The sequence below is a fragment of the Nocardia sp. alder85J genome (genome assembly GCF_020176955.2).
In the GTDB taxonomy this organism is placed as follows: domain Bacteria; phylum Actinomycetota; class Actinomycetes; order Mycobacteriales; family Mycobacteriaceae; genus Nocardia.
On the sequence record NZ_JAIUCZ020000006.1, the window covers coordinates 283,293 to 340,249 of the forward strand.

Here is a 56,957-nt window from a genome sequence, read left to right on the forward strand (position 1 = left end):
AATCCTCATGCCGAGCCTGTACGAGTCCTGGGGCCGAGTAGCCATCGAGGCCTATGCCTCCGGCATCCCGGTCATCGCCCACCCCACCCCCGGCCTGGTCGAAGCCCTCGGCGAGGCAGGCATTTTCGCCTACCGCGACGACCTCAACGCCTGGACCCACGCCCTGATGTCGTTGCAGGACCCCAAGAATTGGGAAAAAGCCTCCCGCCGAGCGCGAGCCCGCTCCGACGAACTGAGCGCGAACGCCGACCTGGATCTGTGGTGCGCCGCCGTCGAGTCGCTACACGACGCGAATCGGCGGAAATCGGCGCGGAAAGAATGAGCCGGGCCGGGCCGACGGCCTCCCGACGAGCGCCTCCACTGCCCGAATCGCGCGCTCGATCCGGCAAGCTGTGATCCCCGGCCGGCACCGCGAGTATTCTGTTGCCGACAATGGGAACCGTTGAGAGGGGCGGCCGGCGAGGTAGGTCGATACTCGTCTCATGCCGTGCGATCTCGACACCACGACCACCGGGCAACCGCGCACAGTCACGAGAGAAATCCTGCAACCGGACAACGAACGCATGGTCGAGCGCCGAACGCCGCCGCCGGTTGCCCGACCGTGAGGTTCTCTTGTTGCGGAATGTGGTCGAGGAGCTCGGGACGCGACTCGTGGCCGATACCAACAGAGCGGCAGCGGCCGCCTCGCGATTCGAAACCCGCACCGCAGTACATCTCGACGGAGTCGTGAGCCGATCATCGACCGGCGACGGTGACGGTGCGCGAATCCTCGAATCGAGCGCGGATGGTGATCGTGCGACCTTCGAAGGCATCGATTCCGAGACCGGCGCCACCCGCACGTTCGGAAGCGACGATGTGGTCGACGTGCCGTTGGTCGATCCGCAGGAGCGCACCATCGGCGTGAGCTTCCCATCGCGACCGGACGACGCCGAAGCGGCGAGCCGATGGGTCAGACAAGAACACAGAACCAGTGATTACGTGTATTGGGAGGCCGTCCCGCAGACGAATCCCCTGACGGGAGAACACTACTGGGAATTCGAGCAGCCACACCCTGCGCCGTGGCATGCACAAAATGAGGATTCACATCCCACACCGTGGTACGAGGAAAATTACGATGGAACAGCCCCGGTGCCGGTGACCAGTATCGCGCACGGCGACCCTGGATCAGTGAGCCATTCCGGGTAAGCGGCGTGTCGGGCGCTCACGCTGTGCGGCGGTGTTCGAGTTGGAGCAGTACCAGTGCGGCGGCGGTGATGGCGCCGATTCGCCACGGGCACAGCGTGACTCGGCGAAGAGCTTTGAAAGTGGTTTTGAGCAGCGCGTTTCCGCGCTCGCCGAGGGCTCTGCGGGTGTTGTGAGCCTTGTTGGCGGTCTTGTGTTCCTCGGTGAGCGTCCCGCCGGCCGGGGTCTTGGTCGCGGTGGTGATCAGCGGGGCTTGTCCTTCGTAGCCGAGATCGCCCAGCACAGCAAGGTCGTGGCTGGTCCAGCCGGTGAACGCATCATGCACACCCTCGTGGGTACGCAACGCTTTGGTGTCGTGTTCGCGGCCGGGCCGCACGTCGGAAGTCCAGATCGGAAATCCGTCGGGCACCGTCACGACCTGCACGTTCCCGCCGTGGTGGCGGTGTTTGCCGGACCACCACAGATCGACGCGGCGACCGCTGGAACTGCCCTTGCGCAGGGTCGGTCCGGGTTCGCTGATCCGATCGGTTTCGATAAGCGTGCCATCGACCGAAACATGCTCGTGCCCAGCCAGATACGCCTCCCATAACGCCTGCCCGAGGTCGGGTGCCTGGTCGGCGAGCACGTCGATCCCTTCGTGAAGGTAGGCGTAGCAGGTGGATTTACCGATGCCGTGATCGACGGCGAGCTGGCTGACACGAACAGCGTCGAGGAACCAGCGGAGCACGAGAACGGCCTGGTCAAAGCAGCACAGCGCCCGCCGCCCCGCACGAGTGCCCCGGCGACGGCGTTCGGTTTCGAGCAGGCTGGTCAAGCGTTCGACAGTGGGCTCGGAGACCGGCAGGACGGCTGTGTATGTCACACTCATGGGGCGCGGAGTTCCTATGAAGTTGTCTTCTTGGTCGAAACAACCTCTACCAGGCACTCCGCGCTTTCACGTTGCACCCCAACACGTTCCGGCGTGTCACCAGGTCAAGCCGCCGCAGCCACCCTTACCCGGAATGGCTCAGTATATGTGACAATCCGGACCGGGCCGGGGTCCGCCGATGCGAAGGTCCGTGTCACCAACGAAACATACGGTCGAATCCTCACCACCAACAAGCATTTTCACCAGGCGCTCGACGAGAATCCAGACACGCCCGTGCTGCTGTGGAACTGTTTCGGATCCTATTCGGGGGTACGGAACAACGAATCCGCCGCACAGGTATTGCACGACACAGGTGTGGACAGAGATATCTATTCACCCAAACCGCTGGTCGGCACTGCCTACGGCTCCTACGAAGTCGACGGTCGAAAGCACGAATTCTCCGCGCTCGTGGTCGACACTTCTCCCGGAGCGCGGTACATGAGCGGCGACGAGCCGTTCGCACACTATCCGGCCCCCCGAACGGACAACCGGCAAGGAGGCGACACCGGTGACGGCTGACCCGTCGAACCCTCGAACGAGGCGACAAGGCAACTGGTTCGTACTGGTGGATCCGGCATGGAACACCACAGCAGTCGGGTCACCACCCGTCGAGATGATCGTGGGCGGGTGGATGCTCGACGAGGACGGCACCACGCGACCCTTTCAACCGAACCCGGGATATCGCCCCAGCACCGAAACCGCGCCTTCCGATCCCGTCGATGCCGTCCTGCGGCGCATCTCCGCCGGCGAGAACCGTCTCGGCGAGGAGCTGCTCACCACCCTTCGCGACACGGTCGTCGAAATCGGCTGCGATGAGCACAAGCGCCCCCTCATCGGCAGCGCACCCGACGGAGTGGATTGTGTCGTCGTCGCCACCGCCGAACTCCAGAAGGCAGGAATCGATGCCGACCGCTGGGTTCCGGTCCACGGCAGGTTACTTCCCGACATCATCCCACCCGGCGCCGACATCCTCATCAATCCCAACGGCCGAGCCCCTTTCCGACTCGCCACCGACACCTTGAAGCCCACCTGATCGATTCTCGAAACTACATCTCGTGGCGTCCGGCTTTGTCTTCCAACTGCGAGGTCGAGCCGAATTTCTCGACGAGCGTCGGCCAATCCGCCGCCGCGACCGAAAAGTCCGGCGGTTCATTCACGCGCTGCCGCACGTCACGCGGCGGGAAAATCGACCCGGTCGATCCGATCAGCCGAAGCCCCTGGGAAGCAGTCGTTTTGGTTGACGACTGATCTGCCAGGGGCTTCACCCACCCTTACGGCGACACCCCACACCAATCACACAGCGCCCCAACACCTCTCACGGAGGTTGAAAGGGCTCATTGTAGAAATTCATCCAATTGTCAACTACAGCAATAAGTTCGGTCTTCGTAGCAAAGGCGTGCTGGTAGTAGAACTCGTGCTTGAAACTCGAGCACAGGCTCTCCGCGCCAGCGTTGTCCCAGCATGTGCCGGTCGCGCCGGCGGCGCCTTCGCGTCCTTCCGCTTGCCCACCACGGCAGTATCGGCCATCCCGGCCGCCGTCACATCAGACATCAAGTGCCACTCCCAGATTGGAGTTGCCCCGTTGTGTTTACAGCCTCTCCTCGAACGATGTGCGGCCGGTATCGGTTGCGTCGTGGTCGGTCGGTGCCCTGGCCCTTGCGCTGAGGGTGGCCCGTGTGGGTTTCAGTGGGGGTCGGTGTGCTGGTCGAGGGTGTGTTGCAGGTCGGTGTTGAGGCGGTGTGCTTCGGCGAGTTGGTCTTCGAGGATGACGATGCGGCAGGCGGCGTCGAGGGGATTGCCGGCGTCGACGAGTTCACGCACGCGTGCGGCGAGGCGGAGCTGGTAGCGGGAGTAGCGGCGGTGCCCGCCGGCGGAGCGTTGCGGGGTGAGTAGTTCGGCGGCATCGAGGCCGCGCAGGAACGCGGGAGTGACACCGAGGATCTCCGCGGCGCGTCCCATGCTGTAGGCGGGATAGGTGTCGTCGTCGAGTTTGTCGCCGGCGCTACGCTCACCGGCGGGGTCGGTGGGGTCGGTGTTCGGTTGCTGCACAGCACCTCTCGGTGTTCAACGCCCGCAGGCCCCGGCGCGTGTGCGCCGGGGCCCGGGATTTACGGAAGAGGGGGGATCAACTGTCAATTCTGTTCACCGGCCGTGCGGGCCGGTCTCCTACACCGCACCCGGCACTTCCCGGGAATGCGGAACCGTTGCCTGACTACTCAGTGAGCACCACCTCCTCGATTGCCGGTGTTCTGCCTGTTGTTCTCTCGGCCGTGCTGTTCCCGCCCCGCCTCCAGCGGGCCGGCCGATTGCGACCGGGTTCCCGTCTCCGCCGGAGGGGGCGGTCGAACTGTGCTTCCGGGCAGTTCACCTGCCCGGCCTCTGGACTCTTCTCTTCGAACGACAGTGACTGTATCCCAGCGATCACGGAATGTCTACATCCGACATGACAGATTTTCCGGTGCCGGGGCAGGCGTCTATATGACGCCGTTGGAGTGGTTCCGGATCGCTGCGGGCCCGGTAGATGCCGGGGACATGCGGGAGGCGGGGCGGATGGTCGCGACGGTCCCGGTGGCCCCGCACGACAAGGACAGCGTCGCGGTGGATCGCTACCCCGGAGCCGATCACACCGGCGCGGGCGCGGCTACGCGCGGCGCTGGCATCGTTGTCGCCGGTACTGGCCGCGGATCCCGTCCACGTGTGCGGCGCTGACACCCTAGACCACATCAGCATGCCTTCGGCTTGTTCGATCACCGCGCGGGGGCAGGACCGTGGTCACCGCCTCGTGTCCGGCGGTGGCGAGGGTGGCGGTGAGGTCGAGTGGTAGTCGTCGGCGCCGGTCCCAGTGCCGGTGTCGGCGGTGACGGAATGCGGGTATCGCGATCGGAACGCGCCGGCGACAGCAGCCCGTGGCGTTCCAACGCCCGCAACGACGGCACGCCGATCCCGGCCGGCGCCGCAGCCACGGAGACCCCGTACGCCTCTTGGGCAGGATCGGGCAGCTGCGATCCGCGTGCCGTGCCGAAGAGATTCTCTCGATGCTCATCGGTTTCCTGCTCTGCCGTCTTGCACTCATCCTCATCAAGTGCTAAAACAAATCTATCGCGACAGAAATAGATTATCGCGACCAACTTCAACAGAACGGAGTGAGTGGAGGTGGCTACCGTGCTGATGCGGACCGATGGATTCCGCGACCTGGATCGCTTCGCCCAGCAGGTACTGGGCACCGCGGCCCGGCCCGCGGTGATGCCGATGGACGCCTGGCGCGACGGCGACGAGTTCGTCGTCGAACTGGATCTGCCGGGCATCGATCCCGGGTCACTGGACCTGGATCTGGAACGCAACGTGCTCACCGTGCGCGCCGAACGCCCCGATGTCGATTCCGGCCGGCAGATGATCGCCGCCGAACGCCCGCGCGGAGTGTTCTCACGCCAGTTGTTCCTCGGGGAGACCCTCGACACCGAGCAGGTCCGCGCCGACTACACCGACGGGGTCCTGCGAGTGCGGATCCCGGTGGCCGACAAGGCCAAACCCCGCAAGATCACCATCGACCACACCGGTCAGCAACACCAACTGACCAGCGCCTGAGCCCTGGCGTCCCGAGGCACCCGCCCCCGGCGCGTACTCCCCTCGCCGCGCGACTGCGGGGCGGGTGCCCGGGCCGATCAGCATCTCCACCCTCGACCGGAAGGAGGTGATGCCACAGCGCTTGTCGCACAACAGTTATGTCGCCGCACGACCCCGGGCCGCCGGGCAGCGTCTCGTGAGCCGTCTTCGTGTCAGCTCTCCCCTGGAGGTTCCCTCCCGGCCCGCGAGACACCCGGTGCCCGGGGCGCGTACAAGACCTGGCTCGCTGCGGGCCCGCACGACCGAGGACCGATATCGTGAACACCGACATCACCTGTACCGGCACCGCTGGCGCCGCAGCAGCGGGCGCGCCGGTGGTGCGCCGGCCCGACCCCAGCCCGCTCGAACACTGGTGGACCGAGGTCATGGACGGCGCGCTGCTCCCCACGCCCGCAACGGGCTGCCCGGACAGGACCCGGGAATGCTGATCCTGATGATCGTGACTCTGATCGTGCCCGCCGCTGCCGCGCTCACCGGGTGGGCGACCGTCGCGGCGGCCTACTGGCGCGAAACCCGCCACCACCACACCATCGACCGCCACCCGTGATCGCGGTCTCCGCGCTACTCCGGCGAGGATCCGGCCCGGCGACAACGACCGGCTACGCGCCGACAACACGGCCCGCGCGCGGACACCACCGGTGAATCCGCCGCGGACGCGGCAACCTGTACCGGGCCCAACGAGAAAGAGCTTCGCACCGACCCGGGTGCGAAGCTCTTCAACGAAGTCGCGCTGAATCAGATGGCGCGGACGTCCTGGGCTTGGGGGCCCTTCTGGCCCTGCTCCACCGAGAACTCGACACGCTGGCCCTCATCGAGGGATCGGTAACCCGCGCCGCTCACGGCCGAGTAATGCACGAAGACGTCCGGGCCGCCTCCGTCTTGAGCGATGAAGCCGAAGCCTTTTTCACCGTTGAACCACTTCACACTGCCTTGAGTCATGCTGTAAACAACTTCTTTTCTGTAGTGAGCCGGGCAAATTCTTGATGAGAAGCCCGCTCTCACCCCTCACTATGCCACGACCGGCGGCGATCCCCCGCATCGGGCAGAGATGAGGGACCCGGCTCATGGGGTCCGCGCGGCGGAGAGTCACGGTAAGACCGGCTGCCACAGACGATTTCCCGCACCGGCACCGCTCACACGGTGTAGTCGCCCGGCCGGCAACCCGCTAAGCGTGACCGGTTCCCCGATGTGGACCGTGGGCCCGCTCGGCGGTGAGGGCCTCATTGCTCTCGCGCAACGCGGCGTTGGTGTCTTCGAGGTCGAGGATGCGCGCGATCCCGGCCAGATTGACCCCCTGCCCGGCCAGGGCGGTAATGCGGGCCAGGCGGGCCAGATCGTCGCCGCTGTAGCGGCGGGTGCCACCGCCACTGCGGACCGGGTTGATCAGTCCGTGCTGCTCGTAGAGACGCAGGGTCTGCACGCCGACCCCTGACAACTCGGCGGCCACCGAGATCGCATACACCGCCTGACCGGCCGACGGCAGATGGCCCTGTTCGCGTCCTGGCATCCGCCCTGTCTCCCACTTCTCACCCATGGTCGCCTACCTGAATATTACCTCTCCGCAGCACTTACACTCGACTTGGTCGAGTACCAAATATTATCTATGTCAAACAGCATTGGTTATCTGAGATAACCTCCACCGATAATGGGGTGAGCTGGAGGTGGCGGCCGTATTGATGCGTACCGATCCCGGTGCACCTGACGACCGTCGCGGCCGGCACCCTCGTCCTGGCCGAGGCCCTGCGGTGCTCCGTTCCGACTCACCCGGACCTCGATGGCCAGGTTCACCACGGCGCCGTCGGGCCGGTACAGCCAGGGCGGGGTGAACAAAGTCGATCCAGCCGGGCGCACCGCTGGCCGGGCAGGAGTCGTTGTCGGACAACGACTTCGGAATCGGCGACAGCGTAGGAGATTCCCGGGCCGTGCGGCGGGTGATCGTCCGGATCCGAATCCGACGGCTCCCGGTCATCGTCGGGTGCCGCCGCGCCACTCGCGGCGGCACCTGATCGGATGGCAGAACAGCCGCCGCACCGGACCCGGGTCAGTACCTTCCTGCCGGTGGCCGCGGTGTCGGCTCCGGGTGGTTGAATCCCGCTTCAACCACCAACGTACCCAACGAAATCCGCTGACCAGGGGCCGGTCCTATCCCCATGTGCCCCGCCGGGCCCACGGACCCCCACGAATCACGTCGGTGGATCCGGGCTCAGGCACGCCGGTTCTCGGCGCCGACCATCCAGGCCAGCTTCTCCAGCGAGTCGATGACCTGGTGCAGGATATCCGCGGTGGACGGGTCCTCGGAGTCGACCTTGTCGTGGATCTTGCGAGCCGTGTCGATAGTGGCGTGCAGACGGGACGTGATCAGGTCCACCACCGTGGCCACGTTCTGCTCACCGGCCGGGAACGGCGGGAGGCTGGTGGTGGCGGTGACCGTGTCGGTGCGGCCGTCGGCGGCCACGTGCAGGGACCGCATCCGTTCGGCGATGGTGTCGCCGAATTCGCGAGTCACCGCCACCACCTCGTCGAGTTGTAGGTGCAGGTCACGGAAATTGTGGCCGATCACGTTCCAGTGCGCCTGTTTGCCCTGAAGTGACATCTCGATCAGATCCACCAGCATCTGCTGCAACGCCGCAGCGAGATGGCGGGAGGCTGTGAAACCCGCGCCGAGTTCCGCCTCCGAACGTCGCTTCGATTTCAGAGTGGTCTGAGACCTGCTGGAATTCGACTTGCTCGCAGCCTGCACAGCCATGCTCGTTCCTTCCGGTCGAGGTCACCTCCGCGAATGGCGCCCCTGGCGCCTTCTCGAGAGTAGGGGCACCGCACCGGGCCGGACGCACGCGCTACCGCACCGCAACTTATCCGGAACCGAATATCGCCCCAGGGCATCGGGGCCATTCCGCCGAGAGTGCCGGAACAAGCCGCCACCCGGCCGGCCGGCCAACCACAGCCGATCCCGGTGCCACCGCGGCGCTTCCGGATACGTGCAATTCGGCACTGGTTTCGATTTCGCAGCTCATTCACTTCTCCGTGGCGAAGACTTCGCTCGAGGCCACCTGTTCGAGCAGATCGTTGTCGGCGCCGATATCGCGGGCCGAATGCAGCGGGGCAGGACGGCGGCCGTCGAACGACAGCGGCAAGCCGACCACCGCGATCTCGTCCTCGCTGGGCTTTCCGAGGATGCCCAGCGCACGGGTCTGTTCGTGCGCGACGATCTCGGCCGTGTCCTGGGTCGGTGCGACGGGGATGCCGGCCTCCTGCAGAATCCGCTGCCACTGTTCGCGGGTCCGGGTGGCGATCCGCTCGCCGATCAGGCGGTCGATCTCAACGCGGTGGGTCAGTCTCCCCGCATTGGTGGCGAATCGGGAATCGTCGGCCCACTCCGGGTGGCCGAGCGCCGCACTCAGGCGTCCGAACAGCGTGTCGTTCGCGCAACTGATCACGAGATGACCGTCGGCGGCCTCGTACGCGCGGTGCGGCACGATGAACGCGACGCCGGAGCCGTGCCGGCCGCCGAGGTCGCCGTCTGCGGCGTAGTTGGCGATGCCGACGCTCATCCAGGCGATGGCCGTCTCCAGCAAGGAACTGTTCACCGTCGCGCCGACGTGTTCGGCCTGCCGCCGGAACAACGCGGCGAGCATGCCGATCACCGCCCACATCCCGGTACCGAAGTCCACGATCGACACCCCGGCGCGCACCGGCGCCTGCCCTTCCTCGCCGGTGATGTTCATGATTCCCGAGAACGCCTGCATCAGCGGGTCGTATCCGGGCAGCAGGTTCATCGGGCCGGCGTGACCGAACGCGCCGACCTCGGCATACACCAACTCCGGTTTGGTGATTCGCAGGCTGTCGGCGTCGAGTCCGTAACGGGCCGCCGCACCCGGCCGCAGATTGTGCAGGAACACATCGGCACGAGTGGCGATCAGCTCGTGCAGCCTGGTCAGCTGGTCCCGATCCTTGATATCGATACGCAGGCAACGCTTTCCGCGGTTGAGTGCGTGGAAGGCCGCGCCGCTGCCCTGCCACCTGCTCGGGCCCCAGCCCCGGGAAGAGTCGCCGGTGGGCCGCTCCACCTTCCAGACCTCGGCGCCCAGTTCCGCGAGGATCTTGCCCGCGAACGGCGCCGAGGCACTGTCGCCGAGCTCGACCACGGTGATTCCGGCCAGCGGCAGATCGCATGTCATGACGTGCTCCGATCCGGTGAGGTGTCCGCGCGGGTGAACACCGGCAGCTTCCGGTCGCCGCGCTCGAGGAAGCGCACCCGCACCGGCATCCCGATCTCGATCGTCGCCGGGTCACCGTCGATCTGGGTGAACAGGTGATAGCCCTCGGCGAGCTCGACGAATCCGACGGTGTAGGGCACGATCGCCGCCCACACCGGCGTCGGCCCGCGGCCGATCGTGCTGTAGGAGTACACGGTCCCGGCCCCGCTCGACTGCTGCCAGGTCAGGGCCGCCGCGTCGCAGTGCGGGCAGCGCGAATGCGGCGGCCACACCGATTCGTCGCAGGCGGCGCAGCGCTGATAGGTGAGCCGCTCGTCCGCGAGGGCCTGCCAGTACGGTTCGGAATCGAGCTGTGGGTAGGGCCGCGGCCAGCCGTCCGATGCGGGGGTGTCGCTCATGTCGTTGTCCTTTCCACCGGTCAGGCCGCCGACGACAGCAGCATGACGCTGCCCGCGGCCAGCATGCCGCCGGCTCCTTGTACGAGCACCGTCTCCGGCCGCCGCGCCGGTGCCGCGCCGAGCGCGGTGCCGCGCAGTTGCCGGACGGCCTCGACGAGGCTGTCCATATTGCAAGAGATGCCGGGCTGCCCGAACGACAGCCAGCCGCCGTTGGTGTCGGCCGGCAGATCACCGTCGATGCCGGTGCGGCCCTCGCGATAGATGTCGATGCCGCGGCCCTTCTTCGCGAACCCGAGATCCTCCAGCACGATCGGGCCCATGTGCGCGAAATTCACCGACAGTTGCAGCATGTCGATGTCGGCGGGGGTGAGACCGGACATGCTCCACGCCTGCCGGGCCGCTTCGGCGGTCGCGGTGTGGGTCAAGTTGGGTAGCGTTCCCAGTCCCGGGAATCGACTGTGCCGCAGGTTCATTCGATCCGTGAGATATTCGTGGGTGGTTGCCGAGCCGTATCCGTGAACGTAGACGACGTCGTCCCGGTCGCCGACATTGTCGGGTGCGGTGACGATCAGCGCGCCGCCGGTCCCACCGCCCCAGGTGGAACACATCCATCGCCGCAGCGGCGTCGCGACGTAGGGCGAGGTCAGCACCCTCTCCCTGTCGATCTCACCGAAGCGCGCCTTGGCCGCGTGGGGATGGCGCACACCCCAGCACTGATTCGCGATGGCCACGTCGGCCAGATCGGCCTCGGTGAGACCGAATTCGTGCAGATACCGGCACGCCGCCTGCGCATACAGCGACGGAATGGTCGCGCCGTAGGGCCCCTCCACCTGCGGGTCCGAATCCGCCTCCGCTCCCATCGCCACGGCATCCACGAACAGCTCGGTCGCGTCGCTCTGCAGGCACAGCACGTATTCGGCCCGGCCCGCGGCGATCATCTGGGCCGCGATCGCGATACTCGACGTGAGACCCGCACCGTGCATGGTGATCTCGCTGTCGATGGTCACCGGCATGTGCATGTGCGAGATGAAGATGTTCGACCATTGCGAGCGTTTGTCGGCCCAGGGCGAGCGGCCGGTGAAGACTGCGTCGACCTGTTCCTTGCGAATGCCCGCGTCGGCCAGGGCAGCGTAGGTCGCCTCGACGGCGAGTTGCATCGGATCCTTGCGGTTGTCCCGCGCGGCGTAGGCATCGCCCATGCCGATGATCGCGGCGACCGGAGTGGCAGGCACGGCTATCGGTCCTTCGGCCGCTCGGTGGGCACGGAAGAGCCGACGAGTGCGTCGAGATCGTCCCGCCTACGCAGCATCAGCAGGCTCCATTCGCTCTTCTGCACGACGTGACCGTCCTGGTTGAGCGCCTTCATCAGGAATGTGACGACCCCGTACGCGTCGTCCTTGTCCTTCTTGCCGATCACCTCGGCGGTGGCATAGATGGTGTCCCCGATGCGGACCGGTTTCAGATAGCGCAGATTGTCGATGCCGTAGTTCGCCTGGATCGACGGACCGAACTGGATCAGGCCGGTCAGCAGCGAATAGGTCAGCGACCCCTGCACGATCCGCTCACCGAACCGGGTCTGCGCGGCGTAGTGCGTATTCGAATGGATCTCGATCCAGTTACCGGTCAGCGCACAGTAGTTCACCACGTCGGCTTCGGTGATCGTGCGTCCGCCGGAGCGGAAGACGGTGCCGATCTCGATCTCGTCGAGCGGCATGTCGATGCGATTGTTGATGGTGACCATCTCGGGTCCTCCTGGAAGATTTTGCGGGACTGCGGATTACGCGCCGGATGACAGGCGCATCGACTTGGCGATGATGGTGCGCTGGATCTGGGAGGTGCCGCCGCCGATGGTCGACTGCACGCTCTCGCGCAGGTAGCGCTCCATGTCGGCCTCGGGCAGGTTCGCGTAGCCGCCGAGGATCTGCATGCCGTCCAGGGCGCACTGCTTGAGCGTCTCCGAGCCGTACAGCTTGGCCATCGACGTCTCACGAGCCGCGGCGGCGCCCTGCGCCTTCAGCGCCGCGGCGCGGTAGCACAGCAGCCGGGCGGCGTCGACGCGCGTCTGGTTCTCGGCCAGCATGTGCTTGAGCACCTGGAACTCGTAGATCGGCTTGCCGAACTGGATGCGCTGGTGCGCATACCTGTTCGCGGCGTTCACCGCTTCCTGGGCGTTGCCGACGTAGGCCGCGGCGACCGCACACCGTTCCAGCTCCAGATGTTCGGTGATCACCTTCCAGCCCTCACCCTCGGCACCCAGCAGCGCGTCGCCCGGCACGCGCACCTCGTCGAGGAAGATCTCGGTGGTGCCGGTCGCGTGCCGCGACAGCGTCGGCAGCTTCCGGATCACCACGCCGGGGGTGTCGTTCGGGATGAGCAGCACCGACAGGCCGCCGTGCTTGTCGTCGGGGTCGGTGCGGACCAGCATGGCGATGACGGTGTCCTCGGCCGCGGCGCCGCTGCACCACAGCTTCTGGCCGTTGATCAGCCAGTCGCCGTTGGCATCCCGGCGCGCCCGGGTCTTGGTGTTGGCGGCGTCGGAGCCGGCGTCGGGTTCGGAGATGGACACCGAGAACCTGATCTGCCCGTCGATGAACGGCTTGACGTAGCGCGCCTTCTGCTCGGCGGTGCCGTACTTGATGATGTTCATCGCGGTGAAGGTGGGGACCAGCACCGAGCAGGCGAAGTCGAAGCCGAACTTGCCCAGGCCCTCGGCCATCAGCGAGTAGTCGAAGATATCGCCGCCCGATCCGCCCGCCGCCTCGGGGATCAGAATCCCGAGCCAGCCCTGCCGCGCGATCTTCTCGTACGCTACGTAGGGATATTCGCGGTTCGAATCGCAGTGCCGCACATAGTCCACGGTGATTTCTTGATCCATGAATTTGTTGACCACGTCCAGCCAGTAGGACTGGGATTCGGTCAGGAAATTCGAATTCATTGTCTGCTCGCTCCAGAGTACCGGACGTGCGCCCGCGAAACGGATCTGATGTCGCTGTCGAGGCTAATCGGCGCCGCACATCGCATTCAATTGGCAAGTTTCGAACAGGTGATTCGCGAGAATCGAACGGATCACCTGACCGGTGTTGCGGAACGCGCCGACCCGCACCGCCTCGACCGTCGCGTCCAGATCGGCGTCGTCCAGCACGATCGCCGCCGACTTGCCGCCCGAGTCCGGCGTGCAGCGCCGCAACAGGCCACCGCACAGCTCACCGATGTGCTGCCCGGCTCGCGGGTCACCCGGGCGCGGCCCGAATCCGCGATGCGGACCTCCGTGAACGGACAGGTCCGTCCGATCTCGATCATCGAGTCCAGGATCGGGCGCGGACGCTGCGCGTGGGTCGCCCGGGACTGGGTGATCGGGCAGCCCATCTCGGTGGTGACCAGCTCCGCCATGGTGTTCGACCCCGACGGCACGAACAGGCGATCGTAGCTGCCTTCCCACATCATCGTGTCTGCTCCTGAATTGTTCGAAGAATGCGTGGCCGGACGCATCGCGCGGACCTCGGATCGAGGCTATCGGGCACCCATCGGAAGTCCGATTGAATTTTTCGCAATCGCGACCTGCCGATATTCGAACCACTTTCGGCTTTCGGCGGCATCGGCGCTGTGCATATCATGAGTTCGGTTCACCCGCGAATATGCGGAAGCATACGAGACGCAACCGGGTCGACGGTAGTCACCGGCCGGGAATTCCGGCAGGAATCTGGAGGAATCACATGAACAGAACTCCGTTCTCGGAGTCGTGGTGGAGCGAGATCGAAGGGGCCGCACCGGCGGAGGCGGAGAGAATCCAGAACGAACGCCTGGGTGAGCAGATCCGGTATCTGGCCGCGCGCAGCGAGTTCTACCGCACCAAATTCGCCGAGCACGGTGTCGATCCGGCGGCGGTGCGCACCGTCGCCGACCTGGCGGCGCTGCCGTTCACCGAGAAACAGGAACTGCGGGACAGCCTTTCGCGGACTCCGCCGCTGGGCGCGCACGTCGCCGCGGCGGCGGACGAGATCGTGCAGATCCAGGCATCGTCGGGCACCACCGGCAGCCCCAGCTACGTGGGACTGACCCGCAGCGATATCGACACCTGGTGTGAACTCGGCGCTCGTGCGCTCTACGCCAACGGATTCCGGCCGGGCGACCGGCTGCTGCACGGGTTCGGCATGAGCAAGGGTTTCGTGGGCGGGCTGCCCATCGTGCAGATCCTGCAATATATGGGCATCGTCGACATCCCCATCGGCGCCGAGGCCGGCGCCGAGCGGCTGCTGCGGGTGCAGGCCGACCAGCGCCCCGACGCCCTGATCGGCACGCCGAATTTCCTGATCCATCTGGCCGAGCGGGCACCGGAGATCGTCGGGCAGGCGGCCCGCGATCTGGGAGTGCGCGCGATCAGCGTCGGCGGTGAGCCCGGCGGCGGCCTGCCCGCGATCCGGGAACGGCTGGAGACGCTGTGGGACGCGACCTCCCGAGAGATGCTGGGCGGCACCGATATCGCCTGCACGTACTGGGGTGAATGCGAGGCCGGCGACGGTATGCACTTCCTGTCCCCCGACCTGATGGTCGCGGAACTGATCGACCCGGTCAGCGGCGCCGTCGTCGCCCCGGTCGCGGGCGCCGAAGGCGAACTGGTGTACACCGCGCTGCGCCGCCGGGCCTCCCCGCTGCTGCGCTTCCGCACCCGCGACCACGTAGTGGTCACCGGCACCGACTGCGCGTGCGGGCGTACCGGATACAAGGTGCGTTGCGTCGGTCGCACCGACGACATGCTGATCGTGCGCGGCATCAACCTGTTCCCGTCCGCGATACAGCAACTGATCGTCGAGATGCGGCCGGAGACCACCGGCGAGATGCGGATCCGCGCGAACTTCGAAGGGCATTCGACCCAGCGGCCGCTGCCACTGATCGTCGAGCACGCGGAAGGTCTGAGTAGGGAGCGCCGCGCCGGTTTGAAGGCCGCCATCGAGGATCGGGTCCGCTCGGCGCTCAACGTGAAGACCGTGGTCGAGCTGGTGCCGGACGGGACCTTGCAGCGCCCCGATCACGGAAAGGTGGCACTGGTGCAGCGGATCGGTTCCTGACCGAATTTATCCGTGGCACCGCGTTTCTGCGATGCCACGGACAGCCGGGAATCAGTGACGACCCTCGACATCGATGACACCGCGGATGTTCCGGCCCGCGTGCATGTCCTCGTACGCCTGATTGACCTGGTCGAGCCGATAGGTATCGGCGGCGCGTGTGGACGATCCCCATCCGGTCGGCACCGCGCAGCCGACGATGGCGGCCGTGCGGAACGGGATGTCGCCGGGGATCCGCACCACACACTTCTGCGGCACCGTCGTCCACTCCGAGAAGGTGGACAGACACGCGTTCTGGGCAACCCCCCGGCCATCCGCGTGCATCCGGAACGTACCGTCGGGGCGGGTACCGACGGTGCTGAGATGGCCTGCGTCGCAGAGGTTCTGGTGACCGGTGACGCACATCCGGCAATGTCCCCACGCGGCGATGAACGAGGTCACCACGTGGTCGCCCGGCCGCACACGAGTGACACCCGGACCGACGGCCGCGACAATGCCCGCGGAACTCGACCGTAGCGCGCATCACATCGGAGTCCAATCGAATAATCGGGAAGCGCCGATTCGATCCTTTCGAAATACCGATTCCCACCCGTCAGTCGGTGAGGATCACCCAGGTGGGCGGCGCCGGCGTCCTCAGCACCTCGCGCACCGTGGCGTCGCCGTCGAGCGGACGGTCCAGCAGCTGTGCGATGAACGCCCGCGTGGCCGGGCTCTTCGGACGCGCGCTCGGTGTTGCGAGATGGATGTGGCGAACCGCCCAGTGCTCGTCGAAATCCAGGACTGCGACCCGGGACAGCAACGCGTAGTCGAGCAGGCATTCCGGCACCACGGTGACCCCCAGGCCCGCCTGCACCAGGCCGATGGCGACCTCGCCACTGCGGACCCGATGCGGCGACCCGAACTCCATGCCCAGCCGCACAGCCGCCGCACGGAACGCACCCAGCAGTGAGCTGGGCGCGATCAGGCCACCGGCCGCCAGCTCCCGGAAACCCACCGCGTCCCGCGTGGCCAGCGCGTGGTTCGGCGGCACCACCGCAACCAGGCGATCCTGCCGGTAGGGGGTGACGTCGACGCCACTGAGATCGAGATGATGCGCGGCGGCGAACACGCCCAGGTCCGCGTCGCCGCGCGCGACCCGGCGGACCACGTCGGCGTTCTCGGTCTCCTCCAGCGCCAGCTCGACCTGCGGGTACTCGCCACCGAACTCACCGATCACGCGGGCCAGCAGCGGAACGATGATGGTCCGTGCGGAGACGATCGATAGTTCGCCCCGCACGGCTCCGGTGAGCAAGGCGATCTCCGAGCGCATGGCGTCGAGATCGCCGAAGATCGAACGCGCACAGCGTTCCAGCACCAGCCCGGCCGCACTCGGCACCACACCTTTGGGACCCCGCTCGAGCAGTTCGACGCCTGCGATGTCCTCGAGCATCTGGATCCGTTTGGTCGCGGTGGACGGGGCGATGTTCTCACGGATCGCAGCGAGGCCGATCTGCCGCTCCTCGATCGCGGACAGGAACAAGCGCAGCGTGAACAGATCGACTTGCCGAATCAGGTGGAGTCGGTTGAACGTTCCCATCTGGACCTCGCGAATCAACTCCGGGATCTGCATCGATCCCGTCGGTTCCGGCGCACCTCACAGCCCGAACTATGACGTGCGCCACTGGCCCCACCAGGCTACATCACATGTGTGAACACATTGTTCGCATATATGAACATCGACGACCATGGCATGTGATGGGATGTGCCGATGCCGACCAGACAGCAGGGCCCCGCGCAGGAGCACCGGACGGTGTCCCGCGTGGTGACGATTCTGGAGCTCGTGGCCCGCAGCCCGGCCGGAATGACACTGGCCGAACTCTCGACCGCCCTGGAGGCGCCACGCTCCTCGATCCACTACATCGTCAAGGGCCTCGTGGCGACCGGATATCTCGTCGACACCGGCGTCTACACCCTGGGGCCCGCCGTGGAGGCGCTACTCGGCGCGCGCTCCGCCTCGGTGGAGCGCATCGCCCGCCCGGCGATGGAGGCGCTGCACCGCGAATTCGACGAGACCGTGCTGTTGTGCCTGCGGGCCGGTGAGCAGATCGTCTACGCCGACACCATCGAATCCACCCGGCCCGTGCGGTTCTCGGCACAGCCGGGCGAACGGCGGCCGCTGTATCCGTCCAGTGCCGGACGTTGCTTCCTGGCCTACAGCAGCCCGGCGTTCCGGGAGGACTATCTGCGCCGCCGCCTCCCCGACACTGCCCTGCGCGCCCGGGTCCACGACGAACTGGTACGTATCGCTCAGGATGGCGTGTCCTACGCCGACCAGGACGTCACCCCCGATCTCGGCGGGGTGAACGCGCCGGTATTCCGGCACGGCACCCATGTCGCGGTGCTCACCGTGGCCGGGCCGATCTCGCGCATTCAGCCGCTGCTGGATCTGTTGCGCCGGGCCGTCGTCGCCCGAGCTGCCTCCCTCACCGCACAGCTGACCCCGACCTCGACGAATGATCAGCATTCGCAGACGAATTCCTGAATTCTCCGCGGGTCGGGCCGGATCAGCCCACGGGGAGAGGCCGTGCGTCGGGCCCGGCGACGGAATCGCGGCGGCTACGGGGCCCGGGGGCGAAGGCATCACACATTCGATTTCATAGATATCGAACATAATATATTATGCATCGGTATTGAGGGCGCGGACATCCGCCCACCACGGATATGTTCCCCAGGACCAGGATCGAGCCTGAATATGACTGTCATGATTGGCGCGGCCGCGAGTTGTATCGACGGCCGCTGGATCGTCGGTGACGGCGAGCCGATCGCTTCGATCAACCCCGGTACCGGCCGACAGCTGGCTCTCACGCCGTCGACGAGCCCGGCGCAGGTGGCCGCGGCGGTGTCCGCCGCGCGGCGTGCCTTCGACGGCGGCGAGTGGAGCCGGCTGAGCCCCGCCGACCGCGGTGCGCTGCTGCACCGGTTCGCGGATCTGCTCGTGGCACAGCGCGACGATATCGTCGCGCTGGCTGCCACCGAGATCGGCACTCCGGTGAGCAGCGCGGCCGACTTGCATGTGGATCTGCCGGCCAAATTCATCCGGTGGTTCGCCGACGCCGCGGTCCGCGGGCCCCGCGACGGATACGAACAGCCATTGCCCCTGGACCACGATCCGATAACCTCCAGCAGCATGCTGCTGCGGGAACCGGTGGGCGTGGTGGCCGCCATCGTCGCCTACAACGTGCCGGTCATGATGTGCGCGTACAAGCTCGGCGCGGCGCTGGCGGCCGGCTGTTCGACGGTGCTGGTCACCTCGCCACGAGCGATCCTGCTGACCTCGGCGATCGTGCGACTGTTCGAGGAGGCCGGATTCCCCTCCGGCGCAGTGAATCTGGTCTTCGGGCCGCCGGGAACCACGACATCGGTGGTCGAGGCTCCCGAGGTCGACATGGTGAGTTTCACCGGGTCCGCCGCGGTGGGCAGCAAGATCCTGGCGCTGGCGGCGCCGACGTTGAAGAAGGTCGTGCTGGAGCTGGGCGGCAAATCCCCCAATATCGTGCTGCCCGGCACCGACCTGGCCCGGGCGGTGCCCGCGTCGGTCCTTCGATTCACCCGCAACAGTGGCCAGGCATGTGGCGCCACTACCCGAACCCTGGTGCCCCGAGCGGACTTCGACGAGTACGTCCAGCGGTCGGTGGCGGTCCTGCGCGGTCTCACCGTCGGCGACCCACTGGCGCCCGATACGGTCCTGGGACCGTTGATCACCGGCGAGCATCGCGCGAAGGTCGAAGGTTTCCTGAGCCGCGCACGCGAATCCGGTGCGCGACTGCCGGTCGGCGGCGGTCGCCCGGCGGGGCTGGACGAGGGCTTCTTTCTGGAGGCGACGCTGGTGACCCACGTACCGAACGAGTCCGAGATCGCCCAGGAGGAACTCTTCGCACCGGTCGGTGTCGTGATGCCCTACGCCGACCTCGACGAGGCGGTCCGGATGGCCAACGACAGCAGATACGCGCTGAACGCGAACGTGTGGGGACCGACCGCCGAGGCCATCGCCTTCGGCCGCCGGCTGCGCTCGGGCACGGTCACCGTCAACGGCGGCGGCAGCATGCGCGCCGACGCACCGTGGGGCGGACCGGGTCACAGCGGAATCGGCCGCGAAGGCGGTGAGGAGGGACTGCGGGAGTTCTTCGAGATCAAGCACATGCAGTGGCCGTTGTAGCGACGGCCGACCGCATGCCCGAGGTCGAACCGGCGTGCTCACGGCGCCATCGCGACAACCGGGCCGTCCGACATGACCACACCGGTATCGACCGGCGGCTCCCCCGATGGCACCGGACTCCCGTCTGATCCGATCAGGTACGAATGCACCATAGTGGTCACGTGCGCGGTCGGCACATCCACCAGATACAGGTGCCGCCCGTCGGGATGCAGAGCGATCCGGCCGGGCAGCGTCGCCGCCGGAGCGAGGTACGGCGATCCGGGCAGCGGCGCGAGGGCACCGTCGGAGTGCACCTCGAATCCGGCGGCGGATTGCCCGATCGCATCGGGTACGTAGAGGTGCCGGCCGTCCGCGGTGACGACGGCTCCGTGTGGCACGCCACCGGTCGGATAGGGCGATCCCGGCGTGGGGTCAACCCGCCGTCGGCACCGATCGCGAATCCGGACAGGTCGGTGCCGAATTCGTTGCTCTCGTACCGTAATCGGCCGTCGAGCGGGTACCCGGGTGCTACCGGACCCGGTTCGACCTGCGTCGTCCCGATCGGCGTGAGCCTGCCGTCGGGCCCGATCGCGAAGTCGGACAACGTATTACCGAAATACGATGGCCGGAGCCGTGGCCGCGAGGGCGGAAATCGTTGCGGTGCCGACTGTTCCGTCACGGTCGTAGAGCAGGGCGGTACAGGTGGCCGGGCCGGCGCCGGCGACGCGGCTGTCGGCGACGATGCCGAGCTCGAGACCGACGGGTGCGCGGACCAGCGCCAGGGTGATGTCGGCATTGACGAATTCCAGGCCGCGGGTGCCGAGGTTGGCGGCCAGGCGATCAATCACACCCGGCGCATCCGCTGCAACCAGCCGCCGCGGGCCACCTGCTCATCCGCTCCCCGCACCGATCGGCGGCCGAGACATCGCCCCCGGTGCGCTCAGACAGCCGCGGTGATGGCTTCCGAGAGGGCGATGACGGCTTCGGCGGTCTTCACGTGGGCGATGTCGATGTGCTGACCTTCGAAGTCGACGGCGGCGCTGCCGGACGCCTCGGCGGCGCGGAAGGCGGCGATCATGCGGCGGGCCTCGTCGACCTGGTCCGGCGACGGGGCGAACACCTCGTTGGCGATGGCGACGTGCGAGGGGTGGATGGCGACCAGACCGCGGTAGCCGAGGCGGCGGTTGTCCTCGCAGAAGGTCCGGCAGCCGTCGAGGTCGCGGATATCCTGCCAGACACCGGCCACCGGGTGCTGGATACCGTTCGAGCGGGCCGCGAGGATCAGGCGGCTGCGCAGGTACAGCGACTCCAAACCCGCTGGGGTGAACTCGAATCCGAGCGACCGGCCGACATCGGCACTGGGTCCGGTGGCGCCCAGCAGCGACGCCACGCGCGGACTGGCCGCGGCGATCTCCTCGCAGTGCGCCATCGAGGTCGCCGTCTCGTAGGAGACGATCAGCTCGATCGCACCGGGGGGCAGCCCGTCCCGCTCCTCGAGGTGGGTCAGCACGCCGTCCAGGCGCACGATGTCGGCGGCCGTGCAGATCTTCGCCAGGAACAGCCCGCGCAGGCCGGGCCGCACGACCGCCTCCAGATCACCGGCGAGCAGCCCGGTGTCGGCCGGGTTGGCCCGTACCCACAGCTCCGGGCGCACCCCGACGTTGCGCAGCCGGTCGATGGTCGCGGCGGTGGTGAATCGCGCTTGCACCTTGTCCGCCTCCGGCACGGAGTCCTCCAGGTCCAGGATCAGGGCGTCGGCTCCCGACGCGACACCCTTGTCCGCCCAGGCGGCCTTGTGTCCGGGTACGAACAGCATCGACCGATACGGTTTCATCGAGCCTCCTCGGCTGTCGGGCGGCCCGTTCCAGGCACGCCATATTTTATAGATAATATATAAATTGCTGGCCAGGGCCAGCGGACGGCCCCGTGCCCGGCGGCCGGGCGCGGACCGCCCGGCCGCCACGAGGGCTCAGGATCGGGCGTCCGCCAGTGCCGGGGACAAGCCGTAGGACTTGGGCTCGGTGTAGGCGTCGAAGCCCTCGAGGCCCGCCTCCCGGCCGATGCCGCTGTTCTTGAATCCGCCTATCGGGGAATGGAATCCGACGACGAAGCCGTTCAACTCGACCGTTCCGGTGCGGATGCGGCGGGCCACGGCGAGCGCGTGCTCGTCGTCGGCGGCGAAGACCGAACCGTTGAGGCCGAAGCTGGAATCGTTCGCGATGGCGACGGCCTCGTCCTCGTCGGCGAAGCTCAGCACCGACAGCACCGGGCCGAAGATCTCCTCCTGGGCGATCCGCATGGCCGGTTCCACGCCGGTGAAGATCGTCGGCTCGACGAACCAGCCGTGCCCGAGGCCGGCCGGGCGGCCACCACCCACGGCGATCCGGGCGCCCTCGTTCCGGCCGATCGCGATGTAATCCTCCACCAGCGCTCGCTGCCGGGCCGCGACCAGCGGCCCGATCTCGGTGGCCGGGTCGGCCGGATCACCGATCGGCATGGATTCGACCATGTCGACCAGGCGCTCGGTCAACTCGGCCGCGCGGGAGCGGGCCACCACGATCCGGGTCTTGTTGCTGCACGCCTGGCCGTTGTTGCGCATGGACAGCTTGCGGATCTGCCCGACCACCAGATCCAGGTCGGCATCGTCGAGCACGACCGCCGCGGATTTGCCGCCGAGTTCCAGGGTGACCCGCTTCAGCTCCCGTCCGCACAGCTCGGCGACTCGGCGGCCCGCGCCGGTGGACCCGGTGAAGGAGATCTTGTCGATGCCGGGGTGGGTCACCAGATATTCGCTGACCTCCCGGCCGGCCGGCAGGACGCTCACCACCCCCTCGGGCAGACCGGCCGCGGCGACCAGTTCCGCGAACAGATAGGCGTTCAGCGGCGCCTCCGGCGCGGGCTTGAGAATCACCGTGCAGCCGGCCAGCAGCGCCGGAGCCAGTTTGAGCATGGTGATCTGCAACGGCACGTTCCACGGGATGACCGCCGCGACCACACCGACCGGCTCCTTGGTCACCAGGCCGGTGCCCAGGCTCGAGCGGCGCACCGCGCTCCACTCGTAACACGGCGCCAGCTCCAGGAACGCGTCCAGCAACAGCTTCGCGCCCAGCGACTGGGTGCCGCGCGAAAGCGTGATCGGGCTGCCCATCTCCGCGGTGATGACCTGGGCGATCTCCTCCTGCCGCTCCCCCAGCGCGGCACTGATCCGGGCCACTGCGGCACTGCGTTCGGCGACGGTCAGCTGCGGCCACGGCCCGCGGTCGAACGCCTGCCGGGCGGCCGCCACCGCGCGGTCGACATCGGCCGCCGCCGCGGCGGCGACGGTGGCCACGAGCTGTTCGGTGTAGGGCGAGACGACGTCGATGGTGTCCGGCGTCGCCGGGTCGAGCCACTGCCCGCCGATGAACAGTTTCGCGAAGTTACCCTGCCAGACCATGGTTTTTCTCCTCGTGCACGCCGTTGTCCCCGGCAGCGGTTCGGCCCGCGACGATCGTCGTAGCGCGGCCGGGCGTACCCACCGGCCGTCGGCGGCGCCGGGAGGCACGCCACCGGGTGCGTCCACTGTGGCCTCCGGCACAGTCCGGCGGTATCCGGCGCCGGTCGTATTCGGATAGGACCTTCGGCGGATCGGCACACCGGCCGATGTCTGATTTCCGCGTACCAGGGGTGAAAATCTCGCATAATATATCTAGATATTCCGAGGTGGGAGCTGTAGTGGACGATCAGATCGAACTCCGGGGGCGCGAGCTGACGCTCGGCGCCGGTCTGGCCGACGCCATCCACGATCTCACGGCCGCGGCGAGCGCCCTGCTCGACGACGAGTTCCCGGTGGCCGATCCGGCCCGCGCCACCTCGGCGGAGGCGCTGCTACGGCAGCTGTGGGACCGGACCGTCGCGGCATTGACCGGCGCGGCGCCGGAGCGCCTCGCGGCACTGATCGGACTGCTCGACCGGATCCGGTCCGCCGAGCGGGAGATCGCCGATCTGCGTGCCCGCACCGCGCGGACCTGCTCCGCGCGGTGCGGCAGGCCCTGGGCCGCCTGCACAACGCCGCCTCGGTCGACGAACTGCTGACCCGCGCCCCGGAAGAACTGGCGACCCTCGGGTTCGAGCGCACGTTGGTGTCGACCGTCGACGACTGCGTGTGGAACCTGCACACCATGTACGTGGCCGGCAATCCACGGCTGGCCGCCGAGATGATGGCGGCCCGCCGCGGCGAACCGCGCCGCCTGGACAGCACCCTGATCGAGTCCGATGTCGTGGCCCGCGCCCGGCCCGGCCTGGTGTCGGACGTGCAGTGCAATCCGCGGGTGGATCGGCGGCTGGTCCGCATCTCCCGGGCGTCGTCCTATGTGATCGCGCCACTGGTGTTGCGCGACACCGTGATCGGCCTGGTGCACGGCGACTGCTATCCGTATCGGGAGGTCGACGCCACCGATCGCGCGGTGCTGGATCTGTTCGCCGAGGGACTGGGTCATGCGACGGCCCGGCTGCGGGTACTCGACGGTCTCGCCGAGCTGCGGCGCGGGATGGAGCGGCTCGGCGGCGAGTCGACCATCGTTGCCCCGCAGCCGGTTCCATCGGTCCCCGCGGCGCATCCGCTGCTGTCGGCCCGGGAGGCCGAGGTGGCCGAACTGCTGGCCGCCGGGCAGCCGAACCGCCGCATCGCCCGCGAGCTGTCGATCTCGGAGGGCACCGTGAAGACCCACGTGACCCATATCCTGCGCAAGCTCGGCGCGGCCAATCGCGCTGAGGCCGTGGCGTATTGGCTGCGGGAGCCGAACGGCTCCCGAACCCGCTGAACGCCACGGCCGGCAACTCAGCGGGGTTCGGTCAGCACCCCGGAGGGACCGTCGGAGAAGACGACCCCGATATCGATCGGCCCACCGGTCGGGGCCATGCTGCCGTCCGCGGCGAGCGCGTAGGTGTGTACCTGCGAGGTGCCGTGCACGGTGAGCGCGTCGATCACGAAGGCACAGTTCGCCTCCGGGTCGAGGATCACCCGGCCGACCAGGGCGCCGCCGGCGGCGGCATACGGGGAGCCGGGCAGCGGGGTCAGCGCGCCGTCGGCGGCGATGGCGAAACCGTCGATGACGCCACCACCGGCCGCCGGCAGGTACAGCCGCTTGCTGTCCGGCGTGATCTGCGCACCGTGCGGTTCCAGCGCGGTGCGGTAGCGCGACCCGGGCGTGGGGGTGAGCGAGCCGTCCGGTCCGATGGCGAATCCCGAGAGATCGCCGGTGGTTTCGTTGCTGACGTACAGGAACCGGCCGTCGGGGGTGACGGCCGGCAGGGTCGGCATGCCGCCACCGGGCTGTGCGTCCCCGACCAGGGTGAGCGAGGAGTCGGCGCCGACGGCGTAGCTGAACACCTGACCCTGGACATAGCTCGCCAGGAACAGGAACCGGCCGTCCGGGGAGAACACCGGCATGGTCAGTGCGCTCAGGCCCGGGATCCGCAGCGGCGCGGCGCCGGTCGGCGCCAGGGATCCGTCGGAAGTGATGGTGTAGGAACGGATCTCGTTCGTGAGGCCGCCGACGGTCGCGAACAGCCGTGATCCGTCCGGGGTGACGACGATGCCGACCACCGGTTCCCCGAAGTCCAGCTGCACCCCGTTCGGGGTGAGCCCGCCACCGGCGCCGAGCCGGTACCCGCTCAGCGCACCCGAAACAGTCTGAGCCACATAGACATTGCGGCCGTCCGGGGTGACGGCCACCGACAGTGCCCCGGTGCCGCTCGGGAACGGTGAACCCGCCACGGTCGACAGCCCGCAGTGGGAATCCACCCCCAGCACGGCCACGTTCGACGACCCGGTGCCGCCGACGACGAGGAAGCGCGACGGCGCCACCGCCTGCGACGGCGCGGCGCCGAGCCATCCGGCGGCGGCCAGGGTGGCCACACCGACTGCGGCACAACGCGATAGAGCAACCATATTCCCGAACACGTACGATCTCCTAGCTGGTGTGAAGCCACGGCTGCACATCGCCCGGACAGTGCGGGCGCACGGTCGGGCAGCGGGCGGAACAGAGATCCGCGAATCGGACGGGAGGTCCCGGGCATCCGATGCGAGCGTGGCCATTCGGCCCCGTAGGCCGGTGTGACGCCGGTCATTTCGGCGCCGGTACCGACGCTAGAGCGTGTCCGGGTGCGCGAGTGTCCAGTTTTCCGGACACTCGCACCGGTCAGCACCGCGCCGGAAGCATCACGGCGACCATGGTGACCGGGTGCTCGGTGCGGTTGCTCCAGGTGTGGCGGTTGCCGCGGTCGACGATGGAATCGCCCGCGCGCAACAGCGTCTCCCCCGTCTCGAACACCGCGTAGATCTCCCCCTGCACGATCGTGACCATGTCGACCGTATCCGTGCCGTACGGGCCCGTCACCTGCTCGTCACCGGCGTTCGACCGCCGCGCCGAGCGTGCCGTCGGCGCCGACCGGAACCGGCAACGCGTCCAGCCGCCAGATGTCGTTGACGGTGAAGGCGGGCAACGTCACTCGCGCCGGAGTGGGGGCATCGGAGAGGATCGGCGAGCGGCCGCTCACGTCGGTGCCCGGCACGATTCACCGGACACGTTGTGCTTCTTGCTGTTCCGATCAGACCGCCGACCACGGGGCCACGGCGACCACGTCCCGCATGACGGTCGCGAAATCGGCGACGGATTCCAGCTCGAAGACCGCCGCGACGACATCGTCCATGCGCGCCTCGGAGAGGACGCCCGTGGCGTTGATCCGGAACTTCGCGATCAGTTCGTCGTCGGTCGCGCGGGTGGTGGGGTCGGGGGTGGGACTACCCTTCGGGAAGTGCCGCTCCGCCACGAAAGTCGTTCCGCGCGCGTCGACTTCGACCCGGGCGGGGCGCGCGGACGGGTGCGCGGCCAGGGCTTGCAGATAGTCGGGATGGGCGGCGAAGGTGACCTTGTCCATGAGGTCCAGCACCGAGCGGCCGAACACCAGTTGCGGATCGTGCCACGCCTTGGAGGGAGTGACGCGGTGCGCGCCGACGGCCAGGCCGTGCGCGATGCTGAACTGCGCGTCGTGGGTGTGCTCGATGACATTGCTCAGCCACAGCGGATACATGACCGCCGCCTCACCCCAGCAGCGGATCGCGTCGATCTCGCCGGGACGCAGATCGTGCTGCTCGACGATCTCGGTCAGGGCGTGCAGCGGCGCGTGCAGGATGCGGCAGTGTGGATACGGTTTGAAGCTCTGCTCGGCGGGAAACAGCCAGCTCTCCCCCAGGCCCTCCAGCAACTGCCCCGGTTCCCAGCGGCGGCTGCCGATGAAACGGCGGTAGCCGAATTCGGCGTCGTCCAGGACCGGCAGGTCGCCGCGATGGCCGAGCTTCCCCAGGTAAGCGGCGGTCAGCGCGGCCTGGGTGAGGGCCCCGGCCAGCGAATACTTGATGGTCGCCGACGGGGCGTGCTCGGTCCACGAGCGCTGCGAATTCACCGGGGAGGTGCTCGCGGCGATCGCCAGGGCGTGCGCCAGCACCTCCGGCGCGAAGCCGCCCAGCTTGCCGACGGCGGCCGTGGCGCCGAACACAGTGTTGCTGTAGCCGAGCACCGGCGGGAAGCTCAGCGTCCCCTCCGGTGAGCGGTCACGCAGATAGTCCATGGACTTGTAGAACCGGAACGACAGCTCGTGGGCGAGTGCGATGGCGGCCAGCACCTCGGGGCCCGAATTCGCGCCGGTCTCGGCGATCGCCAGGATCGGCGGCAGCACGAACGGGGTGACGTGCCCCGGCGGCAGGACCGCGTCGAAGTCGAGGGCGTTGATCAGCTCACCGTTGGCGAACGCGGCGCCGAAGACAGTGGCCCGCTCACCGGTGCCGATGATGGTGGCGTCGCCGGGGCCCATCATGCGCCCGAACTCGATGCCGATCCGGCCTTTGTGCTGATCGACCGCGCCGAGCGCGCAGCCGAGCGAATCCAGCAGAATACGTTTGCATTCCACGACGACCTCGGCCGGCAGCCGGTCGTAGGTGACGGCGGCGGTGAAGCCGGCCAGCTGTTCGACGATGGTTTTCGCCACCACGGAATTCCTCTCCTGAACGGGCCGGTCCGCCCGAATCGGGTCGGCGGCGGCCCTGTACCCACACTGTGGCGCGCCCGAGGCGCGCGCCACATCCGCCGCCGGTCGGATCCGGCTACGACCTTCGGCCGACTAGATCGGCATCTCGGGGGCGATGTACTCCTGCACCCGCACCACCTTGCCGTCCCGCATCTCGGTCACCTGGATGATGTGCAGCTGCTGCAACTGCCCGCCCAGTTCCAGCGAGACCGAGGACTGCACGATGAATCCGGCGTCGGTCAGGACGACGCGCGGATCCACGAACTCGGGGAAGTCCGGGCGCGCCTTGGCGGCGTCCACCGCCTGCTCGACGGTGACCCAGACGTTGTCGTTGCTGTGCCAGACCCGGCAGTCCGGCGAACACAGCTGGACGAACAGATCGAGATCCGACAGCGCCCGTACCCAGGTCTGTGCGACAGCTTCCTTGCTGGTCAGGGTCTCATTACTCATGGGAGGTCCTTCCGGGATCAGCGCAATCGTGCGCGGCGCAGGTGATCTGCGTTACAGCAGCCTCGCAGTCCCCGGCACGCCGGAGTGTCCAAATATCTGGACAGTGCCGGCGGGCCGCTCGAATTACCGTCGGCAAACATGAATCCGCTGCGCGGGCAACGCTTCCGAACGATCGGCATCCGCACCCGAGTGCTGGCGATCGCGCTGGTACCCAGCGCCGCGCTGCTGCTGACCGCTTCCGGCACGGTGACGGTGCTGACGGTGCAGGCGTATTCGGCGCAACAGCTGGCCGACTACCGCAAGACGGTCATCGCACCGCTGCTGCGCTTCATCGGCACCGTGCAGGACGAGCGCGGCGCGAGCCTGCTGGCCGTCACCGGCGCCGGGTCGCAGGCCGATCTGCCCGGCACCCGCCAGCGCCTGGACCTCGCGCTCGCCGAGACCGCGCGGATCTCCGCGAAGGGCGCCAGCCTGGACCGCGCCGGAATCTCGCGATTCACCACGGAATTCGGGAATCTGGTGGCGCGGCTCCCGGACCTGCGCCGGTCCGTGGACCAGCGGCAGGCCGGGATCGCCGACGTCGACTCCTACTACACCCGCATGATCGCGGCCATCGCCGACGGTGGCCGGGACAGCAGTGTGCACTCCTCCCCCAGCAACGACGCACTGGCCGCGGAGATCACCGGCACCGCCCTGGTGCTGGCCGCCGACAACCACTCGCGCGCGGTCGGCCTGCTCGCGGCCGGTCTGGCCGCCGACGATCTGGACCAGGCCCAGCGCCGTTCCCTCACCCAGCTCCTCGGCAGCTATCGCAACGCACTGGAATCTACTGCCCCGCAACTACTTCCGTCGGTCGAGGCCGACTACCACGCGCTCACCGGCGGCCCGGACTGGCGGCTGGCCACCGCGGCCGAGGACCAGATCGCCGATACCGGGAACCTGTCGCTGCCGAATGCGCAATGGCAGGCCGCCGAACAGGCGGTCGGCGGCCGGCTCGGCGCCATGCTCGACAGCCAGTACCACCGGTCCGCCGACCGCAGCGCCGAGGTGGCCGCGCGGTCCTTCACGAGATCCGTGCTGGCCGGCGGCGCACTGCTGATCGTCACCCTGGCCGCGCTGGCCGCCGCCCTGACCTTGGCGAGCCGCCTGGTGCGCCGGCTGCGCACCCTGCGCACGGCCAGTCTGGAGCTGGCACAGCAGCGCCTGCCGGAGATCATCGACCGCATCCGCCGCGGCGAGGAGGTGGACACGGCCGCCGCTGCCGCGGTCGTGGACAGCGGTGGCGACGAGATCGGCGAGGTGTCGGCCGCGTTCGCCGTCGCCCAGCGCGCCGCCATCGACGGCGCGGTGGCCGAGGCCCGCACCCGGGAGGGGTTCAACCGGGTCTTCCTGGACATCGCCTTCCGCAGTCAGGCCCTGGTCCGCCGCCAGCTCGACGTGCTGGACGTGGCCGAATCCGAACAGGCCGATCCCGCGCACCTCCGATTGCTGTACCGGCTCGACCATCTCGCCACCCGGGCCCGGCGCAATGCCGAGAACCTGCTGATCCTCGGCGGCCGGCAGCCGGGGCGGCGCTGGCGCGAGCCGGTCCTGCTGGAAGACGTGGTGCGCAGCGCGGTTTCGGAGACCGAGGGCTTCACCCGGGTGACGACCGTGCGCCTGCCGGAGGTCGGCGTTCTCGGCGCCGGCGTCGCGGATCTGATCCACCTGCTCGCCGAGTTGATCGACAACGCCGCGTCGTTCTCCCCGCCGGACGCGCCGATCCTCGTGCACGGCAGCGTCGTCGCGCACGGCCTGGCGGTCGAGATCACCGACCAGGGCCTGGGCATCGCCTTCGACGAACGCGAGCAACTCAACCGATTGCTGTGCGAGCCACCGGAATTCCACGAGATGGCGCTGTCCGGCCGTCGCCGGCTGGGCATGTTCGTGATCGGGCAGCTGGCCCGGCGGCACGAGATCTCGGTGCGCCTCAACGAGTCCGCCTACGGCGGTGTCACGGCGGTGGTGCTGCTGCCGCGGACACTGCTGCACCGCACGGACACCGAGTCAGATCACGTCGAAACAAGCCGGACCACAGCGGAATTCGTCACGACGACGGTGACGCATCGGCTCGGTGCCGCCCTCGGCGGTCCCGATCGGCCGGGATCCGGCGGCGCCGTGCACGCATTGCCGCCGCTGTTCCCGGATCCGGCGGCCGAGATCGGTAAACCACCCCTGCCACGGCGGAGTCGGCAACAGAGCCTGGCGCCGCAGTTGGCCGGGGACCAGGTCGTGGCCGACACCGCAGTCGGCCCGGCGCGCACCGCCGACGCCGCCCGCGCGTCGATGGCCGCGCTGCAACGAGGCACCCGCCGTGCGCACGCCTCGGATGCGGACCCCCATCGATGAGACGAACGGTCGGAACATGAACGAAGACGCAATGCTCGGCACCCCGTCCGGCAGCCTGGACTGGCTGCTCAACAATCTGGTGGATCAGGTGTCCGGCGCCGACGCCGCGGTGGTGTTGTCCGCCGACGGCCTGCCGGTGGCCGGATCCGACCGGCTCACCCGGGAGCAGATCGAGCACCTTGCCGCCATCGCCTCCGCACTGCACAGTCTCGGCCGCGGGATCGGCACCCATTTCGGCCGGGGCGCCCTGCGGCAGACCGTGATCGAACTGGAGGGCGGTTACCTGGTGGCGAGTGAGGCCGGCGACGGCGCGTGCCTCGCCCTGCTCGCCGGCCTCGATGCCGACCTCGGCCTGATCGGATACGAGATGACCGTCCTCGTCGGACAGGTCCGCAAGCAACTCGCCGCGACTCCTCGCGTCGCGCCGTCGGCCTTCGCCGCGCATCGCCGGCCGTGAGTCACCGCGCGGACGACCCGTGGTCACCGGGATACGAGGATGATCCGGGCCCGCTGGTGCGGCCGTTCGCCGTCACCCGCGGCCGCACTGCTGCCGGCCCGCGAGATCTGGACATCCTGACCCGCGTGTCGGCCGCGGGTGTCCGTACCGGCGGCGACGCCCTGGAGCGCGAATACCGGGAGATCCTGCGGCTGTGCGACCACACCACCCTGTCCATCGCCGAGATCGCCGCGCATCTGCACCTGTTCGTCGCCGCCGCGAAGGTCCTGGTCGCCGATCTGATCGATGGCGGCTACCTGATCTTCCGGGCGCCGCCGACCCCGGAGAGCGCGGCCGACCCAACCCTGCTGCGAGCGGTCCTGGAGGGCATCCGCCGTCTGTGACCCGAGGTTTCCCGCCATTGCCCCGCACCCGGATCCGGTTGCGGGGCAATGGTTTCCGGCTCAGTACAGCGTGTAGCCGCCGTCCACGGGCAGGTTCACCCCGGTGATGAAGGACGCCTTGTCCGACAGCAGGAACATAGCTGCCTCGGCATGTTCGACCGGCTCACTGGCCCGGCGCAGCGCGTGGGTCGCGGCGACGGTGTCGGCATAGGACGGGTTCTTCTCCAGGTACTCCAGGTATATCGGGGTCTTGGCCGTCGACGGCCCGATCGAGTTGACCCGGACGCCCTGTTCGCCGTATTCGGCCGCGGCGGCCTTGGTCAGCCCGGCCAGCCCGTGCTTGGACGCGGTGTATTCGGCGGCGAGCGGGATGTAGATCATCGAGCCGACCGAGGTGGTGTTGACGATCGACCCGCCGCCGTTTGCGATCATCGCCGGGATCTCGTACTTCATGCACAGGAACGGGCCGGTCACGTTGATCGCGAAGATGCGGTCGAATTCGGCGCGGGTGACCTCGATCAGCTTCTTGCCGGTGTTGGGCACCCCGGCGTTGTTGAAGGCGCCGTCCAGTTTGCCGTACGCCGACACCGCGGCGTTCACCATCGCCTCGACCTGTTCCTCGTCGGTCACGTCCACCGTGACGAACTGAGCGGTGAAGCCCTCCGAGGTCAACTGCTTCGCCAGCGCCTCACCGGCCTCGGTGGTGATGTCGGCGATGGTGACCTCGGCACCGTTCTCGGCGAACAGCCGCGAGGCCGCCGCGCCGATCCCACTCGCGCCGCCCGTCACGATGATCGAGCGCCCTTCGATTCCAGCCATGATCTGCACTTCCGTTCGGAGGTCCGTTGACACTCCGACGCTATGGGCGGGCACCGGCCCCGAGTGTGCAGATAATTGGACACTCGATCGATTCGGCCCGACCTACATTGCGGTGGATGCCCTCGACCTGCGGGGGCCGCATCCACCGAAGGGCGGACACATGACCGAACTGCTCGACCTCGTCGACGCGCACTACCGCGGCCTGGAGACAGGCGATCTCGAGCTCGCGGCGAGCCCGTTCGCCGAAACCGTCGCCTCGGAGTTCCCCGCCGGCCCGATGGTGGGTATCGAGGCGCTGCGCGGCCTGATCCAGGCGTTCATCACCGCGTTCCCCGATCTGAAGCTGGCCCGCCGCAACGTGTGGGTGTCCGGTGACTCGGCGGTCGCGGAGGTGACCTTCTCCGGCACCCACACCGGCCCGCTGGCCACACCGGACGGGACGGTACCGCCGACCGGCAAGGCGGTGACCTTTCCGCTGATCGACATCTTCACCCTGCGCGACGGCAAGGTCGTCGAGCACCGCGGATACTGGGACAACGCGCTGTTCCTGACCCAGCTCGGCCTGCTCCCGGCGCCGGCCGGGGCGTGATCCGGCGGCGCGGCGGGTCAGCCGATCCCGAGCGCCCGCATGCGGTTGTACAGCGTGGACCGGCTCACCCCGAGTGCCCGGGCGGCCCGCTGCTTGTTCCCACCGGCGGCCTCGATCGCCGCGATGACGACCTCGCGCTCGGCCTGCCGCAGCGGCGAGCCCGGGGCCGGACCGCCGCGATACGCCGCCGGCAGATCCGCCGGGATGAGGTCACCGGCCGAGCGGACCTGCGCCAGCGCCCGGATCACCCGGTGCAGTTCGGTGAGGTTGCCGGGCCACGGCTGCGCGGCCAGTACTCGCAGGGTGTCCGAGGTCAGCCGCAGCCGGTCCGTCCCTTCGATGTCGGCGAGCATGCGTTGCGCCAACCGCGGAATCTCGTGCCTGCGGCGGCGCAGTGGCAGCAGATCGCGGCGGCTGCCGCAGAGCGAGACCAGCGGCGCATGCGTCCCGGTCAGATGATCACCCGGTGTCGCCGTCAGCACGACGGCCCCGCGATCGTCGCGCAGATATCCGGCGAGCAGCGCGGTGAGCTGCTCCGGCAGCAGTTGGATGTTCTCCACGATCAGGCCCGGTCCCGGCTCCTCCAGCGCCGCGCTCAAGGCAGTGGCCCAGGACCGCCGGCCGGTGCGGACGATCTCGGTGGCATCCAGGATGTGCGTACCGGCACCGACGGCTCGCCGGGCGGCGGTGGTCCGGCCGCTGCCCGGCTCGCCGATCACGACCAGCGGCAACTGCGAGACGACGTCCGGATCGGCCTGACGGCCGTCACGATCCGCGACGATGTCGACCCGAACCCCGTCCGCGTCGTCGATCGGCGTGCACTCCAGGACCACGGTACGCCCGGACACCAGCGTCAACCGCTGCAAATGCACCGTGGCGACGCCGGTCTGCTCGGCGCAGGTGCGCACCGCCGCGTGATCGGCGGGGTCGAGCAGATCCAGCGCCGCCGGGGTGGCCAGGACCAGCCCCTGCCCGACCACCATGACCGGACGGCCGCTCCGGCGGGCCGCGACCTGGAAGGCGTGCAGCAACCGGTTCTGATCGCGGCTCACGTCACGCAGCAGCCGTTCCTCGATGTCGCGGACCATCCGCCGGGCCAGCGGCCGCAACAGCCGGTGATCCCCGGCGGATGGTCCGCCGATATCGAGCACGCCCGCCAGCCGCCGGGTGCCCGGATGGAAGATCGGATGGCCGTAGCAGGTGAACTCGCGGAAGGTGGTCAGGAAGTGCTCCGGCCCGCGGATCAGCACCTCCTGCCGGGTCTCGACCGGGGTCCCGATGGCGTTGGTGCCGATCACGTCCTCGCCCATCCGCACGCCGCGCTGGAAGCCGAGTTCGTGCATCGCGGCGCCGATCGCCGGACCGGCGGCCACGAGATCGATGACCCTTGCGTCCTGATCCGCGAGCACCAGCCCGATGGCCGACCCCTCGAGTTCGGCGCTCATCCGCCGCAGCACCGGCGCGGCGGCCCGGAGCAGAGCACTGTCACCCACCACATGCCGGTCCAGCGCCGGGGATGCGTCCGCACGCAGTCCGCTCAACCGTGATCGCGCCCAGGACGAGGTGATCTCGGGCCGACCGCGATCGACCTCCGGTTGCGGCGCAGTGCTCGGCATGCGGGACCGTCCTTGCTCCCCGGCGACTCGGGTACGAGTCGGCGCTCCTGTTCGATCGGGAGCGACTATATATAATATTTAATGGCAATGGGCTCGAATCGGTCAGGTTGCCCGACCACCGCACGGCTACCGGGAACCCCGGATGACCTCCAGTTCGTCGAGCAGCCGCCGGACGAAGTACCGCGACGGTCGCCCCGGCTCCTCCGGGCCGTCGTGGATGGTGTCGAGCAGACCGGCCAGGCCCGGGCCGCTGCTGTCGATCGCGAACCGGACCAGCCCGAGCCGGCCGCACTGGGCCAACGCCGGAACCATCCGATCGATCGCCTCCTCGGTCCGGCCGCCGGCGACCAGGCAGGTTCCGGACAACAGCTGCGCCTGGACGAGGGCCCGCGGCCGCGACTGCCGCCGAATCTCCTGGAACATCCGCTCGGCGGCCTCGATCGCGCGGCGGTTGGATTCCGGCGAACCCTCCGCCAGCCACATCCGGATCGCCGAATCCTGGTCGAGTTCCGCGATGTTCGCGCGCATGTGATCGGGCTGGCGGCGATACGGGCCGAGCCGGTCGAGACGGCGGCGTTCATCCTGGGTGACGGCCAGCCCCAACCGGATTCGCTCGTTGAGCATGCGCACCGACAAGCGGGGCAGCGCGAGCTGGTGCGCGACCCGATGCCCCTCGTCGAGCAGCTGCCCGGCCTCGAACCGGTCGCCACGCACCGCGGCCAGCCGGGCCGCGGTCCCGTAGACGTTGACCAGCACGTCCACGCTGATCGCGTCACCCTCCTCGGCCGGTACGAGTTCGGCGGCCTCGGCGAATTGTCCTGTCTGATAGAGCAATTCCGCGAGGTACGTGCCGGCCGCCATGCGGGCGTTCGCCGACCGGATACCGGACTCGGAAACCCCGGCCAGCGCACCGCGGAAGATCCGTTCCGCACGTTCGATGTCGAGTTGCTCGAAGGCGGCGACAGCCGCGGTGAGCTGATCCAGCACGACGAGAAACGATCCGCGGCGGGTACGGTACGGGGCCGTCCATTCGTGCCACCGCCGGACATCGTCGAAATCGAACCGGTAGAAGGCCGCGGCCGCGGCCAGAGCGGCGCCGGCGTCGGCGACATAGGACCGCACGGGCCGCAGCAGCCGCTGCTTCGCAGCGGGTGACAGATCGTCGGCTCGGTCGCACTGCACGGACATGCCGACCCGCACGATCTCGGATTCCAGGGCGAGATCCTCGGTGCGGTCGTCGCGCGGCCGGACGGCCAGCAGCGCTTCGGCCCGTTCGTAGGCCTCGCGAGCGGGGCCGAGCTGGAATCGGCCCAGATTCGCCCAGGCCGCCGCCAGCTGCAATCGCGGGTTCGCCTCGGCGAGCGCCGACGGCAACAACGCGTTCAAGGCGAGGAAGGTGCCCATCCGGAAGTCGCTCAGCAGATCATCGGCGTGCTCCACGACGATCCGGACCGCCCGCTCGGGATCCTCGCCCGCGAGCGCGTGCTCCACGGCCTCCGACAGCATCGCATGGTCGGCGAACCAGCCCGACGCGGTCAGATGCAGCTGCTCTGCCAGACCGGGATGCCGCCGGATCAGCCGGTCCCGCAGGAAGTCCGCGAACAGCCCGTGATAGCGGAACCAGCGCCCCTCGTCGTCGACGCCGCGCAGGAACAGATTCCGGCGCTGGACCTCCTCCAGCCGATCCACGGCCGACGAAGTGCCGGTGAGGGTTTCGGCCAGATCGGCGCAGATCATATCGGTGATCGAGGTGCGCATCAGGAATTCGAGCAGGTCCGGTTCGAGATCCTCGACGACGCCTTCCAGCAGATACTCCCCGATGGCGCGATCGTGTCCGGAGATGCGATCGATACAGGCGGTCGGATCCGACTTGCCCCGCAGTGACAGTGCGGCCAATTGCAGTGCGGCGGCCCAGCCTTCGGTGGTGTCGCGCAGCCGATCCGCATCCGCGCGGTCCAGCGGCAGTTCGTCGACCTCCAGCAGCAGCTGCTCGGCCTCGTCGCCGTCGAATCGCAGTGCGTTCTCGTCGATCTCGACCAGTTCGTCGCGAACCCGCAAGCGGGCCAGGGGAAGTCCGGTCGACGTCCGGCTGGTCACGATGACGCGCAGATGATGGCAGGCGTTGTCGAGCAGGAACCGCATCCCGTCGAGCACGACCGGGTCGTGGATCAGATGCCAGTCGTCGACGACGACCGCGACCGTCTCACCGCCGCTGTGGATTTCGTTGATGAGCGTGGTGAGCACGCGGCGCACGGCATCGCTCGGGCCTTCCTCGAGCGCCTGCGCGAGCTCACCGCCCAGACGGGGCTGCACCCGGCGGACCGCCGCCACGAACCGCGCCAGGCACCAGGTGCTGTTGTTGTCCTCGGGGACCAGGGTCAGCCAGGCGACCGGGATGTCGTCGGCGGCCAGTTCGGCGGCCCACTGCGCGGCGAGGGTGCTCTTGCCGTATCCGAGTGGCGCATGGATCAACGTCAGCCGCCGCGGCGCACCCTCGCGCAGGATGCGGAGCAACCGGGGCCGGTCGACCAGGCGATGCGGCGAGGCGGGCGGCCGGTAATGGGTGATCGGCGCGACGGCGGGCCCTGGCTCACGCCCCTGCGCCGTCGACGAGCCGGCCGGCGCCACCCCCTCGGCCACCGGGGGCGAGGCCTCCGCGATCAGCGCGTCGACCGGCAGACCCGCGGCGAACTGGATATCGCGCAACCGCGTGCCGAATTCGACCGCCGAACCCGGCCGCTCGTCCGGGCAGGGATTCATGGCGGCCTCGATCGCCGAGCACAACGCAGGCGGCACCTCCGCCGTGCGCAGGTCCGGAACCGGCTCGGTCCCGATCCGGACGAATTGCGCCACCAGGGATTCGCCGTCCTTACGCGCGAACGCCGCATGCCCGGTCAGCGCGGTGAACAACGTGGCGCCGAGCCCGTAGACATCGGCGGCCGCCGTGGGCGGCTCGCCCCGCAGCACCTCCGGTGCGGTGTACGACGGCGTTCCGGCCACGATCTCCGCCGAGGTGCGGAACAAGCCCGCCATCCGGGCCAGACCGAAATCGGCCAGCTGCGGCTCCCCGTAATCGGTGATCAGAATGTTCGCCGGAGTGACATCCCGGTGCACGACCCCGGCGGCATGCGCGGTCGCCAGCGCGCCGGCCAGTTTCACCCCGAGGGTGAGCACCTCCTGCCAACCGAGCGCGCCCTCGGTGCGGATGCGCCGATCGAGGGATCCGCGGGGATGGAACGGCATGACCATGAACGGCCGTCCGGAGGCGGTGACATCCACCCGCAGGACCTGCACGATGGTCGGATGCGCGGAGAATCGGCCCGCCGTCTGCTGCTCGCGCAGGAACCGGGCCCGATCGTCCTCGTCCAGTTCGGTGGACAGCAACTTGACCGCCACGACCCGGTTCAGCGACAGCTCCACACATCGGTACACCGTCCCGTACCCACCGCGGCCGATCTCCTCGGCGGCAGCGAACCCGACCTTCAGCAATTCCGCAGCATCATCAGGAAGTTCCTGCCGTCGAGTCGCGACCGGCACAACGTCGGACGATGAAGGCTGATTCATACGCACACCCGGGTCCTGTAACGCGGTCGGATACTCCGCCCTACCGCACGCAACTGCGCCTCACTGACGAGCCGGCGCGGCATTTCATACGGCCAGTCTATGTAGCGAACAATCAGCATACAAGGAATGGGCCGGGGCGGAGCGGTGCAGCCGGACCGCGGTGCCACCTCCGGCACCGGATCGATCCACCACCGTCTGCACGGCAGAGCCGACCGGACGCGCTGTTCGATCCGCTCCCGCCACCTGCCTGCCGGTCCGTGCTCATCCCGGTCGCGTATCCACCACCAGCGGCAGCGGCCGTTGTGTCGGATGCCCGTCGAAGTCGGCCCGGCACCGCCTCGGCATCCGGTTGCTCGACCACGGACGGGAACACATCGATGCCCCCGGCCGGGCCGCGTCGTTTCCGTTGCCGCTATTCGAGATTCAGGCCGCCGGTCGGCAGCCGCGTGGTCCCGGACACGAATTCCGGAATCACCGGACTCGCGATTTCAGTATTCGACAGTCCTGTCTCCGGTCCGAGCAGGCATACATCCGCGGTATTGCGGTCAGACACCCATGAAATCGTGGTAGCGGAACCCGACGTCGCCGTCGAGCATTTCGGCGAGTTCGGCGATCACTCCGGTCTCCTCGCGCCAGGCGAGATAGTTCTCGAAATTCTCCCGGGCCACCCACTTCTCCACGAAGAGGATCCGGTTCGGCTCGTCCTGATTACGGGTCACCTCCACGCTGATGTTGCCCTCGAAACCCCGCGTACCGGCCAGATGTTCGAGAATCCATCGGTGGAGCTCCTCATATCGGCCGGCCTTGACGGTCATGTCGATGGCTACCTGGACAGCCACGGCTTTCTCCCTTCATCGATCGAACACGGCGGAGGAAAATCCGCCGCCACGTCAGTGAACCAGAGCAGTATTCGTTTCGGGCGGAATTCGGATTGGCCGATTTCGAATCGGCGGTTCGAAATTTTTCAACCAATTATCACCGACGCGGCGATATCATCACGAAGGGTGCGCGCCGCACGCCCGGCACCGGGCATTTCGGCGCACTACACCGTGGTGTCGTCGGCGGTGCACACCGCACCGGAGCCGAGCAGTTCCCCGATCTCGTGGCGACCGAAGCCGTACTCGGTGAGCAACTGCACCGAATGTTCGCCGAGTCTTGGTGCGGGATAACGTAATTCGGGTGCGTCCGCGCTCCACCGCTGCGGGATGCCCATCGACCGCAGCGTGCCCTCCGAGGGATGGTCCTCCTCGAAGAAGAACCCGACGTCCTTCATGTGCGGATCGTCGAGCAGCGATTCGGGGGTGTTCATCTCGATCGCCGGAATATCGGCCTCGTTCAGGATCTCCAGCCATTCGGCGGTGGACCTGGTCGCCAGCACCCGGGCCAGGAATTCGTAGAGCAGTCCGATATGCTCGGTGCGCCCGTGGATATCGGCGAAACGCGGATCGGCGGCCATCTCCGGATGACCGGAGACCTCGAAGAACCGCCGCCAGTGCTTGTCGTTGTAGACGTTCACCCCCAGGTAGCCGTCCAGCGTGCGATACGGGCGCCGGTCGGGATTCATCATCCGCGCGTATCCCGACTCCCCGATCGACGGCACGAAGGTGTGACCGTAGAGGTGGTCACCCAGGACGAACTGCGCGAACGTCTCGAACATCGGCACCTGGATCTCCTGCCCGACCCCGGTCCGCTCCCGCTGGAACAGCGCTGTCGACACAGCGGTGGACAGCGCCATGCCGACCACCCGATCGGCGATCGCGGTCGCGACGTACTGCGGCGGACCGGATTTACGGCTCTGCAACACCGGCATGCCGACCGCCGCCTGGATCAGATCGTCGTAGGCCGGCCGCTCGGCGTACGGCCCATTCTGCCCGAAACCGAAAGCGCCGCAATAGCTCAGCCCCGGATTCAGCGCACGGGCCGCGTCGTACGACAGGCCGAGCCGGTCCATCGCCCGCGGCCGCAGACTGTACATCAGCACGTCCGCGGTAGCGAGCATGCGTTTCAGCGCCGCATTACCACGCTCGTTCTTGAGGTCCAGCACGATGCTGCGTTTGTTGCGATTCAAGTGCAGAAATATCGCGCCCATTCCGCGATGACGGGCAGGCCCCACACCCCTGGTCGTATCGCCTTCCCGCGACTCGACCTTCGCGACATCGGCGCCCAGATCCGCGAGCAACAGCGACCCGAACGGCCCCATGAAATTCGATGTCAGATCCACGATCCGCACGCCGTCGAGCGGTCCGGACATATGCACTCTCCTTACCCACCGCCGACCCGGAAACCAGTGAACGAAAAGGCCGGAGCACGATGATTTCGCGACCGAGGGCTGCGGGCCGATTGCCCGGACAGCCGATCTCCTCGATTATATGATCCGCCGCACGGATGACAATTGGCGAGTTCGAAAAGGCCGATTCATCGTACCCGAACACCATATTCGGACCGGGTTGCGGCACCGGCGGCCCGGAAACCGCGGGCGCCCCGACCGTCAGGAGATACCGAGGACCCGCATGCGGTTGTAGATCGTGGCCCGGCTGATTCCGAGCGCGCGTGCCGCCTGTTGCTTGTTGCCGCCGGTGGCCTCGAGCGCTGCGACGATGACCTCTCGTTCCGCTTGACGCAGTGGGGATCCCGGGCGCGGACCGTTTCGGTATTCCGGCGGCAGATCGGCCGGGATGATGTCGCCGGCCGTCCGCGTCGCGGCGACGGACCGGACCACCTGGTGCAATTCGGCGAGATTGCCCGGCCAGGGCTGCGCGGCCAGCGCGCTCAAGGTCGCGGCCGCGAAGCGAAGGCGACCGGAGGTATCCGTCTCGGCCAGCATGCGCTGGGCCAGCCGGGGGATCTCCTGCCGTCGGCGGCGCAACGGCACCAGGGTGCGCCGCGCCGAACAGGCCGCGACCAGCGGCGCGTGCACGGTGGTGAGGTGGTCACCCGGCGTAGAGGTCAGCACGATACGGCGAGCCGTACTCCGGAGATCCTGCGCGAGCAGCGTGGTCAGTGATTCGGGCAGCAGTTGGACGTTCTCCACGACCACATCGGGCCCGTCGTCGGCGGTCAGACCGGAAAGCTCTGCCGCCCAGGCATGTTCACCGTGCCGGACGATCTGCGCGGCATCGATCGTGCAGGCGTCGGGACCGGTGGTGCGCCGCGCCTCGGTGCTGCGCCCGCTCCCGTTCTCGCCGACGAGCAGCAGCGGCCACCCCGCAGCGGTGGCGCCGCCGCGGCGCCGGCCACCCTGATCCGGGACGATCTCGATCTGCATGCCCTCGACACCCTCGATCGGTGTGCACGACAACAGCACGCTGCGGCCGGAGGACAGCATCATCCGATGGGCGCCCGCCCGCGTGTATCCGGATTCGACCGCGCGAGCCCGGACCGCGGCGTGGTCGGCGGGCTCCAGGATCTCCAGCGCCGCCGGCGTCGCCAGCACCAGATCCGCGCCGACCACCAGCGCCGGACGGCCACGGCGGCAGGTGACCGCCTGGAACGCGTCCAGCAGCCGGCGCTGGTCCCGCGTCGAATCGAGCCGCAACCGGTCCTCGATCTCCCGGACCATCCGGCGGGCCAGCACCCGATAGAGCTGGTCGTCCACCCCGGCGAGCCCACCGATGTCCAGCACTCCCGCCAGCCGGCGGGTCGCGGGATGGACGATCGGATGCCCGTAGCAGGTGAAGGTTCGCAGGACCGTGAGAAAGTGCTCGGGCCCGCGGATCAGCACCGGTTGCCGGGTTTCGATCGGCGTGCCGACCGCGTTCGTCCCGACCACGTCCTCACCGAGCCGGACCCCGGGCTCGAGACCGAGACCGGCGAGCACCCTGCCGACCGCACGATCAGCGGAACGGACATCCAGCAACCGTGCGTCCTCGTCCGCGAGGACGACCGCGACGGCGGTGTCCTCGAGTTCGCCCATCATCCGCTGGACCACCGGCTGGGCTGCCCGAGCCAGGTTCCCGGCCACGATGTCATCGGCCCGGACCAGCCGCGGGCCGGTGTCCTCCCGTAATCCGTGCAGCCGCGAGCGCATCCACGAGGAGGTGATCTCCGGACGCATCGCCGAGCGTTCGGATGTCACTGCCGTGCTGGACATGGGGACCACCTCGTCTCCACCGCAACGTTCACCCCGACGCCACGGTTGCTCGAATATATAACGCATCATATTTGATAGCTGCCGCGGACCACCGGCTTTCCGCGAGAACGCAGCGATCAGCCTGCTGTTCCGAGCCGGCCGGTGACCGTCTCGAACATCCGGTGGTGCGGAACCCCGTCCCGGTCGGCCGCCGCGGTCCCGGTCGATGCCGCGGTCATCGTCACCTCTCGGTCCCGTGCCGCCGATCGCGATCGGCTCTGCACCGTGACGCCGGTCATCCGGCACACTCGACGGTAGAAAGCGCGCCGCCCGCCCGAGTGTCGAACTTCCCGGATACCGACCGGTCCGGTGCGCACGGCCACCTCGGCTTCGCCTGCGAGCCCGTCGGCCGGCCCTGATCCTCTGCACCGCATCGGATTTCGACCGGCATGCCCACCGTCGAGTGTCCAAGATTTCATACATCCAATATGAAATATCACTCGTACCCTTCGGCCATGACATCCGATTCGACGACGACCGATGTTTCCGACGTGCGCCCCGCCGGCCGTTCCGGCCGACGTACCCGCCGCCGCGCCGGCTGGACGATGGCGGTCGCCGCCGCCGTACTACCCGGTTTCGCCGCGGGAGCACAGTCCGCGGCGGCCGACCCGGCCGGCTACTACCTCTACGCGCACGGTTACCTGAGCGACGGGGTGACGGGCTTCGCCGCCACCGATACCGGGCAACCGACCCCGATCGCCGGTCGGCCCGCCACCGGGATGCCGAACTGGCCGCAGGCCGCCTCACCGGACGGCCGCCACCTCGTGGTCGCGCCGACACCGAATCCGCAGCTGATTCCCTACGCCCTCGGCGCCGGAGGGACGTTGACCCCCGGCGTGCCGCTCGCACTGCCCGACGTTCCCGTCGACATCACGTTCGCGCCGAACAGCCACGACGCCTACGTGCTCGTCGGTCTCGTCGCGGCAGCGGTGGTTCCGGTGCGGTTCGGTGACGACGGCCGTCCGGTGCGCAACGGTCCTGCCGTACCGCTCGGCGCCGCGATGGACGGCCTCGGCACGGCCGCGGTGTCACCCGACGGGCGCAACCTGTACGTGGCCAGCGTGCCCGATCGGCAGGTGCTGGTCTTCGACATCGCCGCCGACGGCACGGTGACCACGGCGAAACAGCGCGTCGGCGGTGGCCTGAACCCGCTGTTCCCGATCATGACCCCGGACGGCCGGCACCTGTTCTTCACCAATGAGCTGAGCGGCACCGTGCAGGCCTTCCTGCGGGCCGACGACGGGACACTGAGCGAGGTGGCCGGATCGCCGTATCCGGCGGGCGTGCTGCCGCACGTTCCGAGCATCACTCCCGACGGCCGCTACCTGTGCGTCCCGAACATGGGCTCGTCGCATCTCAGTTCCTACGCGATCGAACCCGACGGCGGCCTGCGGTCGCTGCCCGATGTCGACTTCTCCGCGCAGGCGGGGGTGAACGCCGAGGCCTCGGTCATGTCGCCGAGCGGGCGGGTGCTGTGGGCACTGGGTATGGATCCGCTGCGCGGCGGCGAGGAAGTATTGTCACGCTTCGGCATCGGTGACGACGGCCACCTCTCCCGTGACGACTCCGGCACGCGGTACCTCGGCACGGCATTGGCGGACGGCCGGACGTTGACACTCGTCCCGGCGCACTGAACTCGGCGCGCACAGCGGCGCGGTCCGCCGAGGGTGGGCGGCGGCGATCGGGGGAAGGATCTCGACCTGGTTGCCGCGCGGCTGCGGGTGGATTCTGGAATGGCACGGGCAGTGTCCGTGCGGCCGCCGGCCATCCGGCCGTAGCGGCCGCGACCGCTGTGAACCGAGGAGCTTCGAATGGAAACGATCCGATTTGCCAACCGTAATCTGGAGGTCGCCGCGGATCTGCGATTTCCGGCCGATTTCGATCCGGCGAAGAAGTATCCCGCGATCGTCTGCGGCCACCCGATCAGCAGCTGCAAGGAGCAGACCTCCGGCAGCATCTACGGTGAGCGCCTCGCGGAAATAGGTTATGTCACACTCGCTTTCGACGCCTCGTACCAGGGCGCCAGCAGCGGGGAGCCGCGGTTCCTGGAGGATCCGGCCACCCGGGTCGAGGACTTCAAGTGCGCCGTCGACCATCTGGTGACGCTGCCGTATGTCGACGAGGAGCGGATCGGGGTGCTGGGCATCTGCGGTGGCGGTGGTTATGCCGTCAACGCCGCGATGACCGAGCACCGCTTCAAGGCCGTCGGCACGGTGGTCGCCGCCAACTACGGCCGTCTGATGCGCGAGGGCGACTTCTCGCCGAAGGCCGCGATCGCGACGCTGGAGGCGATCGGCAAGCAGCGGACCGCCGAGGCCCGCGGCGGCGAGCCGGCGATCACCACCTACATCCCGATGACCGTCGCCGAGCGTGAGCAGGCCGGTCTGACCGACGTCGACATCGTGAACGCGGTCGAGTACTACCGCACCGACCGGGGACAGAGCGCGGGTGCACCGAACCAGCTGCGGTTCTCGGGCCTGTCCGCGGCCGTCGGGTTCGACGCCTTCCACCTGACCGAGCACCTGCTGACCCAGCCGCTACAGATCATCGTCGGCGATGTGCCGGGCGCCTTCGGCTCCTACCGCGACGGTTTCGAGCTCTACGGCCGGGCGGCGTCGGCCGACAAGAACCTGCTGGTCGTGCCCGGCGCGAGCCACTACGACCTGTACGACCGGAAGGAGTACGTCGACCAGGCGCTGGAGCGGTTGCAGGCGTTCTACGCCGAACACCTCTGAGGCGTCCGCGAGCGAAGGCCCGCCCGGTTGGGCGGGCCTTCGCCGGGCCGGTGTCAGCGAGCCGGCGGGGTGTCACCGGACATGCGACACCCCGGCCGACCACGAGGCCAGGATCCGCAACCGCTCGTGGGAGGCGCTGTCCGGCTCCGCGGACCACAGCACCAGTTGCTGTGCCTGATCTCCGGCGTAGGTGAAGGTGTCCCAATCCAGGGTCAGCTCACCGACTTCGGGATGGCGAAGCATCTTGGTGCCGAATTCCTGATGGGCGACGTACCGGGCGGCCCACCACTGCCGGAACTGCGAATCGCGCACCGACAGCTCTCCCACCAGCGCGGCCAGATCCGGGTCGGCGGGATTGGCCGCGGCGTCCATGCACAGCACCGCGACGCAGGTTCGCGCGACGCTCTCCCAGTCCTGATACAGCTCCCGGACCCCCGGCTCGGTGAACACCAGCCGCACGTAGTTGCGCCGGCGCGCCGGAATCGCCGCGAAATCGATGAGCAGGGCGGCGGCCAGGCTGTTCCACGCCAGGATGTCCAGGCGCCGCCCGAGCACCAGCGCCGGCGTATCGGTCAGCTGATCGAGCAGGCGCTGGATCTGCGGCCGGACCCGCTGCTGCCCGCGCCGCGGCGGTGGACGATGCCCGGCCGGGGCGACCAGGTTCTCCAGATAGTCGCGCTCGGCCCGGTCCAGCCGCAGCACTCGAATCAGCGCCGCCAGCACCGGCTCGGACGGGGCGAGGCGGCCCTGCTCGATGCGGGTGTAGTAGTCGGTGCTGATGGCGGCCAGATCCGCGACCTCCTCTCGGCGCAACCCGCGTACCCGGCGCGGACGACCCGGGTCGACGGTCAGCCCGACCTCGGCGGGATCGAGTTTCCCGCGCCGGGTCTTCAGAAACTCCCCCAGCTCGCGCAGATGCGGCGCTCTGTCGTTCATGGCACGAGGCTATAAGCGTGGACCCGACTCATACAGGGAAGGATCCTTCCCGGGAAGATCCTGGTCAACCCTCGATCCACCAATGTGACGCATTTTATATTATGTTTTATTACACTCTCCGTCACCAGGTGCGTTCCCTCCGCACGGGGGCTGGTCGAGCAGGAGAGCAGAGGCCACTTCAGTGACCGACAACGTTCAGATACCACCGGCGACCCTGCGACGGATCGCCGTCGCGGGCGGCATCGGCACCGTCATCGAGTACTACGATTTCTTCATCTTCGCCACCGCGGCCGCGCTGGTCTTCCCGAAGGTGTTCTTCCCGGCGCTGGGCTCTGCGGCCGGCACGGCGGCCTCGTTCGCGACCCTGGGGGTCGCGTTCGTCGCGCGGCCGGTCGGCTCGATCCTGTTCGGCCACTTCGGAGATCGCCTGGGCCGCAAGCGAACCCTGGTCGCGACGCTGCTCACCATGGGCCTCGCGACGGCCGCGGTGGGAATCATGCCGACCGCGAACAGCATCGGCGTGATCGCGCCGATCGTCGTGGTGGCGCTTCGGTTCCTGCAAGGGCTCGCCGTCGGCGGCGAGTGGGCCGGCGCCACCCTCATGGCGGCCGAGAGCGCGCCGGCGGCGCGGCGCGGATTCTGGTCGGTGTTCGGATCGTTCGGCGGTTCGGTGGGACTGGTGCTCGCCAACAGCACCTTCCTGATCACCGGCGCAACCATGAGCGATCACGACTTCGAGACGTACGGATGGCGAATTCCGTTCCTCACCAGCCTGATTCTGGTCGGGGTCGGACTGATCGTCCGGCTCCGCATCGAGGAGACGCGGGTGTTCACCGCGGAGGTCGCCCGGCACGGCGCCGCACCCGTCCCGCTGACCGAGGCGATCCGCCGGCAGCCGCGGGAGGTGCTGTACGCCTGCGGTCTGCTGGTGATGGTGTTCGCGTTCTACTACATCGCCGTCAGCTACTTCCTGACCTACGGCACCTCGCATCTGCATCTGAGCCGCACCACCGTGCTGGCCCTGAGCCTCGTGCCCGGGGTCGTCTTCGGGGTGTCGACGGCGGCGAGCGCCTGGCTGTCCGATCGCGTCGGCCGCAAACGCCTCATCGCGGCGGCCGACGCGATCGCCGTGCCCTGGGCCCTGCTGCTGTTCCCGATCGTGGAGTCGGGCGGGGTGGTCACCTATTCCGTCTGCGCGACGGTCACCGTCGTCATCGCGGGTGTCGCATACGGGCCGGTCGGCGCATTCCTGCCGGAGTTGTTCGCGACCCGGTACCGCTACACCGCCAGCGGCGTGACCTACAACGTGGCCGGCATCCTCGGCGCCGCCGTCCCGCCGGTGATCGCCGCCCCGATCACCGTCGCCTACGGCAGCGCGACGTTCGGGGTCTTCCTGGCCGTGCTGTGCGCGATCAGCCTGGCGGCCGTCCTCGGCCTGCCCGACAATCGGCCCGTCCGGATGGACAGCGGAAGTCCCGCAACCGAATCCGACGACACCCCGGCAACGCTCGCCTGACCGGCGCCGCGGGGTCGCGCAATCACCGTGGCCCCGCGGCGCATCCCGTCCGGCAGCCTCGCTCGGCGGCGAATTCCGCTACGCCGTCGACTCGACCTGGTCCGACCACAGTCCCTGCTTCTCCAGCATGGCGACGAGTTCGTCGGCGCCGGACATGATGTGGTCGCGCATCAGGGAATTCGCGGCCTTGGCCCGGCGCTTCTGCAATGCCTCCAGAATGGCCGGATGGTCGCGCAGCGTCTTGTCGGTGTGGCCCTCGATGGCCCCGTAGAAGCGGTTCGGCAGCTGTTTCACGACCGAGCCGAGCAGCATCGCGAGCCGGCGCGAGTCGGCCGCGAGGTTGATGGTGCGGTGGAACTCGTGGCCCAGCGCGACAATTCGCTCGGACTCGTCCTCGGTCCCGGCGGCCTGCTCGTGCTGGGTGATCAGATCGGCCAGATGCCGCAGTTGCCGCTCCGAGATGCGCTTGGCGGCCCGCCCGGCCAACTCTCCCGCCAGCGTGGCCTGCACCCAGAACAGGTCGCGCACATCCTGACGGTCGAACACCGATACCATGAAACCGCGCCGCGGCACGAGTTCGACGAAGCCCTCCCCGCCGAGCAGCAACAATCCCTCCCGCACCGGGGTGTTGCTGACCCCGACCGCCTCGGCGATCGGCTCGGTGCGCAGGAAGTCACCGGGGCGGACCCGGCCGGAGATGATCAGCTCGCGGACGTACCCCGCGACATCCTCGGAGAGCTGCTGCCGCTGCGAACCGGCACTACGCGGCAGATCCCGCATCCTCGCGTCCATCGCGGCTCGATCCCTTCCCGAGAGGCTTTCTACGCATTATGCCTCATGCACGACGCCGGCTCGGACCGGCGAACCGGCCGAGTGGGTCGGCCGAATCTGTCGCGATCCAGAGACCCGAGCCGATCCGATAGCGCGGAAATACAATATATAAACTTCAATCGAACGGCTCCGAGAAGGTGGAACCGGACGTCCGCACGCGGGCGTCAGGCAGGGTCGTCCGGGAACACGATCCCCGCCGCGACCAGATCGGCGATCTGTTCGGCGGTGCAGACCTCGGCGCAGACGGCGCGGCTGTCGGAGCCGACGCGCGGGGCCACACCCTTGCGGTCGGGACGTTCGCCGTCGAAGCGCCACGGCGGACGCAGCACGGCCAGGGCATCCGCCTGCGGTTCGACCAGATCCAGCCATCGGACCTGCTCGTGGGCGAGGTAGCCGGACATGGTCAGCACCGGGGCGAACGGGACGTCGCGCGCGGTCAGCACCCGATCCCAGTGCTGCACGGATTGTTTCGCGAACTCGTCCGCGACGATCTCGGCGAGTTCGGTGTAATTCGCCTCGCGCGGCCGATATTCGGCGAAGCGCGGATCGGTCAGCAGGTCCTCACGTTCCATGGCCACACACAGGGCCTGCCAAAACTTCTGCGAAGACGACAGGTGCACCGCCAGGTACTCCCCCGAGGCCGTGCACACGCAGAAGTTCTGCGCCTGCGGGTGCCGGCTGCGCCGGGTCGGGTCGGCGCCCAGCTCGAACAGTTGCGAGATCCCGTCCGCGGTGAGGGTGCTGACCGCCTCCATGATCGAGGTCTCCAGCTGCGGCCCGGCGCCGGTGCGCAGGCGGCCGACCAGGGCGGCCAGCACGCCGGTCGCGGTCACCAGGCCGGTGACCAGGTCGGCGCTGAGGCCGCCGGCCAGTTGCGGATGCCCCTCGTCGCTGAACAGCGAGTAGAGCCCGCCGAAGGCGTGGCCGATGGTGTCGTAGGCGGGCCGATCGGCCAGCGGCCCACCGGATCCGAAACCGGTCACCGAGCCGTAGATCAGGTCCGGCCGCAACGCCTTGCAGTCCTCGGGGCCCAGCCCCATCGCGGCCAGCTTCCCGGGCCGCAGATTCTCGAGGACCACATCGAACTTCGGGACCAGGGCCTTGATCACAGCGATCCCCTCCGGCCGCTTCAGGTCGACCGACAGGCTGCGCTTACCGGTGTTGTACTGGCGGAAGTACGGACTTCCGTCGTTCTGGTGGCGCCGGAAATCCTCCCCGTGCACCGGCTTCTCCACCTTCACGACCTCGGCGCCCAGCGCACACAGCATCGATGTGGCGAACGGCAGGGAGATGTACCCGCCGATCTCCAATATCCGGATACCGGCGAGCGGTTTGTGCTGCATAGAGCTGACCTCCACAGAACCAATGGTCGAATATTATATATGCCAACCCGGCACGGGGGGCCGAACCGACGGACCGACGGACCGAATCGAGGTGAGCAGCTGACCCGCTACTCATATTTCATATATTATATATACTTTGCGTGCGCCGTGTCACGGTTGCCCGCCCGGCGGATGCGCGATCCGCCGCCAGCTATCGAAAGACGTCGACATGCAGCATGTTCCCCCACTCGAGGCCGCGGTCGCGGCCCTGGTCACCGGCCTCGACCACGACACCGTCCCCGCTGCGGCGCTGGCCGGCGCCCGGCGGCTGATGCAGGATCAACTCGCCGTGCAGATCGGCTGCGCCGCGCTGCCGTGGAGCCGGGCGGTCCTGGAACTGGCCCGGACCTCCCATGCCCCGGGCCGGGCCCACGTGACCGTCGACGGCGATACCATGAGCGCCGCCGACGCCGCGTTCGTCAACGCCACCTACGGCCACGGCTTCGAATACGACGACGCGCACCGCGCGAGTTCCAGCCATCCCGGCAGTTGCGTGGTGCCCGCGGCGCTGGCGCTCGGCGAGGAGCTGGGCAGCACCATGCGCGAGGTGGTCAGCGGCATCGTGGCGGGCTACGAGGTGTACACGCGGCTCGGTGTGCTGGCCGCCCCGGACCTGCTGGAACGCGGCTTCCATCCGCATGCCGTGCTGTCCGCCTTCGGCGCGGCCGCCGTCGCGGCGCGGATGCGCGGCTTCGACACCGAGCGCACACTGCACGCGCTGTCCATCGCGCTGAGCCACTGTTCGGGCACCACCGAGTACACCTCCACCGGCGGGTCGGTGAAGCGCCTGCACGCCGGCATCGGCACCCGCAACGGCCTGCGCGCCGCGGACATGGCGGCGGCCGGGATCACCGGACCGACGACGTTCCTGACCGGCGCGAAGGGTCTGTTCCACACCTTCGCGGGCCGTCCGGTGGCCGCCGACGCCGTCGAGATGTTCAGCCGGAGCGGCGATTTCGAGGTCACCCGGGTCTGGATCAAACCGTACTGCTGCTGCGGGATCAATCACGCCTTCATCGACGGCGCGCGGGAGCTGGCCCACCTCGCCGACGACATCGCCACGGTCCGCCTCGGCATCCAGACCGGCGGTAATTCGATCGTCGGTAGCCGCAATGCCCATGCCTATGCCCCGCAGACCATCGAACACCTGCAATACAGCCTGCCCTTCCAATTCGCGCTGGCCCTCCTGGGTCTCGGCAACGGGTTCACCACCCACCACGACTATCTGACCGGCCACCTCGATCTGTCCTCCGGCAGTCCCGCGGCCACCCTGGCCCGCCGGGTCCGCATCGAGGTCGATTCCCGCCTCGACACCGAATATCCCGGCCGCTGGGTCGGCGACATCACCGTCACCCACGGCGACCGCACCGAGACCCATCTGTTCGTCGAGAACCCCCGGGGTACCGCCGAAAACCCCATGGCCCCCGACGATCTCGACGCCAAGTTCCACGACCTCACCGCCGCGGCGCTGGGCCCGGAACGGGCGGACACCCTCATGAAGGCCCTCACCGCCGCCGATCCGTCCACTCCCGTCGGCGAATTCACCGCGCTGCTGCGCCGATAGTTTCGGGTCGGCCCGGGTCCCGCCGGATGACGAATCCGCGCCGGGGCTCGGGCGGATTCGAATCGACCTGGGGCTCAAGCAGATTCGAAGGTGGCAGCCAGGCCCTGGCCGCCACCGATGCACATGGTGGCCAGGCCGCGGGACGCGCCGCGCCGCTTCAGCTCGTGCAGCAGGGTGGTGACCATGCGTGCGCCGGTGGCGCCGATGGGATGACCGAGGGAGATGCCGGAACCGTTGACGTTCAGGCGGTCCTGATCCTTCCAGCCCCAGCCCGCCAGTACGGCCAGGACCTGGACCGCGAACGCCTCGTTCAGCTCGACCAGATCCGTCGAATCCAGCAGCGCCACGGTGTCGGTGCCCTGCCGGGTGGCCAGCCGGGCGACGGCGGGAACCGGGCCGAGGCCCATGCGCGAGGGTTCGCAGCCCGCGGCGGCCCAGCCGGTCAGGAAGCCGATCGGGGTCAGGCCGAGGTCGTCGAGCCGATCCTCGGCGACGACCAGCATGCCGGCGGCGGCATCGTTCTGCTGGGCGGCGTTCCCGGCGGTGACCGTACCGCCCGGGACGACCGGGCGGAGCCGGGCCAGGGTCTCCGGTGTCGAATCCGCGCGGACGCCTTCGTCTTTCGCGAAGGTGACCGGATCACCCTTGCGCTGCGGAACCGCGACCGGCACCACCTCGTCGTCGAACCGGCCGGCGGCCCAGGCCGCGGCGGCACGCTGCTGACTGCGTGCCGCGTAGACATCCGCCGCTTCCCGTCCGAGTCCGTACTCGGCGGCCAGGTTCTCGGCGGTCTCGATCATGCCGGAGATCCGGCCGAAGCGGGCCTCCGGCTGGGAGCGTTCGCGGCCACGATCCAGCCGGTCGTACAGCGCGGCGGTGCCGGCCCGGGCGCCCCAGCGGGTCGCGGTCGAGTAGTACTCGATGCGGCTCATCGATTCCACGCCGCCGGCCAGCACCGCGTCGGCGGCGCCGGTCTGCACCATCATGGCGGCGGTGATCAGAGCCTGGAGCCCGCCGCCGCAGCGCCGGTCCAGCTGCATGCCGGGCACGGCGATCGGCAGGCCCGCGTGCAGAGCCAGCCAGCGGCCCACGCACGGCACCTCCGAATTGGCGTAGGACTGCGCGAAAACCACGTCGTCGATGCGCTCGGGATCGATCCCCGACCGCTGCACCACGGCGCGCACGACCGCGGCGCCGAGATCCTCGACGGGCACCTCCCGCAGCGCGCCGCCGAAGGCGCCCACGGGCGTGCGAGTGGGCGCCACGAGTGCGGCGCGCCGGAGAGTGGAGTTCATAACGGTATCCGATCTTGTTGTTGTCGAAGGGTTTTCACCGATCCGGGTCAGCCCTGGTCGGCGGTCAGCCAGAATCCCCGGGACCCCAGCATCTCCACCGCTCGGTTGCCGCCGCGCAGGAAGTGCGCCTCGGTCAGGCCGCCGGCCGCGGACACCGATCGGGCCCGCAGCGCCGCCACGATCTCGCGGTGATCCCGGTCGGCGGTCTCCGGCCAGTCGTGATGCGCCTCGTAGAACCCGTGCGGCCCGGCGGAACCCAGCACCCGGAGTGCGGCGATCAGCCGCCGCGATCCGGCGGCCCGGTTGATGACCCGATGGAACTCGAAGTTGAGCGCTTCCCGTGCGGGACCGGATCCGGTGACCGCCATCCGATCGAGCAGCACATCCAGCCGATTCAGGGCCGCGTCGGTGATCACGGTCGCCGCGTGCGCCGCGGCCAGCCCGGACACCACCCCGAGGATCCAGTAGTGATCCCGCACGTCGTCCCGGCTCAGACGGGCCACGAACGCACCGCGCCGAGGCGGAAGTTCCACCAGCCCTTCGATTTCCAGCTTGATCAGGGCCTCGCGCACCGGCAGCTTGCTGGCGCTCAGGGATTCGGCGATCTCCTCCTGATCGATCCGGTCCCCCGGGCGCAGTTCACCGGAGAAGATGCGGCGCCGGATCTCCTGCGCCGCCACGGTTTTCAAGCTGACCGACACCGCGGAGAGGGGCACGGACGGATCTCGCATGGAAGACATCGCCGCACCTCAGGCCGGGGGCGGACCGGCGGCCGCCCGCGCACCGAATTCCGTTCGGATCGCCGCGGTGTCGGCGCCGAGGGCGGGTACCGACCCGTGCCGGATCGGCCAGCCGGTCGCCAGCGCCGGCGGCACCAGCGCCGGGACCGGTCCCGAGGGGGTCTCCACCTTGCGCCACCGGTCCCGGGCCGCCAGCTGCGGATGCCGCGTCAGTTCCACCACCCCGTTCAGCCGCGCGTTGCCGATGCCGGCCGCATCGGCCGCGGCCTGGATCTCGGCCAGCGTCCTGGTGGCACACCACTGTTCGAGCAGCCGGTCCAGCTCGGCCCGGTGCCGGATCCGGTCGTCGTTGTGGGCGTAGCGCGGATCGTCCGCCAGCTCGGGCCGCCCGATCAGCTCGGCCAGCCGCCGCCATTCGCGGTCACTGGTCGTGCCGAGCACGGCGGTCCGGCCGTCGACAGTCGGATATGCCCCGTAGGGTGCGATCATCGGTGAGCCCAGCCCGACCGGCACCGGTTCGGTCCCGGTGTGCAGCACCTGGTTGAGCGCGAAACCCATCATCTCGGCGACGGTGTCGAGCATGGCGATCGGGATCACCGCGCCCCGCCCGGTCCGCTCGCGGTCGTACAGTGCGGCGAGCACGGCCGAGTACGCGTACAGCGCGGTGCCGATATCGGCGATCGGGATTCCGGGTTTGGCCGGATGTCCGGGGGTGCCGGTGATGCTGCACGATCCGGCCTCGGCCTGGATCAGCAGATCGTAGGCCCGTTTGTGTTCCAGCGGACCGCCGCTGCCGTAGCCGGAGATGTCCACGATGATCAACCGCGGATGGTCCCGTGCCAGCGCGTCCACGCCGAGGCCGAGCCGGTCCAGCGCGCCCGGCCCCAGATTGCTGACCAGCACGTCGGCGGCCGCGAGCAGCTCGCGCAGCACGGCCAGATCGGCCGGATCCGCGAGATCCAGTGCGGCCGACTCCTTTCCGTGGTTGAGCCAGGTGAAGTGCGCCGACAATCCACGCACCACGGAGTCGTAGTGCCGGGTCGAATCCCCGCACCCCGGCCGCTCCACCTTGACCACCCGGGCACCCAGATCGGCCAGGTGCCGGGTGCACAGCGGGGCCGAGATCGCCTGCTCCAGACCGACGACCATGACCCCGGCCAGCGGGCCGTTCGAATGCTGTTCGCTCACAGGAACTTCGGCTCCCGCTTCGCGCGGTGCGAGGCGACGCCCTCAACCACGTCCGGTCCGCCGAAGCCGTAGAATTCGAGCCCCAGCGAGGCATCGAAGATCGGCATGGCCTGCCGGTACCAGCCGTTGAGCGCCATCTTGGTGCCCTGGATCCCGGCCCGCGACCCGGTGGACAACCGGATGGCCAGTTCCAGGGCCCGGTCCTGGACCTGATCGTCGTCCACGCACAGCGACACCATGCCCAGCCGCTCGGCCTCCTCGCCGGTGATCACGTCGTTGGTGAGCAGGTGGTACTTGGCCTTGGCCATCCCGCACAGCAACGGCCAGCAGATCGCGGCGTGATCCCCGGCGGCCACGCCGATCCGCACGTGCCCGTCCACGATCTTGGCCCGCCGCCCGGCGACCGAGATGTCGGCCAGCAGGGCGACCACCAGTCCCGCCCCGACCGCGGGACCGTTGATCGCGGAGACGATCGGCTGCGGCACCTCGATGAGGTTGCGCACCAGGTCCCGCGCCTCGCGCATGACCCGGGTCCGCGACGCGTGGTCGCCGATCATGTCCTCGATCAGGTCGAAACTGCCGCCTGCCGAGAACGCCCGGTCCCCGGCGCCGCGGACCAGGATCGCGCGCACCGATTCGTCGCGGGCGATCACCGGCCAGATGTCGGCCAACTCCCGATGCAGCACCGGGCCCACCGAATTCAGGTTCGGGGCGTCCAGTACGAGCCGCAGCACCCCCTCGACGGGGCGATCGATGGTCAGCGACGAAAAGTCGTCGTATCCGGGCACAGTCGTTCCTCTCGTTACCTGATGTGATGCACGGTGGCGATGCCCGCATCCGGCTCGGCGGGTCCGGCGTCCCACCGGGCCGCCACGGCGGCGACCTGCTCGGTACCCGCCGGCGGCGCCGAGGGGGTGCGGGCCGGAGTGCGGCCGAAGCGGGGGGCGGGCGCGGGATGCAGCGCCGCGCCGATCCGCTGGTACAGCCCGCGGGCGGCGTTGTGCGGGTCGGCCGCCGCCTCGTCGAAGGTGAGGACCGGGCTGACACAGGCATCGGTGCCTCGGTAGATCTCCGCCCATTCGGCCCGGGTGCGCCGGACGAGGGCGGCGGCGATCAGTTCGCGCAACCGCGGCCAGCGCACCCGGTCGTCCGGATTCGGCCAGCCGGAGGTGTCGACGCCGAGACGACCGGTGAACTCACGGTAGAAGTCCGGTTCCAGCGCCCCCACCGCGAGGTAGCGGCCGTCCGCACACCGGTAGGTGTCGTAGAAGGGCGCGCCCGAATCCAGGAAGTTCGTTCCCGGTTCGTCGGAGTACAGCCCGGCCGCCCGCAGGCCCTGCAACTTCGCGGTCAGCAACGCGACCCCGTCGACCATCGCGACGTCCAGCACCTGACCGTGGCCGCTGGTGTGGGCCGCCACCAGCGCGCACACGATCCCGAAGGCGCCCAGCGCCCCGCCGCCGGCGTAGTCGCCGAGCAGATTGATCGGCGGGCGCGGTGCCCCGCCGGCCGGGGCCAGCGCGTGCAGCACACCGGACTGCGCCACGTAATTGATGTCGTGCCCGGCCTCGTGCGCGCGCGGGCCGGTCTGCCCGTACCCGGTGAGCCGGGCGTACACCAGCCGCGGATTGCCTGCCGTGACCTCCGCGGGACCGAGTCCGAGCCGCTCGGCGACGCCGGGCCGGAAGCCCTCGACGAATACGTCGGCGGCACCGGCCAGCCGCAGCACCGACTCCCGGCCGGCGGGATGTTTCAGATCGACCGGGACCGTGGTGACGCCCCGGTTGACGATATCGACTTCGGCGGCGAGCCCCTCGGTCTGGTCCAGCGCCCGGGCGCTGCGGTGCGCGGGCCGCACCACGCGCACCACGTCCGCGCCCGAATCGGCCAGCAGCATGGACACATACGGCACGGGACCCATGCCCGCGAGCACCAGCACCCGGACCCCGGTCAGCGGTCCCGTCATCGGATCATCCCTCTCAGTAGGAACGGGGCAGGCCGAGCACCTGCTGGGAGACGTAGTTGCGCACCATCTCCTGGGAGAACGGCGCGTTGCGCAGCAGTCGCACCTCCCGCCACAGCCGCTCGATGTGGTACTCCCTCGCGTACGCGTACCCGCCGAGGGTGGAGAAGGCGCGGTCGCACGCCTCGAATCCGCCTTCGGCGCCGAGATATTTGGCGGCGGCGGCCTCCGGCCCGCAGGGCAGGCCCCGGTCGAACAGGTCGGCCGCCTTCATCGCCATGCCCTCGGCGGCCTCGAGCCGGATCCACGAATCGGCGAGCGGATGGGCGACGGCCTGATTCTTTCCGATCGGCCGGTCGAAGACGATGCGGTTCTTGGCGTAGTCGGTCGCCAGATCCAGAGCGGCCCGGCCCAGGCCGATCCCCTCCATCCCGACCACGATGCGCTCGGGATTCAGGCCGTCGAGCAGATAGTAGAAGCCCTTGTCGACCTCGCCGACGAGCCGATCCTCGGCCACTTCCAGATTGTCGATGAACAGTTCGTTGGTGTCGATCGCCGCACGGCCGAGCTTGTCGATCTCCCGCACGGTGACGGCCTTGCGGTCCATGTCGCAGAGGAACAGCGACATGCCCCACAGCGGCTTGTCCTCGCTGCGCGGGGAGGTGCGGGCCAGCAGCAGGATCTTCTGCGCGTTCTGCGCGTTGGTGATGAACACCTTCTGCCCGTTGATCACCCACCCGCCGTCGACCTTGGTGGCCTTGGTCTTGATGCGCGAAGTAT

57 protein-coding genes and 1 pseudogene (2 of these 58 cut by a window edge) are annotated in these 56,957 nt (G+C 68.6%); 19 read left to right on the top strand and 39 right to left on the bottom strand.

The features are described 5' to 3' along the window. On the top strand, positions 1–322 hold the 3' portion of the coding sequence (locus LBW94_RS24505) for a glycosyltransferase (protein ID WP_225059006.1). Its footprint begins 194 nt before the window's first position; 322 of the gene's 516 nt are visible here — the last part of the coding sequence; its start codon lies beyond the left edge, outside the window; its stop codon occupies positions 320–322. 329 nt (positions 323–651) lie between these two features. Next, positions 652–1,185, top strand: a complete 534-nt coding sequence (locus LBW94_RS24510) for a hypothetical protein (protein WP_225059005.1) — start codon at positions 652–654, stop codon at positions 1,183–1,185. Between the two features lie 16 nt (positions 1,186–1,201). On the opposite strand, the gene LBW94_RS24515 is transcribed toward LBW94_RS24510, so the two are convergent. Beyond that, the gene (locus LBW94_RS24515; protein WP_225062831.1) at positions 1,202–2,050 is read right to left on the bottom strand and encodes a transposase family protein; all 849 of its coding nucleotides are present in this window, start codon (positions 2,048–2,050) and stop codon (positions 1,202–1,204) included. Positions 2,051–2,143: 93 nt separating this feature from the next. On the opposite strand from LBW94_RS24515, the gene LBW94_RS24520 reads away from it, so the two are divergent. Next, complete coding sequence (locus LBW94_RS24520; protein ID WP_266271944.1) at positions 2,144–2,608, top strand: hypothetical protein; 465 nt, start codon at positions 2,144–2,146, stop codon at positions 2,606–2,608. Continuing rightward, on the top strand, positions 2,598–3,122 hold the full coding sequence (locus LBW94_RS24525; RefSeq protein WP_225062787.1) for a type VII secretion system-associated protein: 525 nt from the start codon (positions 2,598–2,600) through the stop codon (positions 3,120–3,122). Before LBW94_RS24520 ends, LBW94_RS24525 begins: the two co-directional genes overlap by 11 nt. 13 nt (positions 3,123–3,135) lie before the next feature. Here the strand turns inward: LBW94_RS24525 and LBW94_RS24530 are convergent, their stop codons facing one another. The 3 genes and pseudogenes from LBW94_RS24530 to LBW94_RS24535 form a co-directional block, all read right to left on the bottom strand. Continuing rightward, the gene (locus tag LBW94_RS24530) at positions 3,136–3,354 is read right to left on the bottom strand and encodes a hypothetical protein (protein WP_225062788.1); all 219 of its coding nucleotides are present in this window, start codon (positions 3,352–3,354) and stop codon (positions 3,136–3,138) included. 50 nt (positions 3,355–3,404) lie between these two features. Further along, positions 3,405–3,554: pseudogene (locus tag LBW94_RS44460) on the bottom strand (integrase core domain-containing protein); the annotation flags it as partial. Between the two features lie 218 nt (positions 3,555–3,772). Then, positions 3,773–4,138: a MerR family transcriptional regulator gene (locus LBW94_RS24535; RefSeq protein ID WP_225062853.1), complete on the bottom strand. Its 366-nt coding sequence runs from the start codon at positions 4,136–4,138 to the stop codon at positions 3,773–3,775. A gap of 1,098 nt (positions 4,139–5,236) precedes the next feature. On the opposite strand from LBW94_RS24535, the gene LBW94_RS24540 reads away from it, so the two are divergent. Both LBW94_RS24540 and LBW94_RS24545 read left to right on the top strand, forming a co-directional pair. Then, on the top strand, positions 5,237–5,674 hold the full coding sequence (locus LBW94_RS24540; RefSeq protein WP_323137917.1) for an HSP20 family small heat-shock protein: 438 nt from the start codon (positions 5,237–5,239) through the stop codon (positions 5,672–5,674). A gap of 296 nt (positions 5,675–5,970) precedes the next feature. Further along, on the top strand, positions 5,971–6,141 hold the full coding sequence (locus tag LBW94_RS24545) for a hypothetical protein (protein ID WP_225060058.1): 171 nt from the start codon (positions 5,971–5,973) through the stop codon (positions 6,139–6,141). Between the two features lie 307 nt (positions 6,142–6,448). Here LBW94_RS24545 and LBW94_RS24550 read toward each other — a convergent pair whose 3' ends face one another. From LBW94_RS24550 to LBW94_RS24590, 9 genes are all read right to left on the bottom strand, one after another. Continuing rightward, a complete protein-coding gene (locus LBW94_RS24550; RefSeq protein ID WP_225060059.1) occupies positions 6,449–6,652 on the bottom strand; it encodes a cold-shock protein in 204 nt (67 codons plus the stop codon). 226 nt (positions 6,653–6,878) lie between these two features. After that, a complete protein-coding gene (locus tag LBW94_RS24555) occupies positions 6,879–7,220 on the bottom strand; it encodes a MerR family transcriptional regulator (RefSeq protein WP_225060060.1) in 342 nt (113 codons plus the stop codon). Between the two features lie 696 nt (positions 7,221–7,916). Beyond that, a complete protein-coding gene (locus tag LBW94_RS24560; protein ID WP_225060061.1) occupies positions 7,917–8,459 on the bottom strand; it encodes a Dps family protein in 543 nt (180 codons plus the stop codon). A 268-nt stretch (positions 8,460–8,727) separates the two neighbouring features. Continuing rightward, positions 8,728–9,891, bottom strand: coding sequence for a CaiB/BaiF CoA transferase family protein (locus LBW94_RS24565; RefSeq protein ID WP_225060062.1), 1,164 nt, complete (start codon positions 9,889–9,891; stop codon positions 8,728–8,730). Next, on the bottom strand, positions 9,888–10,328 hold the full coding sequence (locus tag LBW94_RS24570) for a Zn-ribbon domain-containing OB-fold protein (RefSeq protein WP_225060063.1): 441 nt from the start codon (positions 10,326–10,328) through the stop codon (positions 9,888–9,890). Before LBW94_RS24570 ends, LBW94_RS24565 begins: the two co-directional genes overlap by 4 nt. A 20-nt stretch (positions 10,329–10,348) precedes the next feature. Next, positions 10,349–11,560: a thiolase family protein gene (locus tag LBW94_RS24575; protein WP_225060064.1), complete on the bottom strand. Its 1,212-nt coding sequence runs from the start codon at positions 11,558–11,560 to the stop codon at positions 10,349–10,351. Positions 11,561–11,562: 2 nt separating this feature from the next. Beyond that, positions 11,563–12,069 (bottom strand): MaoC/PaaZ C-terminal domain-containing protein, encoded by a 507-nt coding sequence (locus tag LBW94_RS24580; protein WP_225060065.1) that lies wholly within the window; start codon positions 12,067–12,069, stop codon positions 11,563–11,565. A gap of 36 nt (positions 12,070–12,105) precedes the next feature. Continuing rightward, on the bottom strand, positions 12,106–13,203 hold the full coding sequence (locus tag LBW94_RS24585; protein WP_255634755.1) for an acyl-CoA dehydrogenase family protein: 1,098 nt from the start codon (positions 13,201–13,203) through the stop codon (positions 12,106–12,108). Between the two features lie 123 nt (positions 13,204–13,326). After that, positions 13,327–13,905 carry an aldehyde dehydrogenase family protein gene (locus LBW94_RS24590; protein WP_323137920.1) on the bottom strand — a complete coding sequence of 193 codons (579 nt, stop codon included), beginning with the start codon at positions 13,903–13,905 and terminating at the stop codon, positions 13,327–13,329. Between the two features lie 136 nt (positions 13,906–14,041). On the opposite strand from LBW94_RS24590, the gene LBW94_RS24595 reads away from it, so the two are divergent. Next, complete coding sequence (locus tag LBW94_RS24595) at positions 14,042–15,394, top strand: phenylacetate--CoA ligase family protein (RefSeq protein WP_225060067.1); 1,353 nt, start codon at positions 14,042–14,044, stop codon at positions 15,392–15,394. Between the two features lie 51 nt (positions 15,395–15,445). Here LBW94_RS24595 and LBW94_RS24600 read toward each other — a convergent pair whose 3' ends face one another. Together LBW94_RS24600 and LBW94_RS24605 are read right to left on the bottom strand one after the other, a co-directional pair. After that, positions 15,446–15,886 carry an alcohol dehydrogenase catalytic domain-containing protein gene (locus LBW94_RS24600; RefSeq protein WP_225060145.1) on the bottom strand — a complete coding sequence of 147 codons (441 nt, stop codon included), beginning with the start codon at positions 15,884–15,886 and terminating at the stop codon, positions 15,446–15,448. Positions 15,887–15,983: 97 nt separating this feature from the next. Then, positions 15,984–16,967 carry a LysR family transcriptional regulator gene (locus LBW94_RS24605; protein ID WP_225060068.1) on the bottom strand — a complete coding sequence of 328 codons (984 nt, stop codon included), beginning with the start codon at positions 16,965–16,967 and terminating at the stop codon, positions 15,984–15,986. Positions 16,968–17,138: 171 nt separating this feature from the next. On the opposite strand from LBW94_RS24605, the gene LBW94_RS24610 reads away from it, so the two are divergent. Next, complete coding sequence (locus LBW94_RS24610) at positions 17,139–17,912, top strand: IclR family transcriptional regulator (protein WP_225060069.1); 774 nt, start codon at positions 17,139–17,141, stop codon at positions 17,910–17,912. A 210-nt stretch (positions 17,913–18,122) separates the two neighbouring features. Beyond that, complete coding sequence (locus tag LBW94_RS24615) at positions 18,123–19,586, top strand: aldehyde dehydrogenase family protein (protein ID WP_225060070.1); 1,464 nt, start codon at positions 18,123–18,125, stop codon at positions 19,584–19,586. Between the two features lie 38 nt (positions 19,587–19,624). Here the strand turns inward: LBW94_RS24615 and LBW94_RS24620 are convergent, their stop codons facing one another. The 4 genes from LBW94_RS24620 to LBW94_RS24635 all read right to left on the bottom strand — a co-directional run bounded on the left by LBW94_RS24620 (position 19,625) and on the right by LBW94_RS24635 (position 23,001). Next, a complete protein-coding gene (locus LBW94_RS24620; RefSeq protein WP_225060071.1) occupies positions 19,625–19,963 on the bottom strand; it encodes a lactonase family protein in 339 nt (112 codons plus the stop codon). A 210-nt stretch (positions 19,964–20,173) separates the two neighbouring features. Further along, positions 20,174–20,413, bottom strand: a complete 240-nt coding sequence (locus LBW94_RS24625) for a hypothetical protein (RefSeq protein ID WP_225060072.1) — start codon at positions 20,411–20,413, stop codon at positions 20,174–20,176. Between the two features lie 92 nt (positions 20,414–20,505). Continuing rightward, positions 20,506–21,399, bottom strand: coding sequence for an HpcH/HpaI aldolase/citrate lyase family protein (locus LBW94_RS24630; protein ID WP_225060073.1), 894 nt, complete (start codon positions 21,397–21,399; stop codon positions 20,506–20,508). A 135-nt stretch (positions 21,400–21,534) separates the two neighbouring features. Continuing rightward, complete coding sequence (locus LBW94_RS24635; RefSeq protein ID WP_225060074.1) at positions 21,535–23,001, bottom strand: aldehyde dehydrogenase; 1,467 nt, start codon at positions 22,999–23,001, stop codon at positions 21,535–21,537. Between the two features lie 266 nt (positions 23,002–23,267). On the opposite strand from LBW94_RS24635, the gene LBW94_RS24640 reads away from it, so the two are divergent. Together LBW94_RS24640 and LBW94_RS24645 are read left to right on the top strand one after the other, a co-directional pair. Then, positions 23,268–23,639: a hypothetical protein gene (locus LBW94_RS24640; protein WP_225060075.1), complete on the top strand. Its 372-nt coding sequence runs from the start codon at positions 23,268–23,270 to the stop codon at positions 23,637–23,639. Then, positions 23,585–24,367, top strand: coding sequence for a LuxR C-terminal-related transcriptional regulator (locus tag LBW94_RS24645; protein ID WP_225060076.1), 783 nt, complete (start codon positions 23,585–23,587; stop codon positions 24,365–24,367). The genes LBW94_RS24640 and LBW94_RS24645 overlap by 55 nt, the downstream gene beginning before the upstream one ends. Before the next feature lie 17 nt (positions 24,368–24,384). Here LBW94_RS24645 and LBW94_RS24650 read toward each other — a convergent pair whose 3' ends face one another. The 5 genes from LBW94_RS24650 to LBW94_RS24670 form a co-directional block, all read right to left on the bottom strand. Next, complete coding sequence (locus LBW94_RS24650) at positions 24,385–25,464, bottom strand: lactonase family protein (RefSeq protein ID WP_225060077.1); 1,080 nt, start codon at positions 25,462–25,464, stop codon at positions 24,385–24,387. A 283-nt stretch (positions 25,465–25,747) separates the two neighbouring features. After that, positions 25,748–25,945 carry a hypothetical protein gene (locus LBW94_RS24655; protein ID WP_225060078.1) on the bottom strand — a complete coding sequence of 66 codons (198 nt, stop codon included), beginning with the start codon at positions 25,943–25,945 and terminating at the stop codon, positions 25,748–25,750. Positions 25,946–25,952: 7 nt separating this feature from the next. Beyond that, positions 25,953–26,120, bottom strand: coding sequence for a hypothetical protein (locus LBW94_RS24660; protein ID WP_225060079.1), 168 nt, complete (start codon positions 26,118–26,120; stop codon positions 25,953–25,955). A 36-nt stretch (positions 26,121–26,156) separates the two neighbouring features. Further along, positions 26,157–27,593 carry an MmgE/PrpD family protein gene (locus tag LBW94_RS24665; RefSeq protein WP_225060080.1) on the bottom strand — a complete coding sequence of 479 codons (1,437 nt, stop codon included), beginning with the start codon at positions 27,591–27,593 and terminating at the stop codon, positions 26,157–26,159. A gap of 132 nt (positions 27,594–27,725) precedes the next feature. Next, positions 27,726–28,082 (bottom strand): nuclear transport factor 2 family protein, encoded by a 357-nt coding sequence (locus tag LBW94_RS24670; RefSeq protein ID WP_225060081.1) that lies wholly within the window; start codon positions 28,080–28,082, stop codon positions 27,726–27,728. Positions 28,083–28,220: 138 nt separating this feature from the next. Here LBW94_RS24670 and LBW94_RS24675 point away from each other — a divergent pair, with 138 nt between their 5' ends. Genes LBW94_RS24675 through LBW94_RS24685 form a run of 3 tightly spaced genes read left to right on the top strand, consistent with a single transcriptional unit; the run spans position 28,221 to position 31,310 of the window. Next, positions 28,221–30,470, top strand: coding sequence for an ATP-binding protein (locus LBW94_RS24675; RefSeq protein ID WP_225060082.1), 2,250 nt, complete (start codon positions 28,221–28,223; stop codon positions 30,468–30,470). A 16-nt stretch (positions 30,471–30,486) separates the two neighbouring features. Next, on the top strand, positions 30,487–30,927 hold the full coding sequence (locus LBW94_RS24680) for a roadblock/LC7 domain-containing protein (RefSeq protein ID WP_225060083.1): 441 nt from the start codon (positions 30,487–30,489) through the stop codon (positions 30,925–30,927). Further along, positions 30,924–31,310 (top strand): DUF742 domain-containing protein, encoded by a 387-nt coding sequence (locus tag LBW94_RS24685; RefSeq protein WP_225060084.1) that lies wholly within the window; start codon positions 30,924–30,926, stop codon positions 31,308–31,310. The genes LBW94_RS24680 and LBW94_RS24685 overlap by 4 nt, the downstream gene beginning before the upstream one ends. A 60-nt stretch (positions 31,311–31,370) precedes the next feature. Here the strand turns inward: LBW94_RS24685 and LBW94_RS24690 are convergent, their stop codons facing one another. After that, positions 31,371–32,129 carry an SDR family NAD(P)-dependent oxidoreductase gene (locus LBW94_RS24690; protein WP_225060085.1) on the bottom strand — a complete coding sequence of 253 codons (759 nt, stop codon included), beginning with the start codon at positions 32,127–32,129 and terminating at the stop codon, positions 31,371–31,373. Between the two features lie 160 nt (positions 32,130–32,289). On the opposite strand from LBW94_RS24690, the gene LBW94_RS24695 reads away from it, so the two are divergent. Further along, complete coding sequence (locus LBW94_RS24695; protein WP_225060086.1) at positions 32,290–32,718, top strand: ester cyclase; 429 nt, start codon at positions 32,290–32,292, stop codon at positions 32,716–32,718. Between the two features lie 17 nt (positions 32,719–32,735). Here LBW94_RS24695 and LBW94_RS24700 read toward each other — a convergent pair whose 3' ends face one another. The 5 genes from LBW94_RS24700 to LBW94_RS24720 form a co-directional block, all read right to left on the bottom strand. Then, positions 32,736–34,334, bottom strand: a complete 1,599-nt coding sequence (locus tag LBW94_RS24700; protein ID WP_225060087.1) for a sigma-54-dependent Fis family transcriptional regulator — start codon at positions 34,332–34,334, stop codon at positions 32,736–32,738. A 126-nt stretch (positions 34,335–34,460) separates the two neighbouring features. Next, positions 34,461–37,823, bottom strand: a complete 3,363-nt coding sequence (locus tag LBW94_RS24705; protein WP_225060088.1) for a serine/threonine-protein kinase — start codon at positions 37,821–37,823, stop codon at positions 34,461–34,463. Between the two features lie 620 nt (positions 37,824–38,443). Further along, complete coding sequence (locus tag LBW94_RS24710) at positions 38,444–38,737, bottom strand: putative quinol monooxygenase (protein ID WP_225060089.1); 294 nt, start codon at positions 38,735–38,737, stop codon at positions 38,444–38,446. 203 nt (positions 38,738–38,940) lie between these two features. Then, positions 38,941–40,149: a CaiB/BaiF CoA transferase family protein gene (locus LBW94_RS24715; protein WP_225060090.1), complete on the bottom strand. Its 1,209-nt coding sequence runs from the start codon at positions 40,147–40,149 to the stop codon at positions 38,941–38,943. A 237-nt stretch (positions 40,150–40,386) separates the two neighbouring features. Further along, positions 40,387–41,988: a sigma-54-dependent Fis family transcriptional regulator gene (locus LBW94_RS24720; RefSeq protein ID WP_225060091.1), complete on the bottom strand. Its 1,602-nt coding sequence runs from the start codon at positions 41,986–41,988 to the stop codon at positions 40,387–40,389. A 494-nt stretch (positions 41,989–42,482) separates the two neighbouring features. Here LBW94_RS24720 and LBW94_RS24725 point away from each other — a divergent pair, with 494 nt between their 5' ends. Together LBW94_RS24725 and LBW94_RS24730 are read left to right on the top strand one after the other, a co-directional pair. Further along, positions 42,483–43,661 (top strand): lactonase family protein, encoded by a 1,179-nt coding sequence (locus tag LBW94_RS24725; protein WP_225060092.1) that lies wholly within the window; start codon positions 42,483–42,485, stop codon positions 43,659–43,661. 177 nt (positions 43,662–43,838) lie between these two features. Further along, complete coding sequence (locus LBW94_RS24730; protein ID WP_225060093.1) at positions 43,839–44,762, top strand: alpha/beta hydrolase; 924 nt, start codon at positions 43,839–43,841, stop codon at positions 44,760–44,762. A gap of 72 nt (positions 44,763–44,834) precedes the next feature. Here the strand turns inward: LBW94_RS24730 and LBW94_RS24735 are convergent, their stop codons facing one another. Beyond that, complete coding sequence (locus LBW94_RS24735) at positions 44,835–45,698, bottom strand: helix-turn-helix transcriptional regulator (protein WP_225060094.1); 864 nt, start codon at positions 45,696–45,698, stop codon at positions 44,835–44,837. A gap of 181 nt (positions 45,699–45,879) precedes the next feature. Between LBW94_RS24735 and LBW94_RS24740 the strand changes: the two genes are divergently transcribed. Further along, entirely contained in the window at positions 45,880–47,214 is a 1,335-nt protein-coding gene (locus LBW94_RS24740; protein ID WP_225060095.1) for an MFS transporter, read from the top strand. Positions 47,215–47,292: 78 nt separating this feature from the next. Here LBW94_RS24740 and LBW94_RS24745 read toward each other — a convergent pair whose 3' ends face one another. Further along, positions 47,293–48,006, bottom strand: coding sequence for a GntR family transcriptional regulator (locus LBW94_RS24745; protein ID WP_225060096.1), 714 nt, complete (start codon positions 48,004–48,006; stop codon positions 47,293–47,295). A gap of 203 nt (positions 48,007–48,209) precedes the next feature. Further along, positions 48,210–49,388, bottom strand: coding sequence for a CaiB/BaiF CoA transferase family protein (locus tag LBW94_RS24750; protein WP_225060097.1), 1,179 nt, complete (start codon positions 49,386–49,388; stop codon positions 48,210–48,212). Positions 49,389–49,596: 208 nt separating this feature from the next. Here LBW94_RS24750 and LBW94_RS24755 point away from each other — a divergent pair, with 208 nt between their 5' ends. After that, the gene (locus LBW94_RS24755; protein ID WP_225060098.1) at positions 49,597–50,991 is read left to right on the top strand and encodes an MmgE/PrpD family protein; all 1,395 of its coding nucleotides are present in this window, start codon (positions 49,597–49,599) and stop codon (positions 50,989–50,991) included. A 74-nt stretch (positions 50,992–51,065) separates the two neighbouring features. Here the strand turns inward: LBW94_RS24755 and LBW94_RS24760 are convergent, their stop codons facing one another. The 6 genes in view from LBW94_RS24760 to LBW94_RS24785 are tightly spaced (at most 47 nt apart) and all read right to left on the bottom strand, a layout consistent with a single transcriptional unit that may run on beyond the window. Then, entirely contained in the window at positions 51,066–52,286 is a 1,221-nt protein-coding gene (locus LBW94_RS24760; protein ID WP_225060099.1) for an acetyl-CoA C-acetyltransferase, read from the bottom strand. A gap of 47 nt (positions 52,287–52,333) precedes the next feature. Beyond that, positions 52,334–53,026, bottom strand: coding sequence for a GntR family transcriptional regulator (locus LBW94_RS24765; RefSeq protein WP_225060100.1), 693 nt, complete (start codon positions 53,024–53,026; stop codon positions 52,334–52,336). A 9-nt stretch (positions 53,027–53,035) separates the two neighbouring features. Further along, a complete protein-coding gene (locus LBW94_RS24770; protein ID WP_225060146.1) occupies positions 53,036–54,175 on the bottom strand; it encodes a CaiB/BaiF CoA transferase family protein in 1,140 nt (379 codons plus the stop codon). A 35-nt stretch (positions 54,176–54,210) separates the two neighbouring features. After that, complete coding sequence (locus LBW94_RS24775) at positions 54,211–55,002, bottom strand: enoyl-CoA hydratase/isomerase family protein (protein WP_225060101.1); 792 nt, start codon at positions 55,000–55,002, stop codon at positions 54,211–54,213. Between the two features lie 14 nt (positions 55,003–55,016). After that, entirely contained in the window at positions 55,017–56,180 is a 1,164-nt protein-coding gene (locus LBW94_RS24780; protein ID WP_225060102.1) for a CaiB/BaiF CoA transferase family protein, read from the bottom strand. 13 nt (positions 56,181–56,193) lie between these two features. Then, positions 56,194–56,957, bottom strand: the 3' portion of a protein-coding gene (locus LBW94_RS24785) for an acyl-CoA dehydrogenase family protein (protein ID WP_225060103.1). The gene runs 403 nt beyond the window's last position; the window shows 764 of its 1,167 coding nt (coding positions 404–1,167); its start codon lies off the right edge, out of view; it ends in the stop codon at positions 56,194–56,196.

Coding starts and splice junctions, on each gene's coding strand:
- LBW94_RS24700 (WP_225060087.1), bottom strand. CDS start 34,334: ATGCCGAGCACTGCGCCGCAACCGGAGGTCGATCGCGGTCGGCCCGAG.
- LBW94_RS24635 (WP_225060074.1), bottom strand. CDS start 23,001: ATGGTCTGGCAGGGTAACTTCGCGAAACTGTTCATCGGCGGGCAGTGG.
- LBW94_RS24595 (WP_225060067.1), top strand. CDS start 14,042: ATGAACAGAACTCCGTTCTCGGAGTCGTGGTGGAGCGAGATCGAAGGG.
- LBW94_RS24565 (WP_225060062.1), bottom strand. CDS start 9,891: ATGACATGCGATCTGCCGCTGGCCGGAATCACCGTGGTCGAGCTCGGC.
- LBW94_RS24585 (WP_255634755.1), bottom strand. CDS start 13,203: ATGGATCAAGAAATCACCGTGGACTATGTGCGGCACTGCGATTCGAAC.
- LBW94_RS24555 (WP_225060060.1), bottom strand. CDS start 7,220: ATGCCAGGACGCGAACAGGGCCATCTGCCGTCGGCCGGTCAGGCGGTG.
- LBW94_RS24735 (WP_225060094.1), bottom strand. CDS start 45,698: ATGAACGACAGAGCGCCGCATCTGCGCGAGCTGGGGGAGTTTCTGAAG.
- LBW94_RS24690 (WP_225060085.1), bottom strand. CDS start 32,129: ATGGCTGGAATCGAAGGGCGCTCGATCATCGTGACGGGCGGCGCGAGT.
- LBW94_RS24515 (WP_225062831.1), bottom strand. CDS start 2,050: ATGAGTGTGACATACACAGCCGTCCTGCCGGTCTCCGAGCCCACTGTC.
- LBW94_RS24765 (WP_225060100.1), bottom strand. CDS start 53,026: ATGTCTTCCATGCGAGATCCGTCCGTGCCCCTCTCCGCGGTGTCGGTC.
- LBW94_RS24550 (WP_225060059.1), bottom strand. CDS start 6,652: ATGACTCAAGGCAGTGTGAAGTGGTTCAACGGTGAAAAAGGCTTCGGC.
- LBW94_RS24615 (WP_225060070.1), top strand. CDS start 18,123: ATGACTGTCATGATTGGCGCGGCCGCGAGTTGTATCGACGGCCGCTGG.
- LBW94_RS24780 (WP_225060102.1), bottom strand. CDS start 56,180: ATGACGGGACCGCTGACCGGGGTCCGGGTGCTGGTGCTCGCGGGCATG.
- LBW94_RS24605 (WP_225060068.1), bottom strand. CDS start 16,967: ATGGGAACGTTCAACCGACTCCACCTGATTCGGCAAGTCGATCTGTTC.
- LBW94_RS24570 (WP_225060063.1), bottom strand. CDS start 10,328: ATGAGCGACACCCCCGCATCGGACGGCTGGCCGCGGCCCTACCCACAG.
- LBW94_RS24630 (WP_225060073.1), bottom strand. CDS start 21,399: ATGAAACCGTATCGGTCGATGCTGTTCGTACCCGGACACAAGGCCGCC.
- LBW94_RS24610 (WP_225060069.1), top strand. CDS start 17,139: ATGCCGACCAGACAGCAGGGCCCCGCGCAGGAGCACCGGACGGTGTCC.
- LBW94_RS24680 (WP_225060083.1), top strand. CDS start 30,487: ATGAACGAAGACGCAATGCTCGGCACCCCGTCCGGCAGCCTGGACTGG.
- LBW94_RS24580 (WP_225060065.1), bottom strand. CDS start 12,069: ATGGTCACCATCAACAATCGCATCGACATGCCGCTCGACGAGATCGAG.
- LBW94_RS24695 (WP_225060086.1), top strand. CDS start 32,290: ATGACCGAACTGCTCGACCTCGTCGACGCGCACTACCGCGGCCTGGAG.
- LBW94_RS24715 (WP_225060090.1), bottom strand. CDS start 40,149: ATGTCCGGACCGCTCGACGGCGTGCGGATCGTGGATCTGACATCGAAT.
- LBW94_RS24760 (WP_225060099.1), bottom strand. CDS start 52,286: ATGAACTCCACTCTCCGGCGCGCCGCACTCGTGGCGCCCACTCGCACG.
- LBW94_RS24560 (WP_225060061.1), bottom strand. CDS start 8,459: ATGGCTGTGCAGGCTGCGAGCAAGTCGAATTCCAGCAGGTCTCAGACC.
- LBW94_RS24670 (WP_225060081.1), bottom strand. CDS start 28,082: ATGAGTAATGAGACCCTGACCAGCAAGGAAGCTGTCGCACAGACCTGG.
- LBW94_RS24730 (WP_225060093.1), top strand. CDS start 43,839: ATGGAAACGATCCGATTTGCCAACCGTAATCTGGAGGTCGCCGCGGAT.
- LBW94_RS24745 (WP_225060096.1), bottom strand. CDS start 48,006: ATGGACGCGAGGATGCGGGATCTGCCGCGTAGTGCCGGTTCGCAGCGG.
- LBW94_RS24675 (WP_225060082.1), top strand. CDS start 28,221: ATGAATCCGCTGCGCGGGCAACGCTTCCGAACGATCGGCATCCGCACC.
- LBW94_RS24770 (WP_225060146.1), bottom strand. CDS start 54,175: ATGGTCGTCGGTCTGGAGCAGGCGATCTCGGCCCCGCTGTGCACCCGG.
- LBW94_RS24755 (WP_225060098.1), top strand. CDS start 49,597: ATGCAGCATGTTCCCCCACTCGAGGCCGCGGTCGCGGCCCTGGTCACC.
- LBW94_RS24750 (WP_225060097.1), bottom strand. CDS start 49,388: ATGCAGCACAAACCGCTCGCCGGTATCCGGATATTGGAGATCGGCGGG.
- LBW94_RS24720 (WP_225060091.1), bottom strand. CDS start 41,988: ATGTCCAGCACGGCAGTGACATCCGAACGCTCGGCGATGCGTCCGGAG.
- LBW94_RS24725 (WP_225060092.1), top strand. CDS start 42,483: ATGACATCCGATTCGACGACGACCGATGTTTCCGACGTGCGCCCCGCC.